The sequence below is a fragment of the Mycoplasmopsis gallinacea genome (genome assembly GCF_900660495.1).
GTDB classification, from domain to species: Bacteria; Bacillota_I; Bacilli_A; order Mycoplasmatales; family Metamycoplasmataceae; genus Mycoplasmopsis; species Mycoplasmopsis gallinacea.
Map to the genome: position 1 here is coordinate 403701 of NZ_LR214950.1, position 57671 is coordinate 461371.

Here is a 57671-nt window from a genome sequence, read left to right on the forward strand (position 1 = left end):
CAACAATTTGTTCTTTTCAAAACATTTCATCTCTAAAAACATAATGTTTGTCTTCAAGAATGAATTTTTTCATCCCAATACTTAATGTATCTAATCTTTTTTGAAATATATATTTAATTCCTTTTTGTTCTAGGAAACGTAAGTTTGCGTTGTTATTTATTCCACGATCTGCAACTATTGTAATATCCTTTATTTTATAGATTGATTGAAGTTCTAAAACGAAGGATAACATTGTTTTACCATCAGCTGTGTTACCTGGAAAAACTTTATAGTGTATTGGTATTCCGTTTTCATCTACAGCCATTGCTATGACTACTTGATCTTCATTGTGTTTTCCGTCTTTTGAAAAACCGTTTTTTCTTATTCCTTCTCTTGTAAAGCTTTCAAAATAAACTGTTGTGTTATCGAAGTGAAAAACTTTATTGTTACGATTTGTAAATTCATTTATTTTTTGAAATAAATTGACTAAAACAGAATTCTTATTTTCGAAAATAACATCAAGATAGTTATATATTGATGATTTTTTAACATTAATATCATTTATAAAATCACTTTTATTTTTATATTGTGACATATAGCTTCTTGGAAGGATAATTCTAGTTGCTATGAAAAATTCCAAAACCTCTTCTAACGATTTATGTTTACTTTTTGGTAATGCTGAAAATAAATTTAATTCTTTAATAACTTTATAAATTAAATCAACTCCAATATTTTGGATACTTGTTTTTACAGAAGTGGGTTTTAATAATTTAAAAAATTCTTCTTTTGCAACAGCTTTATCTAAAGATGTATCTACTTTTTTTGCTATTTCTTTCATATCTTCAATTGAAGATAATCCATACTTTTCTTTGATATCTTCTCAGTATCCTAGACCAATCTGATTTCCATAACCTTTTTTAAAACCTTTAGAAATAGCTAAAACTAAATAATATTTTCCATTTTGTTTTTTCTTGCATAAACTGTAACTCATGCTCTTATTATATCATTTTATGTATGTAATGTAAGTAAAAAAATATTTTTTTCTTTAGCTCATATATCTTTGATATATGTATAAAAAAATGAGCCTAAAAAATAGGCTCAACTTGGAAACTCAGGATTAAATGTTAAAAATTGTTATAGTTTCTTTCAAAATGTGTTTTATGATTGTGGAGTTAAATGAACCTTATGGTAATTAAATTTGTAATTGAGAAACACAAAAGAAGATGTAATTAATAAAAATCCTCAATATGAAATTCCATCATAAATGTATTTTCATGAACTAGAGCTATAAAAAAGTCCGCTATTACTTTTACCACCAACAATAAAAGCGAGATAAATATCACGATAAATTATATCAAATCCCATTATAACAACAATGCTAATGATGCAAAGCACTGAAATTGTTTTGAAAAATCTAATAGCTGGTTCTTTGGTTTGGATATTTCTTTTTAGCGCCAAAAAGATTGTGTAAGCATAAACTAAAAAGAAAATGTTAATTGGTATATTTGAAAAAGTATCAATTAATGAATCTGAATTTAAAACAACTGAGGGAACAGTTAGAAACGCAAAATAAATAGCAAAAACAATCAAATATAAACTAAATCCGCCAAGTCCTTGCTTTGTTAACTCAAGCTTAGTAAAGAATTTATGTCCAATAACGCTTCTTTCTTCTACAAGAGCTTGAAAACCCCTTAATGTTCCTAAATAGATTGAATTACATACAAAAAAGCCACTAAAACCAAGCATAAAGTAAATAATGATTTCAATTACTTGTTTGGTGTCTTTTTGCGAAGGATCCTTAAAAATACTTTTAAAAATATCAACTACGTTTGCATAACCAGTTAAAGCAACTCCGAGTGAAATAAAAAAGTAAATAACACCTGAAATTATAATAGTTAAAATAGATACAATTGGAATTTGCTTGGGTTTTTTCATATCATCAGCAAGATTTCCAATCATTAAAAAAGCATCAAAAGCAAAAAGCACTATTGGAAGCGAAAGCGCAAGTCCACTAAAACTAAACTGCTTGGTGCTTGCAACTCCATTTGCTCCATCGTTTAAAGTTCCCGTATCTACATTTGGTGAGTTATGACTACCAATAAACGCTATGATAATTGCAATAATTAAAGGAATTATTTTGAAGAAAAATGAAAATTGTTGCAATCGCACCGAAGCTTTTAATTTCAAAAAATTAAGCCCAATTAAGAAAATCGCAACAAATAAACTAGTTAATACAACATAACCAAAATGGATGCTAGTTACATTAATTCCTTTAATTGAAGCAATTGCATTAAAAATCATTTCAGTTGAAAAAATAGGTAAAATTGTGCTTAAAAGTCCATAGTATAAAAATGATTGATAAAGCTTTGCAATATACCCTTGCTTTGGAGTGGATAAATTAGCAATTCAACCGGATAAACCACTTTTAGAATGACCTGATTTAGACACTTGCAGAAAACAATAAGCAGTTAAAAGCGAAATTAGCGCGCCTAAAATTCAAACAACTAAAAAACTATACAAACTAAAATCGTTTGAATTTTCAATTGCTTGATTTTTAAAAATACTAATGTTTTTAAAGAAGATCCCAATCCCAATAACACTTGAAACACTAATTGCAAGCGAGGCAAAGAAACCTATCTTATGTGCTTTTTTCTGATTCATAATAAGAATTATAAAGAAAAATAGTGCTTTTTGCAATAATTGCTTAAGCAAAATTTGTTCGAGATAAAATAAAAGTTCATCCTATTTTTTAGGATGAACCAGCGGATTTGCTTTATGAATGTGACTATTTTTCAAGTGTTTTTTAACTTTACTTTAAAAACACTTCCTGAGTTTCCAAGTTGATACACTATAAAAAACGAATACATCTATAAATAAGGTGTATTCGTTTTTTATATTTAAAATTACACACATAGAATTAACTCATACATGCGATAAAATCTTTATAAATTTTTATATTTTCTTTATGGTTTTCATCCAAATCATTAATTATTTCTTGTACCACTTTTCCATTTACTTCTTTTTTTGTTATAGTCATCATTCTTAATGAATCCACAAATAAATCTAACGTCACTTTTTGTACTTCTCCATTGATTTCATAATATTTCTTTAATTTGTAAAGACAGTATTTTAAAACAACAAGAGCAATGAAACATAACAAAAGATGCGCAAGTATATGCTGTTCATTATGAACAAAAACAGGTCTAACTTGTAAAGAAGATTTTAATGTTCTGAAATTTTCTTCTACTTTTCATTGTTTTCTGTAAATTTCATTAGCTTTTTCTGGTGTTAAATCTAGAATATTGGTTTCAATAATGTAAAAACCATCTTCAGATTCTTTTTTCTTAATTTTCTCTCAATTTAATTTACCCACTGTTTTGCCATCAATGTCCATGTATTTCTTTTTATATTCTGGAACTAAAGAACTAAGTGGTAGTTCTCCATTTACAGTTTTCTTATTCAATTTATCAATAAAATTATTTCTTCTTAATTTATCTAAAGTATTTTTTCCAGGACTGAAAAACACACATCATTTTCTGTATTTACCGTTAAATCTATTTTTATTTCAAATAGATTCAACAATTTGTTCTTTTCAAAACATTTCATCTCTAAAAACATAATATTTGTCTTCAAGAATGAATTTTTTCATCCCAATACTTAATGTATCTAATCTTTTTTGAAATATATATTTAATTCCTTTTTGTTCTAGGAAACGTAAGTTTGCGTTGTTATTTATTCCACGATCTGCAACTATTGTAATATCCTTTATTTTATAGATTGATTGAAGTTCTAAAACGAAGGATAACATTGTTTTACCATCAGCTGTTTTACCTGGAAAAACTTTATAGTGTATTGGTATTCCGTTTTCATCTACAGCCATTGCTATGACTACTTGATCTTCATTGTGTTTTCCGTCTTTTGAAAAACCGTTTTTTCTTATTCCTTCTCTTGTAAAGCTTTCAAAATAAACTGTTGTGTTATCGAAGTGAAAAACTTTATTGTTACGATTTGTAAATTCATTTATTTTTTGAAATAAATTGACTAAAACAGAATTCTTATTTTCGAAAATAACATCAAGATAGTTATATATTGATGATTTTTTAACATTAATATCATTTATAAAATCACTTTTATTTTTATATTGTGACATATAGCTTCTTGGAAGGATAATTCTAGTTGCTATGAAAAATTCCAAAACCTCTTCTAACGATTTATGTTTACTTTTTGGTAATGCTGAAAATAAATTTAATTCTTTAATAACTTTATAAATTAAATCAACTCCAATATTTTGGATACTTGTTTTTACAGAAGTGGGTTTTAATAATTTAAAAAATTCTTCTTTTGCAACAGCTTTATCTAAAGATGTATCTACTTTTTTTGCTATTTCTTTCATATCTTCAATTGAAGATAATCCATACTTTTCTTTGATATCTTCTCAGTATCCTAGACCAATCTGATTTCCATAACCTTTTTTAAAACCTTTAGAAATAGCTAAAACTAAATAATATTTTCCATTTTGTTTTTTCTTGCATAAACTGTAACTCATGCTCTTATTATATCATTTTATGTATGTAATGTAAGTAAAAAAACATTTTTTTCTTTAGGTCATATATCTTTGATATATGTATAAAAAAATGAGCCTAAAAAATAGGCTCAACTTGGAAACTCAGGATTGCTTAAGCAAAATTTGTTCGAGATAAAATAAAAGTTCATCCTATTTTTTAGGATGAACCAGCGGATTTGCTTTATGAATGTGACTATTTTTCCTGAGTTTCCAAGTTGAGACACTATAAAAAACGAATACAGCTATAAATAAGGTGTATTCGTTTTTTTACATTTAAAATTACACACATAGAATTAACTCATACATGCGATGAAATCTTTATAAATTTTTATATTTTCTTTGTGGTTTTCATCCAAATCATTAATTATTTCTTGTACCACTTTTCCATTTACTTCTTTTTTTGTTATAGTCATCATTCTTAATGAATCCACAAATAAATCTAACGTCACTTTTTGTATTTCTCCATTGATTTCATAATATTTCTTTAATTTATAAAGACAGTATTTTAAAACAACAAGAGCAATGAAACATAATAAAAGATGTGCAAGTATATGCTGTTCATTATGAACAAAAACAGGTCTAACTTGTAAAGAAGATTTTAATGTTCTGAAATTTTCTTCTACTTTTCATTGTTTTCTGTAAATTTCATTAGCTTTTTCTGGTGTTAAATCTAGAATATTGGTTTCAATAATGTAAAAACCATCTTCAGATTCTTTTTTCTTAATTTTCTCTCAATTTAATTTACCCACTGTTTTGCCATCAATGTCCATATATTTCTTTTTATATTCTGGAACTAAAGAACTAAGTGGCAGTTCTCCATTTACAGTTTTCTTATTCAATTTATCAATAAAATTATTTCTTTTTAATTTATCTAAAGTCTTTTTCCCAGGACTGAAAAACACACATCATTTTCTGTATTTACCATTAAATCTATTTTTATTTCAAACAGATTCAACAATTTGTTCTTTTCAAAACATTTCATCTCTAAAAACATAATGTTTGTCTTCAAGAATGAATTTTTTCATCCCAATACTTAATGTATCTAATCTTTTTTGGAATATATATTTAATTCCTTTTTGTTCTAGGAAACGTAAGTTTGCGTTGTTATTTATTCCACGATCTGCAACTATTGTAATATCCTTTATTTTATAGATTGATTGAAGTTCTAAAACGAAGGATAACATTGTTTTACCATCAGCCGTGTTACCTGGGAAAACTTTATAGTGTATTGGTATTCCGTTTTCGTCTACAGCCATTGCTATGACTACTTGATCTTCATTGTGTTTTCCGTCTTTTGAAAAACCGTTTTTTCTTATTCCTTCTCTTGTAAAGCTTTCAAAATAAACTGTTGTGTTATCGAAGTGAAAAACTTTATTGTTACGATTTGTAAATTCATTTATTTTTTGAAATAAATTGACTAAAACAGAATTCTTATTTTCGAAAATAACATCAAGATAGTTATATATTGATGATTTTTTAACATTAATATCATTTATAAAATCACTTTTATTTTTATATTGTGACATATAGCTTCTTGGAAGGATAATTCTAGTTGCTATGAAAAATTCCAAAACCTCTTCTAACGATTTATGTTTACTTTTTGGTAATGCTGAAAATAAATTTAATTCTTTAATAACTTTATAAATTAAATCAACTCCAATATTTTGGATACTTGTTTTTACAGAAGTGGGTTTTAATAATTTAAAAAATTCTTCTTTTGCAACAGCTTTATCTAAAGATGTATCTACTTTTTTTGCTATTTCTTTCATATCTTCAATTGAAGATAATCCATACTTTTCTTTGATATCTTCTCAGTATCCTAGACCAATCTGATTTCCATAACCTTTTTTAAAACCTTTAGAAATAGCTAAAACTAAATAATATTTTCCATTTTGTTTTTTCTTGCATAAACTGTAACTCATGCTCTTATTATATCATTTTATGTATGTAATGTAAGTAAAAAAATATTTTTTTCTTTAGCTCATATATCTTTGATATATGTATAAAAAAATGAGCCTAAAAAATAGGCTCAACTTGGAAACTCAGGATTGCTTAAGCAAAATTTGTTCGAGATAAAATAAAAGTTCATCCTATTTTTTAGGATGAACCAGCGGATTTGCTTTATGAATGTGACTATTTTTCAAGTGTTTTTTAACTTTACTTTAAAAACACTTCATTTAATAAGTGCTAATAATTAATAAGGTAATTTTTAGAGCACCAAAACAAAGGTTATTTGTTTAGTTATTAAGCTTCATAAAGCATTTTAAGTTATCTAAGATTTAGTTCTTTGGAAATATGTAGTTGTAATTAAACTTTGAAGTTTTTCATCTACTGGCAAGATACCTTTATGAATATTGTTTTTACTTTCAACAATTTCGTAAATTGAAATAACTTTAGCATCATACCCGTTAATTGGTGTTGCAAAGTAATTTCTAAGCACAAAGTCATAATCAATTTCTTGAGTAGGGTTATAGTTAATAAAGTGAAAATTATCTAAAGAAAGATATTTTTCAGCAATTTTAGCTTCAATTGTTTCATTTGCAAAGTTGATTAAAGCAATTTTTCTAGCAAAATATGCTAAAAGAGCTTCTTTTTCTTTTAAAGCTTCTTCTAAGTCTTCAAAATCTTCTTCAAATCCTTTTGATAAGTATTTTAAAGTAAGTTTGTATGCTTGATCTTGAGAAGCATTAATTGCATCATCAAATAATTGAAGTGATTTTTCTTTGTTTTGAACACTTACAATTTGTTCAAGCAACCTATCAATACCATTATCTTGTAAGTATTTTCGAATTACTTGAGGATAAAAAGTAGTTCAATCTTCAAGATCAGCATCTTCAGAGCTTTCACCATCTAAAAAGGCTTTATGTAACTGATTGCTCTCTTTAAAATGCTGAATAATTTCTTGATTATCTAAGTTGCTTCAGCTAAGGATTTGGCTAAGTTTGTTTACTAAAGTTTGACTTTCTTCATTGGTGAAAATTTCCTCAAATTCTGAAGCTTTAAGGTTGCTTCAAATATCTAATAAAGCTTTTTCATAAAAAGTTTTTTGAAGGATTGAGCTATCAAAAATATTAATTCCTTGTTCTTTAAATTGCTCATAAAGCGATTTAATTGAAGGTAATTTATCATAAAATGAATTTTTAAATACATTTAGATACTCAAAGTTTTGTTTTTGGGTGTTTTTACTCGAAAGAACAAGTCCATCAATTAAAAGAATATTAAATTTAGGTTTAACCACTCTAATTTCACCTTCTCCAACCTCACCAGGGAAGTTATCTTCACCATAATATGAGTCTATAGCATCACCATTATACATAATAGCTGCATTAATATCAGGTCTTTGGTGGTTAATTAAGTTATTTACAATTTGAAGCCCATCTCCTTCAAAAGTAATGTGCTCACTGTTTTTAACATCAAATCCAGTTCCATCTTTAATTAAGGAAATAAATGAATCAATAAGTTGTGAGTAGGTATTATTTTCAACTTCACCAGTAAAATGCTCTGAAGTACGTCTTTTTTCATCTGGAATTAGTCAGTATGATGAACCATATAAAAGGTTATCTCTTATTGCGTCAGTAATGATTCAGTTTTTGTAACCATTTTCGCTAATTATTTTAAGTAAATTTACCATGTGATATAAATCATCACCATAAACGTTGTGATATGATTCAAAATCAATTTCACCTTCTTCATTTAGATGCTCTTTATCACTTGGAGTTACTTTGTTTGTGTTGTAAGCAAGAACTGCATCTTGTGAAAAATAAGGATAGAAATACTCTCATAAATGAGCATTTAAATCTCTTCCAAATTCATCTTTTTCTAAGTACTTATCGTATTGTTCAAGATGGTCTCAAATGTCTTTTCTTAAAGTTAATTTCACCATTTGTTTGGTAAGTTCATAGTTATCTTTAAGAATCGGCATATCAAAAAGCACTGAATAATCAATTTTAGCAATTAAGTGTTTGCGAATTAATTGAGTAGCTAAAAAGTCGGTTCCAATTCCAGCTGCTGCTTTATTATTTAAAATAGCATTGTAAAATTCGTTAATTTCTGAAAATTGCTTATAGTCAAAAGTTTTAGAAATAATCCCTTTGTTTTCTTCTGACATATACGCTTTAAAGTTGTAAAAACTAGGTAAAAAAGGTTTTTTGAGTTTTTGGTGTAAAGTAACAGAAACACCAGCAGTAACTGCGGCTACTGTTGTGGTTGCTATTAAAATGTTGCGATATTTTTTAAATTTATTAAACATTATTTTTGACTTTTGCTTTTAGCAACTGTATAAATAATGTTTCCAATAATTGTCATAAATAACACAATTGAACCAAAAACAAGTCCTCAAGCTTGGAATGAACCTTCATAAAGTTTAGTTCCAAGTGTTGATGTATTTGATACAGTTCTAGCGATAATGAAATCGTCAAAACTTAAGAATGTACTTACAATAGCAACCATAATAATTGAAGGAATCATGTAAATAAAATATGTTTTAAATCATGAAGCAATTTTTGAATACCCTAAATCTTGGCTTGCTTCAAAAAGGTTGTTATTAAATTTCTCACTTCTAGGTAGCATAAGTGAAATTCCGTATGGAAGAGCCATAACTGTATGTCCAATAATTAATCTCCCAAACCCTTCGCTATCTGTTGAGATGATTCCAAAGAAAATTCCAAATACAAGCACAAGACCAATAGCGGTGATGTTATCTGGGTTAATTAATGGAATATTTGAACTAGAAATAACTGAAGAACGCACTAATTTATTTTTTTGTCTATAAAGTGCATAAACAGTGATAAGTGAAAGTGAAATAACTAAAAAACTAACAATTAATGCAAGTAAGATAGTATTTACAAGAGCTAAATCACGTCCATCTTTAAATAAATTAGCTCAGTTATCAGTAGTCCCTACTGTTCAAGTGGTGTTGAATTCACCTTTTTTAGTTTGTTGGTTAAATGAAAATACAAAACCAAAAATTAAAGGTACATACACTAAAGTTAAAATGATGTAAATGTAGCTTCTTTTTAAAATTTCAACAATTTTACTCATAGTGTGCTCCTTTCTTGAAGAAGAAAATTACTTTTGGAGCAATTAATGTAAGTGAGTAAATTCCAATGAAAATAGCACTAACAACAACAACTAAGGCACTACCTGAACTTAAGTCAAATTTATTACCTGGGTTAATTTTTGAGTTAATTAAGTCCCCTATTAATTGTTTTTGTGACCCGTCTGGAAGTAATTTTTTACTAATAACAAAGGTAGTAGCACTAGCTAGGAAAATCATACCAATACCACTTAAAATTGCTTTAGTTGCATATGGAATGATCACTTTGTACATTGTTTGGAATGAGTTATACCCAAGGTCATAACTAGCTTCAACAATGTTTTTAGGCATATCTTTAAACACTGTATAAAGCGGCATAACCATAAGTGGGATATTTAAGAAAGTAAGCCCTAAAATAATAAATCATTCAGCATTTAATGATTTAGGGTCAGCTACCATAGCTAAAAATAATCCTTTAATAGCGTAAATTTTCGCAATAGTGAAAATTGCCATTGGACTAATAATTAAGCTAAGTGCGTAAATCCGGAAAATTTTAGATTTAGATGTTGAAATAAAATATGAATATGGAAGAGCAATAATAAGACATAAAAATGAAGAAATGACTCCAATTTTTAAGCTCCGTCCAATGATGTTTCAAGTGTTTGATTCTTTTACTAAAATTCAGTTGTCAAACCCTTCTTCATGCCCAACAACAGCGTTAGTAAAAATTAAAATAATTGGCAAAACAATTAAAAGAATTGCGATTAAAAAATAAGGAATGGCTAAAGCTAAACGACGATTAAAGTTTAATTGTTTAATTTTGGAAAGCATCGTTAGAATAATCTCACTTAGCGTCTTTTTTCATTAAATGAATTGAATCGATTGTTCAGCTTAAGTATACAGTTTCACCTTCTTCAAATTTTTTCGCAGTTTCTACGAAAATTGATTGAGTTTCAGAAATATCTACTTTAATATAGTAGTAGCTTCCACGATATGAAATATCTGAAACTGTACCTTTAATTTTTCCTTCAGTTGATTTAGGCTCTGCAATAATATCGATATCTTCAGGTCTAATTAATGCATCAACAATTTGACCTTTTGCAAATTCATCACCTTCATGAACTGTTTTAAATTCTTTACCAAGAAGTTTTACATTTCCATTTTCTAAGAATTTAGCATCAAAAATGTTTGAATCACCAATGAATTTAGCAACTCAAATATTAACTGGGAAATCATAAATGTTTTTAGGTGTATCATATTGCTCAATTTTTCCATCACGCATAACAGCAATGCGATCTGAAAGTTCTAAAGCTTCGTTTTGGTCGTGAGTAACAAAAATAAATGTAAGACCAAGTTCTTGTTGCACGGTTCTAAGAAGAATTTGCATTTTTTTACGGATTTTAGCATCAAGAGCACTAAGCGGCTCGTCTAAAAGTAAAATTTCAGGCTCAATAACTAAGCTACGAGCAAGAGCAACACGCTGCTTCATCCCTCCTGAAAGTTCGTTGATGCTTCTTTTTTCATTTCCTTTAAGACCAACAATTTCAATGATTTTGTTAATAGCTTCTTGTGTTTCTTCGTTAGTTAATTTACGTTTAAAGTGACGGTTTTCAAAAGCTTTTGATTTTTCGCTTACATAATTTTCTCAATATGAATATTCAAAATCTGAATCATCAAGTCAAGTAAGACGTTTTTTGTATTCTTTTGTCTCTTCATTTAAGGCTTCAAGCTCTTTTTCGTATTGGTCTTGTTTTTCTTGTAATTTAGAAATTTTAGCAGCTGCTTTAGCTTCTCATTGCACAAGTTTCTTTTGGTATCTATCGATTGTTTTTTGACTAATTTTGTCTTTATCTTTTGGAACTCTTTTTAATTTAAGTCCATACATAATGTTTCCTTCAACATTTAAGTGAGGGAAAAGGGCATAATCTTGAAAAATTGTAGAAACGTTTCTTTTGTATGGAGCAAGATCTTTAATATCCAGTCCATTAAATTTAATTTCACCACGGGTAGCTCATTCAAAACCACCAAGTAATCTTAAGATAGTAGTTTTACCACTACCACTAGGTCCAAGAAGAGTTACAAACTCTCCACGATTAATGTTTAAATTAACTTCATCTAAAACAGTCTTATTACCAAATTCTTTGGTAACTTCAACTAATTCAATAACATAATTATTCTTTTTTGTGTTTGTTTTAACACTTTGCATATTATTTTCCTCCTTTATTTTAAATTGAATAATTAATTATTCAACTGGGAGGCACAATCATAGATATTTTCGCAATATTCTTCTACAAATTTTTCAAGCGCAGGGTAGTGAATATCGCAAAAATTAATCAATATCCATTTAATTGCTAAATGAATATTACGTCTTACCATATTTTTCATAGATTGAATTTTACCAAAATGTAAAAAATCGATAATCATTTTATCCAACAATTTTGCTCTTAAAAAGTTTTGAATCCACTGCTAAAAACATACTTAAATTATCGACATTTTCTTAAGTAAAATTAAAAGTTTTAGAAACGATTTTTTTATATCTTATTTAGGCATTAGCATTTATAAAAATTAGGCTTTTTAATAGCTAGGTGAAAAAAGTTTATAAAACCAAAAATAACAAAAAAGCTTACTTTTCATTTCTTTTTTAAACTTTTTGCATTAAAATTATATCCATGAACACACAATCAAGCATAAAAGCTTTCAGTGAGAAAAACTTCATTTTCTTCACAATTAACTTCATAGTGGGATTTGGTTTTGTTAGCACCATTTTGACTATTACTAATTTAAAAGCTCTAGGTTTATTAACTATTTTATTAACTTCATTTATTACCTTAGGAATTGTTCTAGTTTTTTCAAGATTAGCAGCAGTATATAGCGAAGAATATGGCGGATCATATTACTATGCCAAAAAGATAGGGGATTCTAAAGCTAAGAAATTATTTGCTTTTTGAGTTGGTTGAAGTCAATTTATGCAAGGGCCAATTCTTTCAGCAGCTGGACCATTATTTTTAGCTACTGCAATTTCGGTAGTTACTGATAATCAAATGGTAATTTCAATTGTTAGAGGAATTTCATTTTTATTTTATATTTTGCTTATGTTTATTTCCACATTTGGGCTCAAATTAAGCACAAAAGTTATCTATCTTTCAGCAATTATTAAATGAACCATTATCTTTTTAGCACTTCTACTGTCAGTTTATTTAGCTTTTAAAAACCCAAGTTACTCAACCAATTTTAGCGGGTTAATTGATAAACCTAAAAGTGAATATGCTTATTTAATTTCAAGCTCAGTAATTTCATTTATGTATGCTTTTGGTGGTTTTGAAAGTATTGCTGCAATGACTAAGGATGCGCAAACTAATAAAATTAAAAAAGTGCTCTTTTTATCTTTCGGATTTATTGTTGGGTTTTACTTGGTATTTTACTTAGTACTTTTAGGGATAAACTCAAGCGTTTTAAATGGGCAATTTAGTAATATTTTCCTTAAAACCTGATCAATTACTGGACTTGTTATTTTTGTAATTGGGACTATTTTTAATCAAATTTCATCAAAAATTTCAACTGTCTTAGTTAATTCAAGGCAATTAATTCCGCTTGCAGAAGATGGATATTTGCCTAAATTCTTAATCAAAACTAATTCACGTGGTGAATATCGCAATGCTATTTATTTTTCGCTTGGACTTACTATTTTTTCATTAATAGTGTTTTGGGCTCTTCCTGAGTTTTTAAATCTTAAAAACTTCTTCCTTTCAGTTATCGAGATAGGAACGATTTCATTTTTAGTTCAATATGTGCTCACTTTCATCACAGCGCTAATTTTAGAACGCAAAAATAAGGTAATTACAATTCCTTGATATGAAAAAATCATCTATTATTTAGTGATGATTTTGCTTATTAGCTTAATTGTTATTTACCTATTCCCAATGATTGTAGGTCATTCCTGAAGTGTTGAAAATACTATTGTTTTAGTTTCGTATCTAGCTTCATTAATCATTGGTGGAATTTTATTTGTTATAGCTAAATTTAACAAATAGCTAGCTTTAAGTTGCGTGCAAAAGGTGCGTAACTTTTTGCTTTCTGCTCTAAAATTTAGAATTATTGAATCTTTAATTTTAAAGTGTTATAATTTAAAAATTATTAATGTATAAGGTTAATTATGCTATCTAAAAGCAAAATAAATCAAATAAATACCAAAGGAGGTTTATTATGATAAAGGTATTTAAACTCTTGCCAAAAAAAGTAAAAACTCTATTTTTAATAGGTATTATTTTGATTTTAATTAACGTTGTTATTACGATGTTTTTGCCAATTTTGCTTAGTCAGTTTCTTTCATTGATTGCTCCTAGCTCAAATGAAGCTAGTCAAACTTATTACATAGTGCTATTTAACAAGGTTAATTTATTCCCTTCAAATACGCAAGCCCAGGCAATTACCAAACTAATTATTATTGTTATTTTAATGATTGTTTTTGGGTTGATTACATCAATTGGTAGCGTGCTAATTACTACTTATGCTGGCGAGCTTAGTTCAAACCATTTAAGAAACACTTTATTTGAAAAGTATCAAAAATTAAGCATTAAAGATATTGCAGAACTTAAAACCGAAACTTTAATTACTAGAATTAATGATGATGTTGCCATCTTTTGAGACTTTTTAATGAGTGCTTCAAGTTCATTAGTACGTGCTCCATTTTTTATCATTGTCGGGGTAGTATTTTCATTTTTAACTGATGTAAATCTTTCTTGAGCAGCTATTGGGGTTGTCCCGGTTCTTGTGTTTGTGCTTTTACTTATTTTTAAATTAGTAAATCCACTGATTAAGAAAAATAGAAAAAACTTAGACCAAATTACTAAAGAAGTAGAAGAATCAATTATTGGTTCAAAACTTATTAAAACTTACAATTTAGAACAAAAACAAAAACACAAGTTTGATTTAGCAAACAAAAGGTGATCAAGTGTGGAAATTAAAACTTTTAGCTATTTTGCAATTGGAAACCCAGCCTTTTTTGCGATTATCAACCTTGTTATTGTTGCTATTTACTATATTGCTGCATACAATTTAAATGACATTAGCGGTGATAAAAGACAATTTTTTGCCACAATTAACGTTTTTATTGAATATGAAGTACTTATTTCATTTGGTATCTTAATGCTTTCACAATTTTTAGGAATTCTTTTTAGAGCTAAAACTAGTGCCGGAAGAATTGTTGAGATTTTAGAAAAGCCTTATGATGATTTAAATGTAGCTAATGGACTTACTTTAGATAAATCTTTACCTACTAAAGATTTCTCAGTTGAATTTAAAGATTTTAACTTTAAATACTATAAAAATTCACCCGAATACATCTTAAAAAACATTAACTTTAAAGTTAATGGAGGAAAAACTTTAGGAATAATTGGTCCAACCGGCAGTGGTAAAACTACAATTGGAACATTAATTGCCAATAACCTTAAATATACCGAAGGAAGCATTTTAATTAATGATAAAGAACTTAATCAAATTAATTCAAAAGATTTAAGCGAATCATTAGCTATTGTTTATCAAGAATCGCAGCTTTTTGCAGGTACAATTAGATCGAATTTACTTTTTGCTAAGCCAGATGCAACTGCAGAAGAAATTAGTAAAGCTTTAACTGCGTCTTGTTCTATTGATTTTGTTTATCGCTTTGATGATGGACTGGATCATCCGGTGTATCAAAGAGGGAAAAACCTTTCTGGTGGCCAAAAACAAAGGCTTTCAATTGCCCGTTCACTTTTAGTAAATCCGAAAATTTTAATTCTAGATGATTCAACTAGTGCTTTAGATAATTTAACTACTAAAAAGCTAATTGAAAACATTAAAAAATATTACGATTGCACCACAATTATCATTTCACAAAAAATTAACTCAATTAAGCATTCTGATGAAATTTTAGTCATTAACGCAGGCGAAATTATTGCAAAAGGAAAACACGAACAGCTAACTAAAGAATGTAAGTGATACAGAGAAATTTACCATAATCAATTAGAACAATAAAAGGAGAAAAATGGAAAAATTAACTTTAGAAAAAGTTAGACAAGAAATAGCTCATTCTAGCTCTAAAAGTAATAACCTTTCTTCTTTGAAGGTGTTTAAAGTTCTTTGATCGTATTTAAAAGAAAGTAAGAAATATTACTATTTAGGTCTACTTTTTGCAATTTTAAACTCACTTGCTTACACTGCGGGAAGTATTTTAATTGGGCAAATTTTGCATCTTTATTTTGAACCATATATAAATGGTGCAGTGCCAATTTTCCAATGAAATCAATTCTTTATTTTCCTTTCTTGCCTTGCTTTAATGTTTATTTTATATGGTATTTTTAAATATTTAGAAGCTCTTTTTTATGTTAAAGCTTCATTTATTGCAGCAACTAACTTACGTTTAAAAATTATGCATAAACTTTATAAAATGCCTATTAAATACTATGATTCACAAAAGGCTGGTGATTTAATTTCATCATTAATTAATGATGTTAACAACGTTGGTAATTCACTTTTTCAAATCACTAGTCAAATTTTTAGTAGCTGCTTTAACATTATTTTTTCAGGTATTTTCCTTTGCCTTATTTCGCTTAAACTTTCATTAATAGTTATTCCATTAACATTAGTTTTATTCTTTTCAGTGTTTTTAATTATTCAAAAAGCACAGAAATACTTTACTCAAACTCAAAATACCTTTGGTTTGCTTAATGCTTTTGTCGAAGAATCACTTAATAATACAATGGTTACTAATTCATTTAATCAACAAAAATTTGTTTTTAGCAACCTTAAAAAAATTACTAAAACAATTCGTCAAATTGCATTTAAAGGTGATACTATTGCGCGTAGCTTTGAAACCTGATATAACTTAATTTCAAACCTTATTATCTTAATTATTTCAGGAATTGCAGCTATTTTCTACATTAATAAAGTTTCAATGTGAGGACTTCCATTTTTTGGATCTTCAGAAAGTGGGATTGCTACTCCTTCACTTATTATTACTTACGTTTCACTTAATTGAAACTTTATGGGACCATTTCAAAACCTTTTAAGCTTAGCTTTTAATGTTCAAGTTGGAATTGCTTCATCAAAAAGAGTGCATCGCCTAACTGAATTAAAAGAACCTGATTTAAGTAAAGAAAAATACACCTTAGATAGAGAAGTTAAAGGTGAAATCATATTTAAAAATGTTTTTTTCAAATATAATGAAAACCTTGAAAATTGACAATTAAATGATGCTAGTTTTAAAGTTAAGCAAGGCCAAACAATTGCTATTGTTGGACCAACTGGAGCTGGAAAAACCACAATTATTAACCTTTTAAGTAAAATGTATGATTATAACAAAGGAAGCATTTTAATTGATGGTTATGAACTTAATGAAATTAAAACTGAAAATCTAAGAGATAATATGACTGTTATCTTGCAAGACTCGTTTTTATTTAATGAAACCATTAGATATAATCTTAAAATTGCTAATCCAAATATTTCTGATGAACAAATGATTGCTGCAGCTAAATTAACTAATGCGCATCACTTTATCGAAACTATGAAAAATGGATATGATACAGTGATTGAAAGTAACGGAAACAACATCTCTCAAGGCCAAAGACAACTTATTGCAATTACTAGAGCGATGCTTTCAAATCGAAATATCGTAATTTTAGATGAAGCTACTTCAAATATTGACTCTCAAACTGAAATTATTATCCAAAAAGCGATGCTAGAGCTTATGAAAAATCGCACTTCATTTATTATCGCTCACCGTCTTAGCACCATTAAAAATGCTGACAAAATTTTAGTTATTGATGCTGGAAAAATCATTGAAGAAGGAACTCATGAAGAACTTCTTGCTCAAAAAGGATTTTACGAATCTCTTTACAGCGCTCAATTCAAATAAGAAAAGCAGGGGAATTCCTGCTTTTATTTTCATTGTTTAAGTGTGCTAAATTCCTTTAAAATTTGAGCAAATATTACTATCTTATACTTATGTTTGCTATAACAAAAAAAAAAAAAAAAAACGGTTTTCTGACTTATTTAAGACTCATATAATTATATTGAAATATACTTTCATAAGGAGATAATATCTTTAAAAATACGATCTAAAAATTGGAAAAGTGACGCGCAAGTTAAGTGGTAAAAAATAACAATGCTTTTTTAATGTTTAAATTATAAAAAAATTAGTGCAAAAAATGAAGAAATAGTGACAAAAGCAAAATCAAAAGCGCAAGCCCTTGTGGCTTGTTTTCTTATAAATTTTGAAGTTCTTTTGCTTCTTTTCTGCGAAAGAAAAGGAGGCCCGTGCGGCAGCACAATCATTGAATCTGTGTCTAAAGATAGACATAGCACAACACCGCAAAAAAATAGCATTTCACATTAAATGGGCTTCAGTCACTAAAATCTAGTTTAGGTCTCAAAGACCAAAGTTTCCCTTTTACCCATATTAATTTTGAAGTTCTTTTGCTTCTTTTCTGCGAAAGAAAAGAAAAGAAGGCCGCGTGCCAACGCAATTAATGTATTTGTAACAAAAGACTGTCATTACAAGACTATTCTTATTTAAACTGACATTTACACAAAAAATAGGTTTTATTCACATAAATTTAGTTTAGGTCGTCAATCTTGAACTTAGCATTTATCGATATTAATTTTAATTTTCTATCGCTAATATTCTTTTGTATTCATCGATTTGTTCTTTGAGTCAAAACACATATTCTTGTGTGAGTGAATTGAAACTTTTACCCTTCGGAATAAATCTTCTAATGTATCTATGAGCATTTTCAATTGAACCTTTTTGATATGAAGCATAAGGTTTACATTTAAATAATTTTTTCTTACCTACCACTTTATGAAGAAGTGTGTTTTCGCTACCATTATCTACTGTCAAAGTCTTTATTTCAAGATTGTATTTTCTTATTAACATTTTTAATGCTTTGTTAATTGATTTTGCATCTCTTTTGGTTAAAGCGATATATAACTCTCTAGTTTTACGGTCTAAAAGTGTAAAAAGAACAAACTTATCTTCTCTTTTACCTATTACTGTATCAGCTTCAAAATGCCCTTTTTCTAGCCTTAAATCCGCTTCTTCAGGTCTATATTTTAGGTCTCTAGCGTGTATCAAGGATTTTTTACCTTGCTTTAATGTAGTTTTTGTATAGCCACCTCTTGATAAATATAAAAGCGGGTCAAGAGGAAGCTTTATTCTTTGTTGCTTTAGAGCTTTGTAAATTGTGCTAAATGTAGGACAAAAAGTATCTGGATTTGTTTGTTTGAACGAGTTGACCATAAATTTCACAGACATTTTACATTTAATGTTTTTAGAGTTTTTGCTTGCTTTTTTCTTAATTCTTTAGTTACATCGTTTCAATATTTCTTGAAGTAACTTCACTTATTTTTTTGTGATTCTGACACTATCATTAACCTTTTAGTTTTATAACTGAGTAAATGATTTGCTAATTTTCTAAAGGAGAGAAATTTAGTTATAAAAATTTTGTCTCCACAATTTTTGCAAATAAATTTATTTTTTAAGCTTTTATGATAGTCATTTTTTTCAATCATTATTGCCATTTTTTGTTTAATTGTTCTAGATTGATAACCAAAATATTTCGCTGCTTTTGATATTGAATTCAACACTAGAACTTTTAAAATAATTTCTCACATTAATAGTATAGATATTTGTTTATCTCTAAGCAATCTTTTAGAAGAAACATTTGAGTGAAGACGTTTTATCTCATCATCTGTTTCTTTTATGATAAAGTGACGTGAGTTTTCAGCATTATTTTTTACACAAATAATATTTAGTTTAGATAAATCTATCAATTTTTTCATATAATAAAAATGTGTCCTTTCTTTGCAAGCATTATTATTTTACACAATGGACACAAAAAAGTCACATGCATTAAATTTGCGTGTGACTTTTCTAATTTATATTAAAAATACGATCCTAAAAAAATTTATTAAAGAAAAAAAACTATTAAAACAAAGGAGAAAAAATAAATGATTACACAAGTTATCCGTTATTTTGAAACAGATTATGATTGAACAAATGCAAAGGCGAAAGAACTTTGAATTACATCCATTAGAGGATATTCTATTGCAAAACTTGTTTTAATGTATGTTCTTCCGGTTATTATAGCAATTGCAATTGTTTTATCTATTTACTGAGGATTAAAATACAAATTCTCAACTGAGCAACATCAATCTAAAAAAGGACTTTTTGTTAAAATTGGTGGTGCGGTATTAGTAGTTGTAGCATCTGGAATTTTACTTGGAGTATTAACACAAACACTTTTCCCAGGCGAAGTTAATAAATTACTTGCCGAGGGGGTTAAACAAGACTTTATTACTCTTAGTGGAAATGCCGTGTCAAATAAAAACTCAGCGCTGTCAGCGGAGCAAGTTTCTACTCTTGCAAGCGCACTTGGTCGTTTTGGATATTACGTATCATAGGCCACGAAATATGGACACATCCATATTTCGTACTTGAGTTTAATCTCCAACGCAACAAAAATACCGTTCCTAATGCAATAGGGAATGGTATTTTTGTTGCTTTTTTTCTCTTTTGTTTGTTCTTTTCCACTTTCTGCCTTTTGAAAAATCTTTAATTTTATAATTTTTAATAAAAGCGCAATATCTCTTAAATAAACACTGCTTTGCCGTTGTTTTTGAAATAAATTGCTTTTTTCATTAATTATTTTTTCCTTTATAAAAAATCACAAAAACCAAGGAAACAAAAACACAAGAAAAAAAGTGTGACATTTAGCCGTGCTTTTTTTCTTGTGTTTTTGAACCTGCCCGTGTTGCAACGAAAATTACAATCGAGCTTCAAAGACGGTACTTTGAAAAGCAACTATTACTTTAACCAAGGTTTTGAAAGAACTCTTTATGGTGATAAAGATTATTCTATTGCAACCATCAAAATGAAAGGTGAAAGAGATAATAAATTAGAAAATCAAGATCTTTGATACGAAAGCGAGCAAGAGTGAGAAGTTACATTTAACCGAATCGCACCATTCTTACAAATCGAGGGGTATGATTTTGATATGTGAAGCAGTTCACCACGCTTTGGTATTGTATTATCTAAAGCGCTAGAATTTGTGGAAGACAGTGTAGAAATTACAGTTTATAAAAGCACTCAATCTGAAGAAGTTTATGAAAAACTAAAAGCTCCAAGAATCACAAATGATCTTGAGAATCTTGAGTTTAAGATGAATAATATTGTTAAAGATATTCCTATTCCAAACAAATATAATTCAGAATGATTAGGTTATTTAACTAGCTACAACAGATGAACATCTTCACTTGTTACTTGAGAAGGTGATGATCGAAAAAGATTAGAACCTACTTGAAAACCTAATCCTATATATGAAGATCTTTTAACTGATTGACGTCACGGTGCTAGTGCAGATTCGCAACCAATTAGAGCTTACTTTATAGACAACTGAAGAAGTGAACTTGAAGATCTTATAAATAAAAAAGGTGGTAATAGATTTTGATATCCACCTAAATCAATTGTTGATGGAACTGTTAAGTCAGGTAAGAACTGACCCAATAATTGACAAATGAGTAAAAAATTCCGAGATAACGTAGGTACAATTCTTGGTTTTGGTTACAACACCGGCCCAAAACCTACATTAGATTTCAACGATCAAAACTGATTTAAAATTACATTCAAAACTCGTAAAAATCAATTGATGTTTGATAAGAAAAATACTGGTGGATTAGCTTATGTAATGGCTGGTTGAACAACATATGATAAAAATGTTGATGTTTATAGTTTTAACTGAAAAGCCGCAGATGTAAATCCTAATCGTCAAAATTATTCAATTGATATCAAAGAATTCAAGGAAAAAGATTCAAAATACAAATTACCTAATTCAGTTTCATATCAATTGGTAAGACCTGCAGGAAACGGATTAGAAGAAGCTATTGTCCCTGAACAGTCAATTACTTTAAGTGATAACGGACAAAGAAATAATGTCGATACTTGATATTCACGTATTTACAATTCTTTTGATAAAGCTGCAAATCCTACTTTCTGAACAACTCAATACAATGGACAAAATAAAAATATTTTTGAAACTTGACAATTAAAACCAACAATTTCAATTTCTGAAGAAGATATTTGAGATATCATCACAACATCTAAAGTTGATCCAAATGATTCAAACCGTTTAATTTTTGAAGTGAAATATGTAATTAACGATCTTAAATTGCAAAAAGAAAACCTGAGACAAAAACTGAAAGAATTCAAGTACTTAAATACCGTTCAAAAAGAGTTCTACATCAATAAACTTAAAACTATAAATGATGCTAATGATCTTAAAAAACTTTTAGATACAGAAAATAATACAGGTGAAATTAAAGATCTTGATGACAAAATGGGTGAATTAAAAGATCTTTATGAAAAAGCAAGAAACCTTAGAAATGGTGAAAATTTTGCTAATTATGATCAAAAATACAAAGCTGTGTTTGATGAAGTTTTAAATAATATTTCAACAAAGATTAGTCAAAACTTAAATAAAAGAGAGGTTCAAGGGCTAATTGATGAAGTAAAAACTCTTTGAGAATACTACAATTCATTAGAAAAAATTGCAACTTTTACCAATTTAACCAAAGACCAAAAAACTAAATTAAACAAAGAAATTCAAGATAAAATGGCTGAGGCTAATGCTAAAGACGCTGATAAAGTAAGTAGCTTTAAAACTACTTCTTCAAAAGGTGATTCAATAAATCAGTTAATGAAGCAATTAACCTCATTAAAAGCTGCTGCGGAAAAAGCTAAAAAAACAAATAACTATAAATTATCTACAGGTGATAAAAAACCTAATTTTGATAACGCTTTAGCAGCTCTAAGTCGAGCTAATACATCAGTAGATAAAAAGCAAATTACAACTTTAATTACTAATTTAAGAAATGCTTTAGATGCTCTTAATGGTGATAAAACTCTTAATGATGCTAAAGCAAAAGGTAAAGAAGAATTAGCAAAATTAACACACTTAAATGAGAGTCAAAAAACTTTAATTTCAAACAAAATCAGTGAAGCTCATACAGTAGAACAAGTCAAAGCTTTAATTAAAATTGAAGAAAACGGTTCTAAAGGAAGTGCAAATCTTCTTAATGAGAAAATGCAAAAACTTAGAGAATTAATTACTTCAGGTCAAAAAGCAACAAATTCTGAAGATCAAAACTACACTAATTATGATCAAGCTACAAGTGATAAAAAAGCAACTTTAGATAATGCGCTAAAAAATGCTAAAGATAATTTAAACACAGTTGGAGATAGTTTAGAAAAAGTTACAGATTTTGTAACTAAACTAGAAACCGCTTTAAATAAACTTGATGGAAATACAAATCTTCAAACAGCTAAAGATAACGCGATTAATGCAATTAATAATCCGCAATTTTTCCCTAATTTAAATCAGGCTCAAAAAGATGCTTTAATTGCTTTGATTAATTCTAAAAATACACTAAGTGACATTGAAACTATTGTAGGATCAAGCGAAAATAATTACATTGGTACAGCTAAAGATCTTGACAATGCAATGAAATATTTAAAAGAAGAAATTGCAGCTTCTGAAGCAATTAAAAATAATGATAAATATTACAATGCTTCAGTTAAAGTTAAAAATGATTTTGATACTAAATTTAATGAAGTTAGTGGCAAAGTAAATGATAATTTAACTTTAGAACAATCTACAAAACTTAAAGAAGATCTTAAAAATGAAAGAGAAGCTCTTGATGGTGTATCTAGTGACATTTTAAGAAATGAATTAATTTCTAAAGTTAGCGCTGATTCTGCTCTTTCTCCAGTTGAAAAACAAATTCTTTTAGATAAAATCAACAAAGCTAAAAGTAATGATGAATTAAACAAAATCAACACTATAATTGATGCACTTTCAGCTAAAATGGGTGAACTTGTTCAAAAACAAGTTAAAGCCAATGCAGCTAAAAATGGACTTGATTATGAAAATGCTACAAATGCATTTAAGAAAGCATTTGATGATCAAATTGAGAAAAATACTAAATTTCTAAATGATGCAACTAATGATGAACCGTTTTATAACCTTGATAATCTTGAATTAATTAATGCTGAAATTGACAAGCTTAAAAAACAAACTCAAGATGCAATTGAGAATTTAAAAAATAGTGCTAAAACCCATCTTGCTGAATCTAAAACAAATGCAGCAAGTGCAATTGAAGCTCTTGAATACTTAAATAATGCTCAAAAAAAAGCATTAAAAGAGCAATTAAATAATGTAACAACAATTGCTCCTCATGAAGAAACTTTAGATAAATCAGTTGATGAAGTTCTTAAAGAAGCAAATGATGTTAATGGTTCTATGAAAGCTCTTAGCGATTTCATTAAAAAGCAAATTCAGAAAGGTAATGGAAGTGATCCATTAGTTGATTTAAATTACGTCGATGCTGATTCAAGACTTAAAACTAATTTCGTAACTTCATATAACAAAGCAAAACAAGCTTTAAATAAACAAAACGGTAAAAACTTATCTAATGATGAAGTAAATGCTCTTTTAGCTACACTAAAAAATGATTTTGCTGCTTTAAACGGAAAAACTAACCGTCAAAATAAAGTAAATGAACTTCAAAACTTAGTAAATGGTGCTGCGGATGTTAAAAATGATGAAAAATTCCAAAACTCATCAGCACAAAAACAAGAACAATACAATAATGCAATTGCAAATGGTGAAAAAGTCTTAAAAAATAAAGATAATCAAACTCTTAATCAAATCAAGGAAGCAATAAACACAATTAAAGATGCTCTTTTAAAAATCCAAAACAACAAAGAAGATCTTAAAAACAAAATTAATAATCTTCCAAATCTTAACAATAAAGAAAAAGAAAAATTTATTAGTGAAATCAACAAACACCAAGAAGATGATGATCAAATTTACAACATTTACAAAGATGCTCTTGATAAAAATGATAAAAAACAAAAACTTATCGATTTAATTGATGAAAAAGAAAATCTTTCAGAAGAAGATAAAGCTCAGTTAAAAGAACACATTAAAAATAGCACTTACAATAGCGAAGAAGAATTAAATGAAGCAAAAGAAAATATTAATAATTTAGACGCTTCAATTAGCGATTTATTAAGTGATGAAAATGAAAACTTAACTAATGAAAAACTTGATTCAATCATTGATCAAATTAGTAATATTCATTTAAATAATAATGATTACCTTAATTTAGTTAAGTTATTAAAATCATTAAATGGTATTAATGATGCTTTAACTAAATATCAAGCTTCATCAGTATCTAATAAAGATTACAATGATAAAAAGAAAAATCTTGAAAATTCTATTAAAGAAAATCTAGCTTTTGTAGCTACTGACCCTAGAGTAGTTCTTCAAAGGGACAGATTAATCAGACATCAAGAAGTATTTGTAAAATTATCTGAAGCAGAAATTGGATTAGTTGATGCTATTTTAAGTGCAAATAAAGAAGCATTTGAACAAAATATGGAAAACTTAAAACAAGTTGCTCCTGAACAATATGTAAACTTCGCTAAACAAATAGAACAAGACAAATTCTTTGAAATTGTTTCTAAAAAATCAAAAGTTTCAGCAAATGAAAAACAACAATTATCTAAATTAAGCTCAGAAGGAATTTCAAAAGTTCTTTATAGCGCTTACAAAACCAAAGTTGATTCATTAAAAGTTGGTTCAGCGGCAGCATTAAAATGATTAGTTATTATGGGTGGTGTGCTTCTTACAGCAGCGGTTATAATTTTTGGTATTGGTTTTGCTAAAAAACGTAAAAAAGATAACTAATTAAGAAACTAAATTAATTATATAAACACAATTTAGCTTATGCTATTTTGTGTTTTTGTTTGCGATTTTACTGATATTAAAGCAAATAAATCCTGAGTTTCCAAGTTGATACACTATAAAAAACGAATACATCTATAAATAAGGTGTATTCGTTTTTTATATTTAAAATTACACACATAGAATTAACTCATACATGCGATAAAATCTTTATAAATTTTTATATTTTCTTTATGGTTTTCATCCAAATCATTAATTATTTCTTGTACCACTTTTCCATTTACTTCTTTTTTTGTTATAGTCATCATTCTTAATGAATCCACAAATAAATCTAACGTCACTTTTTGTACTTCTCCATTGATTTCATAATATTTCTTTAATTTGTAAAGACAGTATTTTAAAACAACAAGAGCAATGAAACATAACAAAAGATGCGCAAGTATATGCTGTTCATTATGAACAAAAACAGGTCTAACTTGTAAAGAAGATTTTAATGTTCTGAAATTTTCTTCTACTTTTCATTGTTTTCTGTAAATTTCATTAGCTTTTTCTGGTGTTAAATCTAGAATATTGGTTTCAATAATGTAAAAACCATCTTCAGATTCTTTTTTCTTAATTTTCTCTCAATTTAATTTACCCACTGTTTTGCCATCAATGTCCATGTATTTCTTTTTATATTCTGGAACTAAAGAACTAAGTGGTAGTTCTCCATTTACAGTTTTCTTATTCAATTTATCAATAAAATTATTTCTTCTTAATTTATCTAAAGTCTTTTTCCAGGACTGAAAAACACACATCATTTTCTGTATTTACCGTTAAATCTATTTTTATTTCAAATAGATTCAACAATTTGTTCTTTTCAAAACATTTCATCTCTAAAAACATAATGTTTGTCTTCAAGAATGAATTTTTTCATCCCAATACTTAATGTATCTAATCTTTTTTGAAATATATATTTAATTCCTTTTTGTTCTAGGAAACGTAAGTTTGTGTTGTTATTTATTCCACGATCTGCAACTATTGTAATATCCTTTATTTTATAGATTGATTGAAGTTCTAAAACGAAGGATAACATTGTTTTACCATCAGCTGTGTTACCTGGAAAAACTTTATAGTGTATTGGTATTCCGTTTTCATCTACAGCCATTGCTATGACTACTTGATCTTCATTGTGTTTTCCGTCTTTTGAAAAACCGTTTTTTCTTATTCCTTCTCTTGTAAAGCTTTCAAAATAAACTGTTGTGTTATCGAAGTGAAAAACTTTATTGTTACGATTTGTAAATTCATTTATTTTTTGAAATAAATTGACTAAAACAGAATTCTTATTTTCGAAAATAACATCAAGATAGTTATATATTGATGATTTTTTAACATTAATATCATTTATAAAATCACTTTTATTTTTATATTGTGACATATAGCTTCTTGGAAGGATAATTCTAGTTGCTATGAAAAATTCCAAAACCTCTTCTAACGATTTATGTTTACTTTTTGGTAATGCTGAAAATAAATTTAATTCTTTAATAACTTTATAAATTAAATCAACTCCAATATTTTGGATACTTGTTTTTACAGAAGTGGGTTTTAATAATTTAAAAAATTCTTCTTTTGCAACAGCTTTATCTAAAGATGTATCTACTTTTTTTGCTATTTCTTTCATATCTTCAATTGAAGATAATCCATACTTTTCTTTGATATCTTCTCAGTATCCTAGACCAATCTGATTTCCATAACCTTTTTTAAAACCTTTAGAAATAGCTAAAACTAAATAATATTTTCCATTTTGTTTTTTCTTGCATAAACTGTAACTCATGCTCTTATTATATCATTTTATGTATGTAATGTAAGTAAAAAAATATTTTTTTCTTTAGCTCATATATCTTTGATATATGTATAAAAAAATGAGCCTAAAAAATAGGCTCAACTTGGAAACTCAGGATTACCTAAAGCAGCTCTTATAGCTGATTTAGGTTCAGGACCTGGCAGATTTGCATTTGGGGCAAATAAAATCTATCCTAGCTACCAAATTGATTGTTATGATCTTTCGGATAAATCGATTCAAATTGGTAATGATTTAGCAACTAAAATGGGTATCAACAACATCACTTTTACTAAAGCTGACCTAACTGAAAAAGATATCTTAAAACATTCACATTACAATTTATGCTTTTTTACATTCAATTCACTTATGACTATTCCAGGTCATGATAATAAGAAAAAAGCACTTTTAAATGCATATAACGCACTTAAAAGTGATGGTTATTTAGTTTTTACAGCTCCTACAATTTCTGGAGATATTAATCGTGAAAACTTTATTAAAAACAATTTAAGTAATGAACATGAAAGAAAATCCGATATTTCTTATCAAATTGATAATAAATTAGGTGTGCTTTGTCATTATGAAAAAGAAGAAATTTTTCAAATGTTAGAGCAAATCAATCTTCCAAAACCTATTTTTGCTTCTAAAAGAGACGAATTTGCCCTTGAAACTAAAGAAGCAAAAATCTTCTCGGATAATGCTGTTTATTACATAATTAAAAAACCTTAAAGGGTTATGCGTTTAAAATTTATTTGCTATAATATATTAGCAAAAGCCGTCATAGCTCAGCAGGCAGAGCACTTCCATGGTAAGGAAGGGGTCGCTGGTTCAAGTCCAGTTGTCGGCACCATTTCATTTTTATGTCCTTAAAAATAGCAAATTTCATGTTGCTATTTTTATTTTTTGCTTAATGATTGTATCTATTACAGATACAATTAAAGGAACTCAAATAAAAATATGAAAAACTAGGGCATAAATATCGTTATATACATATATTTAATGTCCTAGTTTAAGATCTTTCTGGTTTTTGTTTATAAAAAGCTGCAAGGTGCAGCTATAACTAATTATTTGTGTTTTGCAATTTCTTCTTTGAGTTGCTCGTATGGTCTATATCCTAATAATTTATCTACAATAACACCATCTTTATAAATTAAAATGTAAGGAATAGAAGATACATTATTTGCAGCCGCAAAAGTTCTATCTTCATCGACATCAATTTTAATGATTGTTTCCCCTTCTTCTGCTACTTGCTCAAGAACTGGAGCAAGCATTCTACATGCACCACATCATTTAGCGTGAAACACTACAATTTTTAACCCTTTATCAAGTTTATCTTTAATATTTTCGTATGTTGAATGAATTAACATAGGTATCTCCTTTGTAATTTATATAATAATTATATATTAAAATATCAAAAAGTTAATTTTTTATGAAAAAATAAGTAAAAAATTAACTTTTTGATATTTCGTAATAAAAAAAGTAGCATTGCTACTCTTATAAACTTGGCGGGGGTTAAAGGAATCGAACCCTTATCAAAAGTTTTGGAGACTACTGTAATGCCATTATACCAAACCCCCGTAAAAAAAGATTATTTAAGCTGAATTTTAACCATTCGGTACATGCCAAATAAGTCTTTTTTAATTTCTAGGTCATATTTAGCTGAATCTAGTGATTCTCAAAAAGCTAAATGAAGTGGGTTTATTTCAAATAAAAGTGTTCCATTTGGATTTAAATAATTTGGAGCTTGCTCTAAGATTTGTTTGTAAAAATATAAACCTTGTTCATCAGCAAAAAGAGCGTGAAGCGGTTCATGTTGGAGAACTGATTTCTCTAAATGCTCATAAAAGGCCAAATAAGGCGGGTTAGACACAATTAAATCAAATTTATTACCTTGTAAGCTGTCGAATAAATCTGATGCAATTACGCTAATTTTAAGGTCATTTTTATCTGCGTTGATTTTAGTTTGTTCAATTGCTTCTAAATCAATATCAGAAGCAGATACATTTACGCTTGGGTTAGCTTTTTTAATTGCTAAAGCAATAAATCCACTTCCGGTGCATAAATCTAAAACACTTTGGTAATTATTTTGTTGAATAATTTCATTAGCTCATAAAACTAATTCAATGGTTTCATATCTAGGAATTAACACTTTTTTTGATAAATCAATTTTTACATCTAAATAATCAACATATCCAATGATTTTTTGAACCGGAGTATTTTCGCTAAGCATCTTTAATTCTTCTTTAGATACTTCTTGCGAAAGTCCATATCTTTTTTTCTCAAGTAAAAGATCTTCTTTAGTAGGCAAATTAAATACCCGCTTCTTTGATTTTTTCGTTTTGTTCTTCAGTTAAAAGAGCTTCAATAATTGAGTTTAATTTTCCTTCCATAACTGGTGAAAGGCTAGTTGAATAACCAATTCTGTGGTCAGTAACTCTATCTTGTGGGTAGTTATAAGTTCTAATTTTTTCACTTCTAGCTCCTGAACCAGCAAGCTTACGGTATCCAGATTCTTCTTCAAGTTTCTTTTGAAGTTCAATATCATAAAGTTTAGATTTAAGCATACGCATTGCTGTTTCTTTATTTTGAATTTGGTTTTTACCATCTTGACAAGAAACTACGATTCCACTTGGGAAGTGGGTGATACGCACAGCTGAATCGGTGGTATTAACTGATTGACCACCATTACCACTTGAACGGAAAACATCAATTCTAATATCTTCAGATTTAATTTCAACTTCAATATCATCATCAATTTCAGGCATAACTGTAACAGTTGCTGTGGAAGTGTGCACTCTTCCTTTGGTTTCTGTTACTGGAATTCTTTGCACCCTATGCACACCGCTTTCAAATTTTAATTTAGAATAAGGTTTATCTCCTTGCACTGAAAAACTAATTAATGAAAAACCACCACCATCAGCATCTTGAGAAGAAAGAAGGGTAGCTTTAAGTCCATTTTGAGCACATCATTTAGTGTACATACGGTAAAGATCACCAGCAAAAATATTTGCTTCATCTCCGCCAGCTGCTCCTCTAATTTCAATAATAACGTCCCGAGCATCATTTTCATCTTTAGGGAGAATTAAAATTTTGAGCTCTTCGTGAAGTTTTTTCATTGATGCTTCAGCTTCTGTAATTTCCATTTTAGCTAGAGTCACCATTTCTTCATCATCCATTCCAAGCATTTCTTTAGCATTTTGCAAGTTTGCTTCAGCTTGTAAATATTGATTAAAAGCATCAACAATATCAGCAATTGAATTGATTTCTTTTGAAAGTTTGGTGTATTTTTTAATATCTGAAATAATCTCTGGGTTAGCTAGAGATTGTTCTAATTCTTGATGTTTTTCTTTAATTTGCATTAATGATTTATACATTGTATTTTCCATAGTTAATATATTTTAACATATTCAATAATTAGCGGGTAAATTTAATGTCTAAAGCACTTTAAAAGTAAGAAAAACCCTAAATGCAAGGCACTTAGAGTTTATAAGTTTCAATTATTAAAGCGATGTGAAAATGATTAAACTAATTCGATAATAGCCATACGTGTGTTGTCACCTAAACGTTTAGGTAATTTGATAATTCTTGTGTATCCACCATTACGATCTTTGTATTTAGGTGCGATTTCTTTAACTAAATATGATAAAACTGGTTGGTTATCTTTTTTGATTGGACGAACAAAACTTGCAATCATACGTACATTTTGTAATGTAGGATTTTTAGCTTTTTGGATCATTCTTTCTGCGTGTCTTCTAACTTCTTTAGCTCTTGTTAATGTTGTTGTAATTCTTCCATTAACGTAAAGTTCACTTACAAGTGAACGCATTACACCTTTTCTTCATTTTGTATCACGTGAATATATTTGTTTTGGATTAGCCATATTACTATTCTCCTTCTTCTCTTAATTTGTAACCGTATTCATTAAGTTTTTCAACAATTTCATCTAATGATTTTTTACCAAGGTTTTTGGTTGCCTCAAGTTGTTCATATGTAAGTTCAGCAACTTCACTAAGTTTTGTTTTACCAATACGTTTTAAAGCATTAAGTGAACGTACTGAAAGATTTAATTGATTGATGTTAATATCATCATCTTTATCATCTTCTTTTGGTTTTTCTTCTTCTTTGAATAATTCGATGTTCATGTTTTCCACAGCACCAATAACTTTAAAGTGAGCAATTAAAATTTCACATGCTTCTTTAAGAGCATCTTTAGCTTTGATTGTTCCATCTGTTGTGATTGTAAAATCAAGCGCTTCTTCAATTTTAGGTGAAGATGAGTTAAGTTCACTTACTTCATATTTCACTTTTTTAATTGGTGAGAAATTAGAATCAACAGCAATAAATTGACCTTTTTTGATGTGTGAATTTAATTCTGTCATGTGTTTGTCAATGAATTTTTTGTTTTCTTCAAATGAAACGTATCCACGCCCACTACGAAGGAAAATTTCAAGTTTTAATGCTTCAGGTGAAGATACTTCAGCAATGTGGATAGAATGATCAGTTACTTCCACAGTTGGATTATCAACAGCTTCTAATTGTCTAGAAGTAATTGTTGTTCCTGCAAAATCTTCTGTATTAAGCACAACTTTAACAAATTCATCTTCTTGAATAATTTCTGGGTTGTAATTGAAACGAACATTTCTTAAGTTCATTAAAATTTGTGGAATATCTTCTTTAACATCTTTAATAACACCGAATTCGTGTTCAACACCTTCAATTCTAACAGCAAAAGGCGCAAGTGAAGTAACACTTGAAAGAAGAACTCTTCTTAATGCTACACCAAGTGTATTACCAAAACCTCTTTCTAAATTTTTGAGTGAAAATGTTGTTTCATAATCATTAGTTTCTCTGATACTTGGAATCTCAAGATAATCAAGTTTTCTCATTTTTTCCATTGTTTACCTTCTTTCGTTACAAATTATTTTTTCATACGTTCACGTTTAAGAACACGTTTTGGAGGTCTTGTTCCATTGTGTGGTGTAGGTGTAACGTCTTTAATTTCAGTAACTGTGATTCCTGAAACTTCGATTTGTTTTCTAGCAGCGTCTTTTCCTGATCCAAGTCCTTTAAGTTCAACTCTTACAGATTTCATCCCGTGTTCTTTAGCAGCTTCTGTTGCAGCTTGTGCAGCAAGTCCTGCAGCATATGGAGTTTTCTTTTTAGTCCCTTTGTAACCGATTGCTCCAGCTGAACTTCAAGCAATTACATTACCTTGTTCATCTGTGAAAGTAACAATTGTATTTTGGTTTGTTGAGTGAATGTGTGCAACACCAGTTGTCACATTTTTTTTCTTACTTTTACGTGCCATAATTATTTACCTTTCTTTCCAGCAACTGTTTTTCTAGGACCTTTACGTGTACGAGCATTCTTTTGAGTAGATTGTCCACGTACAGGTAATCCTTTACGGTGTCTAATCCCACGGTAGCATTTAATTTCCATTAAACGTTTGATGTTTAAACTTGTTTCTCTACGTAAGTCACCTTCTGTTGTATATGCTTTAGCTGCTTCACGGATTCTTGATAATTCTTCTTTTGAAAGAGTTTTAACACGAGCATTTACATCGACATTTGCTTTTGCACAAATTTCAGCTGCTCTTGTTTTTCCAATACCATAAATGTATGTTAATGAAATAACAACACGTTTATCATTAGGAATTTCAACGTTTAAAATTCTAGCCATTATTTCCTCTTTCTATCCTTGTCTTTGTTTGTGTTTTGGTTGAACACAAATTACACGGATAATTCCTTTACGTTTAATGATTTTACAATCTTTACACATAGCTTTAACACTAGCTCTAACTTTCATCATTCTCCTTTTTATTTGTGACGATATGTAATACGTCCTTGTGTTAAATCATAAGGACTTATTTCTACATCAACTTCATCACCAGGTAATATTCTTATGTGATTTACTCTCATTTTACCTGAAATGTGAGCTTTAATAATTGCGCCGTTTTCAAGTTCAACTGAATAAAGATCAGTCGAATAAGCTTCTTTTACAACGGCTCTTAATTTGATAGCATCTTTTGCCAAAATTAAATTCCTTTCGTAAGAACTACTCCCTTACCGTCTTTAATTAGCACAGTATGTTCGTAATGTGATGTATTTGAACCATCATCACTAACAACAGTTCAACCATCATCTAAAATTCTTATTTTTTGAGTTTGAGTAATCATTGGTTCTATGCATATAACCATTCCATCTTTTAAAAGCGGACCAGTTCCTTTTTTACCATCATTATGAACATTTGGATCTTCATGAAGGTTTTTACCAATTCCATGTCCACAAAACTCATCAGGAGTATATAAATTGTGTTTTTTAATATATTGTCCAATAGCATGCGAAATATCACCAATATGTGCGCCTTTTTTAATTGCAGCTAGTCCGGCTTGAAAAGCTCCTTTAGCTACATCGATTAATTTTTGGTCACTTGGAGCAATTTTGCCTACCCCTTTAGTGAAAGCGCTATCGCTATTGTATCCTTCTCAAATGCAGCCAAGATCTACACTAATAAGATCACCTTCTTTGACTACATAATCAGAAGGAATTCCATGGATCAATTCATCATTAACAGATATGCAAGCTGTTGCGGGAAAGCCGTATAAACCAAGGAAGGCAGGTTTAGCTCCTCGCTTAACTATTTCTTTAAAAGCTAATTGATCAATCTCTTTTAAAGAAACCCCTGGACTTACAAAGTCATAAACAATTTGTTTTACTTCCGCCAAGATTTGACATGCTTTAGTGATTTTTTGAATTTCATGAGGTTTTTTAACTAAATTCTTCATATCATTCCTTACTTAACCACTTTAGAATGTCGCTTTATATCATAAAGTAGTTTAAATTTTACCATTTTTTTCAAGTAAATTAAGAACTTTTTCAGCAACTTTTTCTGGAGATTCTGAAGCGTCAAAAGTATGCATTGTACCTTTAGCTTTGTAATAATCAATAAGTGGCTGAGTTTGACTATTGTAAATATCTAATCTTTTGATAATAGCTTCTGGAGCATCATCTTTTCTTGTAATAAGTTCAGTTCCACAATTATCACAAGTCACATTATCACGACTTGGTTTAAATTTCACATGGTATCCAGCTTGACAACTTGGACAGCTTCTTCTTCCACCAAGACGCTCTAAAATAACTTCTTTATCAACAGTTAATTCAACTACCACAAAGTCTAATCCGTTAATTGATGAAAGAAATTCAGCTTGAGCAATAGTTCTTGGATATCCATCTAAAATAAAGTATTTACCTTCACTATTAAGTTTTAAAGCAGCTTCTTTAACAATAGCGTTAGTAATATCATCAGGCACATAACCACCTGAAGTAACAATTGATTCAACTTTTTTACCAAGTTCAGTTTTATTAGCGATTTGCTCTCTAAAAATACTTCCTGTTGATACGTGTTTTAAATTGCTTTTTTCGGCAATAATAGCAGCAACTGTCCCTTTACCAACACCAGGTTGCCCCATAAAAATAACATTTGTTTTTATCATAAAAGACCTTCATTTTTCTTATATTTTTTAGAATTTGAGTAAATAGATGAGATAGTATTACGTTTTGCTTTGGCAAGTTTAGTAGTTTTCTTTCTAGCTTGTAATTGTGAAATTGTTTCAAGTGCAACTGACACAAGAATCATAAGTCCAGTTCCACCAAAGGCAATACTTGGCTGAAGCACTCCGGTCATAATTTGCACAAACTGCATGCTAGCTAAAATTACAAGATAAATTCCTGAGAAAATACTTAATCTAAATACAATTGCAATTAAATAATCTTGAGTTTCTTCTCCAGGACGCACTCCAGGAATAAAGGTTGAATTTTTTGCAAAATCTTCAGCCACTTTATCTACCCGAGATTGTTGAATCCCCATAATGAGTGAGAAAACAAAAGTAATAATTAATAAAAGTGAAAAACCAATTGGTTGGGTGAATTGTAAATTCAAGTTAATTCATTGTTTTGATGCATTATCATCAGGCAAGATATTCGCAATCATAGTTGGAAATGAAAGCACCATCATCGCAAAAATTACTGGCATAATTCCAGCCGGATTAAGCTTAATTGGCATTTTACCCATCTCTTTAATGCTTTTACTTCTACCTGCTCCAATTTGTTGAATTGGAATATGACGCTCAGAGCTATAAACTATAGCAATAATCATAATTGTCGCAAGATAAACAAATAAATAGAAAATAAAATAAACAATTCCAATAACATCTCCACCTTTAGATAAATCACCAATAAAGATGTTGAATGCACTTTTGAATTGGTTTGGAAGTCTCATTACAATCCCTGTGAAGATAATTAAACTGGTTCCATTACCAATTCCTTTGTTAGTAATTTGCTCAGAGATAAAAAGAGCAAATAAAGATGCTGATACCAAAATCATTGGAACTAAGAAATAAACTAAAACCCCTTCACTAAAATTACTATCAGCATAAAAAGTAATAAAAGGATTTTTACCAGCTGAAAGTGATTTAGTTAAGAAGATAGCTTGTGGATAAGCAATTAACACTGTTATAAAACGAGTAATGATGTTAATTTTTCTTCTTCCTTGTGGACCACTTTGACTTAGCTTGTAAATTGGTGGACAAATTCTTGATTGAAGAACCATCATAATAAGTGATGCATTAATGAATGGACTAATTCCTAATGCAAAAATTGAAAACTGACTAAGTCCCCCACCACCTACTAAGTTTAAAGTGTTTAAAAATGAGTTAGACTCAAGACTTTCGCCAGTGTTGAGTTTGATATACGGAGCAGTAATTGTTGTACCAATGATGTAGAAAATCAATAAAAAGAGTGTATAAAAAATCTTTTTAGCAATATCTTTAGTACTTCAAAAATCTACCCACTTATTTCTTGCTTTATAAATAAGCCGAGAAATTGCAAAGGATAAGTTTTGTAGCACAATCTCCCTTTCTTTAATTATTTAAATTAATATTTGTTAAAATGTATAAATTACTTTTATATTATATATAAAAAAGTTTATTTTTTAAGGGCTGCGAAAAGACATTTTTTTATCCCTCTAAAAACAACTTTTGAATGATGCTGGACAGTTATAACTCTTGATTTTACTTTCAAAAATAAAAAACCACATGGATTTCATGTGATCTTTTGATCAAGTTTAAGGTTAAAATGAGTTATATCCACCTTGTTGCATTCCTGTCACCATCATTAATTGTGAAGCTTTTGATCTAGCTATAAATAAGCCTACAATATATAAAGGTCAGAAAAGAAGTGAGAATAAAACAAGTATTTTTGCTGAACCTAAAATATCTAATTGAAAATTACCTGTCATTTGAGCAATGTTTCTAACTTGATTACAAGTAGAAGATATTTTAACCATAGCAGATATTCACATCACAAAATTTGTTATACCTGTAACTATTAATAATCCATAACCAATTAGAGCACATACAAGTTCTCTTGTAGTGTAATCTTTATTTTTTCCTATTTTTTCAAAAAAATCAGGTCCTGCTCCAATCAGTAAAATTGCAAAACTAGCTCCTACTAATATTGGTAAAATCACAAAGTGGAAAATTAAAGTTCCAGTCATTTTTCTTTTTAAATTTGATGCTAAGAAAAATATTGCTTGAGCTGGATTAGCAAAGTTATTCATAATCCCCTCCATATTTTTTTATAACTTTTTTTGATTGTAATTGAATGAATTCTTTGAATTCAATATTATTATATTGAATTAATTGAATATACACATAAAAAATCTTTTTTATTAGTTTGCTAGAAATTTTTAGTAAGCATTTTAAAACAATTGAATAAATTTATTTAGAGATGTAATTTAATTAAAAGATTTATAAAACCACAAGTGTTTCTCTTGCGGTTTTATAAATATCTGTTTTTAATTTTTTATACTACTAATAATATTCATCATCTTCATCTAAATCATCAAGATCTTCATCATAAAATTCATCGTCATCGTCGTCATCGAATTGAGAAGTATCTATTTGGGATGCTAAATCTGTTAATATCATTATAGTTTGGAATGCTAGAAAGCTTGCTTTTTTTCTAATGATTATTAAACCAATAAGGAGTAAAATTCATGAAATTGTTCCTATGGGTAAAAGAGATAATAAAATAAGTGCTTTTGCTGTTCCTAATTCATAAAAATGAAAATCATTATGCATATAAACTGTATTTTTAATTTGATTAATATGACTGCATAACATTACTAATACAATAATGTAAGTTATGAATCACATAAATAAAAGAAATCCTAAAATTGATAAAGTAATTATTTCAGGCAGTATATCATTTGAAAACTTATATTTGCTTTTTAAAAAAGTATTAAAAAATGCAACACCATTAAAAAGACCAAAAAACAACCCTAGACAAATTCCGATTAAAATAGGAAAAGCAACAAAAAGTAAAATTAATGAAATTGTGGCTTTCTTTTTTAATTTTGTTCCTAATATAGATAATTGTGATAAATAATTGACTTGTTCTATTTGTTTTTCATCCATTTCCCACTCCTTTTTATTTGCTTGCTTAATGCATAAATATTATATTTAATAAATGTGTTTTGAAGCTTAAAAACGACTCTTAGGATAATTTTTTTACTTTTTTGAAGCATTATTCAAAAAATTTAAAAGAAAACCACGTACCTTTTGGTAAGTGGTTTAAATCTTTATTTGCTATAAATAGGCTTGAAGGTATTAATTAGTATCCACCTTTTGATTCTTGTCCTTCCACAATAGCAACTGATCTACTTGTTCCAAATCTTGTTGCTCCTGCATTATACATAGCAATTAAATCGTCCATATTACTAATTCCACCAGCTGCTTTGATTAAAAGTGAATCTCCACAAACACTTTTCATAATTTGAACATCTTCAAGTGAAGCTCCACGGAAGCTAAATCCTGTTGAAGTTTTGATAAATTCTGCACCTGATTTCATAACAAGTTCAGTAGCTTTAATAATTTCTTCTTTTTTAAGAAGTGCAGTTTCAATGATAACTTTTAAAACGTGATTTCCGCAAGCTTCTTTAACTTTTTTAATGTCATTAAGCACATATTCATAGTCACCTTCTTTAAAACGACCAATGTTAATAACCATGTCAATTTCATCAGCACCATGATCAATAGCTAATTTAGCTTCTTGCGCTTTTGAAGCTGTAATTCCAGCTCCAAGAGGGAAACCAACTACTGAAGTGATTCCAACTGAGCTATCTTTTAATTTATCTGAAACATATTTTACTCATGAAGAGTTAACACAAACAGTTTTAAACTCGTATTTTTTTGCTTCGTCAATTAATTTGTCAATTTCTTTTTTTGTTGCCTCTGGCTTTAAATATGTATGATCAATCATTTGATTGTAATTCATGTATTTCTCCTTATGTTATTTTAAATGATCTAAAATAACTTTATTTTCAATTGGTTCTAAGTTATAACGATAACTACTTTCTAATTCTATAGCAAGTTCATTTGGAATTGGTTTTGACGAATATAAAGTGAAGAGCACATCGTCAATGCTTACTTTTTCATTAGTTTTTTTGTTAAGAGTAATTCCTGCTTCAAAATCTAAATTATCAGCTTTAGTTGCTCTTCCGGCTCCAAGTTTCATTGAAACAAGCCCAAATGTTAAAGCATCAAAAATTTCTAAATACCCTTCTTTAGTTGCTTTCACTTCTAATTTGTATTTAGGATTTCAGAAGCTAGGATCTTTAAGTGCTTGTACATCACCATTTTGAATTGCTACAAATTCATAGAATTTATCTAAAGCTTTTCCATTAGATACAGCTTCTTTAGCTTTAGCCATTCCTTCCTCATAACTGCTTACAATTTTAGCTTGCTCTAAAATTGTTGCACAGCTAGAAAAAACAAGGGTGTTAAAATCTTCAGGACCATTTCCTTTTAAAGTTTCAATAGCTTCAAGAACTTCGTTTTTATTACCAATTTCTCTACCAATTGGACGAGACATATTGGTAATTTCAGCTCTAACATCTACTCCAAGTTCTTTCCCAATATTTATCATTGTTTGTGCAAGCGCTTTAGCTGAATCATAATCTTTCATAAAAGCACCATTTCCACATTTAACATCAAGTAAAATAGCATCTGCACCTGTGGCTAATTTTTTAGACATAATGCTTGAAGCAATAAGCGGAATTGATTCAACTGTGCTAGTAACGTCCCTTAAAGCATATAATTTTTTATCAGCTGGCACAAGTTCATTACTTTGTCCAATAACTGCAATTAAATGCTCAGTAACTTGTTTTTTAAATTGTTCTTCAGTAAGTTCTACGCTAAAACCAGGAATTGATTCAAGTTTATCAATAGTTCCACCAGTTTGAGCAAGGCCTCTACCACTCATTTTAGCAACTGGAGCTCCGCAAGCTGCAACAATTGGAGCTACTGCAAGAGTAGTTTTATCTCCGATTCCACCTGTTGAGTGCTTGTCAACTTTGATTCCAGGAATTGCAGAAAGATCCATAATTTTTCCAGATTGCATCATATATTTAGTCATTGTTGCAATCTCTCTTGAATTCATAGAGTTAAACATAACTGCCATTAAAAAGGCACTCATTTGGTAATCTGGTGTATCACCAGATACATAAGAATTAATTAAGAACTTAATTTCTTCATTAGTGAGTTCTTTATTAAGTCTTTTTTTCTCAATAATATCTACTACACGCATATTAAGCTAAATTTAAAGCTATCTCCATCATTTTTGTAAACGCTTCTTGTCTTTCTTGAGCAGAAGTTTCTTCATGTGTAATTAAATTATCACTAATTGTTAATAAGCAGGCTGCATTTTTTCCTGTTGCTTCAGCATTATTAAATAATGCATATGATTCCATTTCAACACAAATTGCTTCTGTATCTGCAATTCTTTGTTCAAGTGGTACAGCTGAGTAAAATACATCTGATGAGTGCACTCTTCCTTTGTTTAATTTGATATTTAAATCATTAGCAACTTTTTCAATTCTTGCATTAAGTTTTTCGCTAGGTTTTGCAACTGTTCCTTCTTTATTTAGCACAAGTTTTCTAAATGCATCAGCGTCAGCTTTAGCTTCGGTTGCAAGCACAACTTCATAAAGCCCTAAATCAGCTTTATATGAACCAGCTGAACCAATTCTAATGATGTTATCTACATCATAGAATTTAAATAATTCATATGAATAAATTCCAATTGATGGACATCCCATTCCTGAACCAGCAACTGTAATTGGTTTTCCTTTGTATGTACCTGTAAACATAAACATATTTCTAACTGTGTTTACTTTTTTGTATCCAGGATCTAAAAAAGTTTTAGCAATAAATTCTGCTCTTAAAGGATCTCCGGGCATAATTACTGTTTTAGCGATTTCTTCTTTTTTAGCATTAATGTGTGGTGTCATATTATCTCCTTAAAATAAAAAATAAATTGAATAACTAAAATATTCAAATAATACCTATATTATTTTAGCACTTTTAGACACCAAGATTGCTAAATGGGCTTTTGCAACTGATATTTTTGCAATTATTGCTCAATTTTTGTCAAAAAATAAAAAATCACTCTAACTTTTGATAAGTTAAAGTGATTTTGTCTAGCGGCTGCAAAAATTAACTTTATTACACATAAGTTGAAAGCGGAATAAAAATTAATGCAACTGCTAATGAAATAAACAATGTGAAATAAAAGGTAAAATTGGTTTTTACTTTACTTGCTCTAGCTTGCTTTTTAAGCTCTTTTTCTTTTTGAATTCTTTCAAAAGCTCTTTTTTCAGCATCATTCATTTTTTTGTAATTAAGCTCATTTCGAGCTTTCTCAGTAGAAGCAAATGATTCTTTAAGTTTTTGAATTGTTCTTTCAAGAAACCCTCATTTAAAAATCAAAATTAATAAATCAATTAAAAAGACAATAAATGTAGCTACGGCAATAGCAGTTAAATAAGAATGTTTAGCTGCGAATTTAAATAATAAACCAAGAGTTAGTCCAAAAAGAGCAAAAATGAGCTGAATAATTCAAAAGCGTTTGGAAGTTAGTTCAAAGTAAAGTTTTGATTTAATTTTATTCATACTTATTATTTTAAAGCAGAAGCTTTAAAATGTTCATCTTTTGTTCATTTTTCAATTTGCTCTTCAGTTCCATACACAAAGTGTTCAGGTTCAATTTCTTTAACTAAAGGTATATTAGGGAATTGTTGCTCTTGAAGATATGAAAGTTCAAAAGTAACATCTTTGAATTTTTCATTTGCATTTGAAATTTTAGGAATAGCTTTAAATAAATTGTTGGTATATGGATGCACTGGCTTAGAGTAAATTTTGTTAGTATCTCCAGATTCAACAATTTTTCCAAGGTGCATAATTTGCACTCTATCAGCTACATATTCAATCATTGAAAGGTCATGAGCAATGAAAATCATACCGATGTTTTTCTCTTTACACAAGTCTTTAAGTAAGTTAACAACTTGGGCTTGAATTGAAATATCAAGAGAAGCAATTGGTTCATCGGCAACAATAACACTAGGCTCAGTGATTAAAGCACGAGCAATTACAATTCTTTGACGTTGTCCACCACTAAATTCATGTGGATAACGGTAAGCAAATTGTTTTAATAAACCAACATCTTCTAAAGCTTTATAGATAGCATTTTTTGTAAATAATTGTGCTAATTTATATTTACGGTACTTGCTTATTAATGTTCTAAATAAAGATTTAAATTTAGTGTTATAGAATTTTAAATCAAATAGAGAAATACCAAGAAGAAGCATTATATTGCTAATATCTTTATTAAGATAACGCAATTCAATTTCAAAAGATTTATTGTTTTCGATCTTTTCTGCAACTGTGGTGTTATATACTTTTAATTCAATTTCCCTTTGTTTTAATTCTTCTTTAAGTTTATTTTTAGCTTTAGTATAGTCAATTTTAGAATCAAACAATTTACGTTTGTTAAGAATTTCTTTGTATTTAACTTTAATTGGAGCTATCAAGTTTGTTTTATAAAAGACATTAAATTCATTGTGAATATTTAAGAATTTGTACATTTCTTCTTTTTCTGATTTTAAATATTCTTTTTGAATTCTCTTTTCTTCTTCAATGTCTTTTTTGTAATTTTCAATTCTTTTAATATATTCACTAATATATTTTTCTAACTCTGAATCAAAAATCTTTTGAGTTTGTTCTAATTTTTGACGTGCTTCTGTTAGAGCTTGTTTGTTTTGTTTAGGTAATTTAAAGAATTCTTTAAATACTTTTGAAAAGCTTTCTAACATTAAATTTTTGTTTTCGTTATAAGCATTTCTTTGAATTTCTCGAGTTTCTTGTGATTTTGAAATATAAGAATTTCAATCAAATTTAAAATTATTATTAATAATATTGTCAATTTCTTTGATGCTTGCTTTTTTGGTTTCATCAACTATTAATTCATCTTTATAAAAATGATTAATGTAATTTTGTAAATCAGCCACAAGTGATTTAAGTTCTTCTAAATTTAAGAATTGTAATTTGCTTAAATTTGATTTAATTGCTTTTTTAACAAATAAATTTAATTTATATAACTTGTATTGATGGAAGAAGTAAGGAATTGATGATGAACTATATGCTTCATTTTTGTGAATATTTGCTTCATTTCTAAATTCTTGTATGAAGTTTCTTAAAGCATTTTTTGTAACATTTTTAAAGTCTTTATTTTGTGTTCTAACATTATTGAAATCTTTAAATCTTTCAATAAAAAGATCTTTATTTTCGTAATACAATTCTGTTTTAAATCTTAATTTTTTTTGTTTTTGATATTCATTTCTTGCTTGCTCTAATTCAACTTCATCAAAATCAATATTATTGTTTCTAAAATCTTTTTGTTTATTATCATAAAGAGCAATTAATTGTTCGATATTTTTATAAAAACTATTAACAATTAAAGAGTTAATTTTTCCTCTTTCTTCAAGGAAACCAAAATATGCATTAAATTGATCATCTGTGTTTTCGGAAGCAGAAAAATCTGCTAATTTAACATTTTGTCACTTTGAAACAAAAGGTTTAAGAAGACGGTTAGCAACTCTTATATTTTCCAACTCTAACTTTAAGCTTTCTTCTAAGAAAGTATAGTGAAAGTTGTCTGCAATTTTTGTTCAATCACTACTGATATCTTTAATTTTATTTTTAATGATTCCATTTACAACAAGAGGTTCTTTTAAAATAGTGTAAATGTTGTTTTGACCATTTAAAGAAGCCATTGGATCTTGGAAGATCATTTGAATATTTTTATGCATGAATTTGCTTCTTTTTCTAGAAATTCTTTTTCCAGAAATAATTTGGTTATGCAATGTTACAAAACCACTAAAATCATCATAAAGTCTTAAAAGAGATCTACCTACAGTAGTTTTACCACTACCAGATTCACCAATTAACCCTACTATTTCACCTTTTTTAACATTGAAACTAACATTATCAACTGCTTTATTTACTATGCTACCATTAACAAAATATTTTTTTAGATTAGATATTTCTAAAATGTATTCATCTTTATTTTTGTTCATCACTAAATACCTTTCTAAAGTTTGCTAATCTATTTTGTAATTCTTCTGGAAGCTCAACTTTAGGAGCTTCAGGGTGTAAAAGTCATGTTGCAGCTGCATGTGTCTCACTTATTTCGAAAAGAGGCGGTTCTTTTATAAAGTCAATTTCAAGTGCATAATCATTTCTTGGTGCAAAAGCATCACCAAGTGGTAAATTAGACATATCTGGTGGAGTTCCTTTAATTGAATATAAACGATCTTCTTTGTTTTCAGGAATAGCAGAAATTAAAGCTCATGTATAAGGGTGTGCTGGGTGAGCGAAAATATCTTTTTTTGTTCCTTTTTCTACAATTTTTCCAGCATACATGACATAAATATAATCACATAATTTTGCAACAACGGAAATGTTGTGGCTAATAAAAATAATTGAAATATTCATGTCTTGACGAATTTGTTCAAAAAGCGCTAAAACTGATGCTTGAACAGTAGGATCAAGTGCAGTTGTAGGTTCATCAGCAATAATTAACTTTGGTTTTAAAGCTACAACCATTGTAATTACAACACGTTGTTTCATCCCACCACTTAATGTGTGTGGGTACATATCGAAAATTTTATCAGCGTTTCTAATTCCGAATTTTTCAAGTAAACCTACTAAGTATTGGCGTTTTTCAACTAGTTTTTTATCTTTTCAATCTTCGTTTTTATTTAAAGCATCTAATAATTGTTTTCCGATTTTTCTAGTTGGATTTAAAGAAGTTAAAGGATCTTGTGGAATGTAACCAATTTTTTGGCCTCTAATTGTTTGTCAAAACTTTTCTTTGTTTGATTGGGTTAAATCAATACCATCGACAGTCATTAAATCTGCTGAAACTAATGCATTATCATTAATGTTTAAAAGAGATTTAGATGTAACAGTCTTACCACTTCCAGATTCACCAACAAGACCAACAATTTGACCTTTTTTGATGTGTAAATCTACTCCACGAACTATTGTCACAAACTTTTTCTTACCAGTTTTAAAGTTGACTTTTAAGTTCTTAACTTTTAATAATGTTTCTGACATAATTCTCCTTTTATTTAACTTTAATAACTCTTGGGTCAAGAGCATCATGAAGTCCGATTGCCATAAAGTGAAGTGATACTGATATTGATAATAAAATAACTGAAGGTAAAAGTAAAATTCAGAAGTTTGTTCCAGCTTGTGAAGCAGCACTAACAAGCAATGCTCCTAAGTTTGTATTATCCCCTTTAAAGAACCCTAAGAATGCAAGTGATGAAATAGACATAATGATTCCTGGAATTCGTGAAACATAACTATTTGCAATTTTACCAATAATTGCTGGTAAAGCATGTTTGTAAATTAATCTTGTTTTTGAAGCTCCAACTGATTTACTTGCTGTAATAAATTCAGAATCTTTAACTGTGATTATGAACAATCTTGTTCCACCCACAGCTCCTGTTCATCCGGTAAATACTAAAGCAAAAATAAGTGTTCAATCACTTGTTCCAAATGTCGAAGCAAATAAAAGTAATCAAATAAGAGCAGGAGGGGCAACAAAGATTTCAATTAATCTCATAATAATTGTATCAATTCATGAACCAACATGGAAACCTAAATAACACCCTACTGCAACTCCGATAATTGTTTGGATAGTAGCGATAATTAAGGCTAATTTAATTGCATTTCAAGTTCCAACTCATGAAGAAGTTCAAATATCAATTCCTAATTCATTTGTTCCTAAAATTGAATTAGGGTATAAGTTAGGGTTACTTGGATTTAATTTTTCAATTTGAGCAATTATTTCTCTAATTTGGTTTTGACTAACACCAGCTGCATTTAAATCAACACCTTTAAAGATTGAGCCAAGGAAAATATAAAGATTCATAGCTCTATAGAATTGATATGTATTAAGTTGAACTTCTTTTGACTCGATAGCTTTTCCGTTCGCTTGAATCATTGTTTTTGTAATAATTTTAATAGCTGATCCTGGATCTTTTGAGGATTTAATGTAATCATTATAAAGAACACCAAAATAATCATTTTTAAATGCATTGATATATTTACCGTAATCTTCATCAGAAATAAATAAAGTCTTCGATGTTCAGTGATTATATGAAGGTGGTAAGTATTTTACATATGGAGAACCTTTCATTGTAATAAATGAAAGGTTTCCGTTTGAATCTACTTTTAAAGAGTTAGTTGAGCTATCTCATTCTGGCACATTGAAAAACATTGTATCACTAATACTTTTAGTGGAATCATGCATGCTTGATAAAGTAGAAACAATAGATAAAATTAAAATAATAATGAAAATAATTGTACAAGCAACAGCTGCTCAGTTTGTGAAAAATCTCTTGAGAATCTCAATTAATATTTTTTTAGGTTTTCCTGCAACATTAACAAAATTATTTCCTGAATTAGAAACTCTTTTAAATAAATCATTAGAGTTGGCATTAATGTTTAGTCCGTATTTGCGATTAAATTCTCTTGTACTCATTAATTACCTCCTTTAGCTAATTCATTTAATTCTTTAAATTGTTTATTTCTTTCTAATGTTGCTGTAAATCAAGTTCTTAAATTGTATTTTGAAGTTGTTCCGTATTTAATTCTTGGGTCTAAAATTGTATAAACAACATCAACAAGAATTGTTGTAAATAATCCTAATGTGGTAAAGAAGAAAGTTGAAAACATAATTAAGTTAATTTCTCCAGTTGGAAACGCTTGTGATAAAACTTTTGAAGTCCCTGGAACTTGTCAATATGTTTCAATAACAATACCACCAGATAAAAGACCTATATATGAAGGAATAATTAAGGCAGCAAGTGGAATAGAAATGTTTCTTAAAACATATTTGAAGAAAATTTCACTTCTACTTAAACCTTTTGATTTTGCTATTAACACATAATTAGATGTAAGAACGGTAACAACTTGGTTACGTGCATATGAAATATATCCAGAAAGAGAACCAAGCACAATAATGAATATTGGTGGTAATCAAGATAAGATTATTTTTCCTCATCCCATAGCCTTAATAACTTCTTCATTGGATGGGTTTTGGAAAATAGGCGGAATGTTAAAGTTCAACAAAATTGAAATAAAAATAGGAGCAACAATAAATGAAGGTAATGCTATAAAAACAAGAGAGAAGAAATTAACAAAGATATCAAATGTTGTACCTCTTTTATATCCAGCAACAATTCCAAGTGCTATACCTAAAATTGCACTAATAATAAATGAAGGTAATGTAATGATAATTGAAAACTTAATGTATTTAAAGAAAAGGTCAGGTATATTTTTTGCATTTGACCCTGAAAAGACGTTTTGATCAAATACATTACCAAAAGGATATTCTTTGTTAAAAATGTCTTTAAATCAATATCCTAAACGGACAAATGGACTTACTTTAAAATAGATTCAGTCTTTTTTGTGTTCTGCAAACTCAAGATTTGCTGGAGTTAAATGGAAAGCTTTTGATTTTTCAAATAAATCTCTAATTTGACTCTCTGTTAAAGCTTTCTTATCCCCCGCTGACACAGTAAGTTGTCTAACAAAGGGGTTTTCAGCAAATATCGCCACAGAAAGGTATACAACTAAAACAATAATAATTAATGTTAAAATTGCAAGTAAAATTCTCTGGGAAAGATATTTAAACATAATTTCCTTTCTTTCATAAATCAAACAATAAACAAACAGTTTTGCTGTTTGTTTATTGTTTGATTAGTTATATTAAGATAATTTTTCTTCTCCTAATTTAATTCAACCAAAGTCTAAGAAGTCAAAGTTTGTTTGAGGTTTAATGTAACTTGGGTTTGAAACAGTTGGGGTAAAGTTGTTTTTACCAATTGTTGTTGCGGCATCAAAAGTAAATCCAAAGTACACAACTAATTCATTTGCTAATTCTAATAATGATTTTTTAGTTACACTAGGTGAGTTGTTGTAGTTTAATCAGAATTTAGATGTTATATCCGCAACTGTTAAATACCTTCCATTTGCTTTTTCTTCTACTGATAAGGCTACATAAGCATTTTTAGCTTCGTTTAATTTTTCTGATCCTAAAGCGTGTTGAAAATCACTAAGTAATGTCGGACTTAATATTGCTCAATCCGCAAAAGGAATGCTAAGTAAAGCTCCTTCAGATTCAATTTTTTCAACATAAGCTTTAAATTCTTTAGCAGCTTCAACTAAACGTGGAAAAGCACTTCCAAATTTTTGTGCTAATTCAGAATCTGTAGAAAGTTGAGCAAAAAGGTTTAGTAATTGTGATTGAGTACCAATTCCATCTATACCAGAACCAATAGTTTTATAGTCATATCCTCATCCAGTAACAGTTTCAAAACTTCCTGATCCTCAATGAGCTCTTCAGCCATCTGCATTTTGTGAGTAATCAAAACTAATGTTTAATCTTCCTTTTTTATCAAGAGCGTTCATTGTATTAGCTAATTTTCGGAATGTCATTAAAATTGGTGGATTAGGGTTGATGTATCTATAGAAGTAAGGAATATTTACTCTTGTAGATTCTGGAGTGTTTGTTTGTGTATATAATCTATCTAATAATGCTGTCATTCTTTCTGATAATAGTTCGAACGCAGATGATTTATATTTATCATCTTCATTTTTATCAAGACTTGAGTTTTCTGATTGAGAAATTTCTGTACCAATTTGTCCACCTAAATCAACTTTTGCACCTGTTTGTGAATCAACAACAAATAATGTATTAAGTGCTTCAGCATTAGCTCTCAAGTTATTTTCTGCAAGTGAATGATCGTTAAAATCTTCTTTAATTGCAGCATCTGGTGCTAAAGGTGAAAGTCATGGTGAACTTGGTCTATTTGGTGTTAAATCGTTAACAACAGGTTCTCAATTAATTGCTGCTGGTAAAATAGTTCTAAATTCAATTGAAATACCAGTTGAGTAATTTTTAACAACATCTGTAGATGTATAAACATCACTAAGTGAATGTCCGTATAATAATTGAGACACTAAATTATCAAAATTGTATTTTCCAGTATTGTGTCCATCTGGAAGTGAAGGTACCATTAAGTTAATTTTAGTTTTTGCATAAACATCTTTGTTTAAAACTTTAACATAAGACATTCCGTATTTTTGTTTATTTTGATCTACTTGATCTTTAAGGTTTTTTGGTAACGCAGAGTAATTTAAACTCGCATTATCTCCAGAAGTATATGCGTTATAAGAGGTTTGAATAAATGCATCTTGATCAACTTCACCTGATTGATATTGTTCTTGGAAAACAAGAACATTTTGTTTATCTTTTAAGAATTCTTTATTTGAATAGTGTCTATTAATTCTAATTTCTTCAATTAAAGTATCACCATTATATGGAATTCCATAGTATTTACCTGAGAATAAGGTATTTTGAATTGTTGTTCCATATCAGTAAAATCCAAGTTCTTTAGCAAGTCCTTCAGCATTTAATATATCTGTTTTATATGCTTCTGTATCAAATGAATTAGCTCCGCTTGTAGGTTTTACAGTTGAAATAACTGGAGTATTTTGATTTTGACTTACATATTCATAAGGCATTGGTGCAAATTCATAAGTAGAATAAATATTTTTAAGAATCTCACCAAATAAAGCTGTTTCATCAAGGTTTTTCTTTTCAATATTGAAATATGTATTACCTTCTGCATCTGTAGTTACTGCTGTATCTTTTTGAATTAAGTGATCAAAATTTACATTATATAAGTCAAAAAGATATGAGTTTCCATAACTTGTTTTACTATCAAGTAATTTTCCAGGTGCATGTAAAAGACCTTTCATTTTTTCGTCAAGAGATTCTTTTCCACCGTGACTTAAACGGTATTGACCTGTGAATAATAAAGTTCTTACAAGACCTGCTCAGTAATCATAAGCTGAAACTTTATATTGTGTTTCGTTTCCATTTTTATCAACTCATTTGGCACCTTGTCTAACTCTAAAACTAACTTTTTTAGCATTTTGTAAATTTTCTTGGAAAGAAAGTGAGTTAATTGATTTTGGGTTATTTGAAGTAAGTGTTACAACTGTTTCATTATAATATTTACCATCTAATTCGGGTGCAGGAATAACTTCCGCTTCATCAGAATCATAAACATGTTCTACACCATCGTTAGTTGTAATAATAATTGCATCAGCGTGTTCAAAAACCATTGCCTCACCTGAAGGTTTTGAAATTCTAATTGTTTTAGTTTCAATACCTTCATCGTTTACTTCTGTAGTTTCACTGTATTGAGCTTGTCCAATAGCTTTAAATGAAATAAGTGTACCTGTTGTACCATCTTCTAAATATGCACCACTTTTACTTCCATAAAGTCATGAACGATCTCATCTAAAATCTTTTAAGTTGTATGTAGCATTAGTAATTGATTTATATGTACCTTGTCTAGCAAAAGCTGATAAATTTGAATCATTACCTGTTAAATAACTTACTTTTGTTACTAATGAACTTGATGTAAGAATATTAGATGAATTTTCGTTTCCATTATTTGTTGTTCCACCATTTGATGGTGAACTTTTGGTTGTATCACCACAAGCAATAGCTAAAACTGATGTAAGAGGAACCGCCAATACTGTTGCTGTTCCAAGTAAAAACCTTTTTCTAAATTTCATTTTAATTCTTCCTTTTTATCTTTTCTTTTTCTTTACTTATTAAATTTAAATATTTTTTTACCTAATTTGACTCATTGATCAATTAACTTTTCCACATAGTCAAATCCTTGTTTATAAAATTGATCATCTTCTAAATTTACACCTACTTTTTTCAGTATTTCAATTGGGTAATCGCTATTTCCAGCACTTAAGAAATTATCAATGTAATTTTCTAAAGCAATAGTGCCTTTGGTTTTATATTGTGCAAAGAAATAGCTAGCAACTAATTGTCCAATTGCATATTTATATACGTAAAATCCGTAATAAAAGTGCGGTACGTAAATTGAGAAAATCGTTGTTTCATCATTGTGCTTAACATTTCTTTCGAGTGTGTATTTTAAGGAGTTTTGATAATAAAGTTTGCTAAGCGAATCAAAACTACTTGAAAGAGTTCCTTGTTCAATACCCCTATATAAATCATATTCGTAATTTGCTCACTCAACTTGTCTCATCACAGTTGCTATAAAACCATTAATCATACTTGTTAAAATGCTAAATTTTAACTTGTCATTATCTGATTGTTGAAGGAGATAATCATAAAGCATTAACTCGTTAAAAATCGATGCAATTTCAGCTAAGAAAATTGGATATTGACTGTTAATAAGATCCTGACGAGTATCTGAATAATATGAATGCATTGAGTGCCCAAGCTCATGGGCTAAAGTTTCCACTCCGCGTAATTGACCATTAAAATTCATTAAGATATATTTTTTATCAATCCCGTAAGATGATCCAATGCTATAAGCTCCACCACGCTTAGAATCTGCACTCATAAAATCTACTCAGTTTTCATTTAAAGCTTTGTGAATTTGATTCATATACTCACTTCCAAAAGGCTTAAGTGCATTTTCAACTAGCTCTTTAGCTTTTTCAACGCTATAATCTGAATCTACAGTAATTAAATCTCTACTTCAATCTCAAATTTGAATTTTTTCTCCAAATTTTGCTTTATAAAACTTCTTATATCAGTGTTTATATCTAAGGAGCACCTTTTTATTTATTTGAACTTGAGAAAACAATTTATTTAATAATGCATCAGAAACTTTATCTTCATAAGTAAGCATTGAAATTACTGAATCATACTTACGAACATTTGCTTCTGTTGCTAAATCTTTAAAGTGTTGATATAAAACTTCTGATAAAGAATTTTTATGCTTAATATAACCTTTTAAGAAGTTTTGATAAGCTTGCTTTCTAACATCTTTGTTTTGATGCTTAAGAAGCTTTAAGCGATTAGTTGGATTTAATTTAACTTTCTTGTTTTTAGATAGCTCAATAGTTCCAAAATCAAGTTCGCTGTTGGTTAAAATGCTAAAAATCTTATTTAAATTAGCTTTACCAAAAGAAGTTTTTTTGATATATTCTTCAACATCATCACTAAGCTTATGAGTAAATGAATCAAGTAAATCAGTTAAATAGCGCTTGTAGATCTTAAGTTCTGGTTTTTCTTTTCAATCTCATATTTTGTCTTTATGAGCATAAATTCTATTTTCTTCTGATCCAAATCTTGATACAAATGCTTGAGTTAGAAAATCAAATTCTTGTTGGAGCTTATTAAATTTAGGACCTACTAAATTAGTATTAAGATTGTTTGATAAGTAATTATGGAGCTTAAAAGTCACTAAAGTTAATTCTTCTTCTAACTTAAGGCCTTTTGTATAACTAGCTAAGTTTTCGAATTTAGAATCTTTAATAGCAATTTTTTGCTCTCAAAGCTCTTTGTATTTATCAACTCAATACTGATAAGTTTTATTTTCTAAGATAGCTTCTAAATTTCAGCGATACTTTTTAGGTATATCCTGATAGTTTTTGTATTGTTTAGCTTCCATTATCCTCCCTTCACAATAACGAATTAGAAAAAACAAGCCTTGTAGAATTTACTATAAATTCACAAAACTTGTTTTTTAATTATTAATAATTAACAAATTTGTGTATCTATAGCACCAATGAATGCGTCAAAGAATAAAGCTCGATTAAGACCCTTTATCAACCAAAGCAAATGCCTTTGCTAAGATTTCGGCTTTTATACCCTTTCCATAGTTTCCCGGCATGCCTGCTCCACTATGTACTAATGCTAAAAGCTCCTCTATAGTACAAATATAATCTAGTTTAGCAGGTTTTTGCTAACCTGCTAGAAAACAGATTAACAACAAAATTACATAATTGAACGAACAATCATGCTAATAATGTTGTTAAAAATAACTACATTGATCTGTTTTTTCATGCAAGAATGATAACACATTTTTAACAAAAGACAAAATTTTTTGTTTTTTATTTTTGTTGTGAATTAGAAAAAACATTTATTTTTTCTAAATATTTTTCAAAAAACATTCTTTTATTCTCATTATCAATAGAATTGAATTCTTCTTTAAAAAAAGTATAAAACATAAAAATATATCTAGGTTCCATCTTATTTAATATATTGTCGAATATATTACTATATTTATTTCTTATAATAACTACAATATCTTCTTTGGTTTTAAAATCATAAAACTTAAATATTTCCAAAAACTCTCATATGAATTCTAATTGCGAAACGCTTAAATTTTTTACTGATTCTATCTCTTTTAAAATCTCATTTTCTATCTCGCTTAAATATTTTTTCTCTTCTGAATTTAATGATTTATCATTTAAAATTAATTTTATTTTTAAAATAAACTCTAAACTTCTTTTTATTTCATATTCATCTCTTGTTTCTCTAATTCATTTTAAAAGATAATTTTTCAGATAATTTAATTTGTTTAAAAAATCAAATTCATCAAGTATATTTTTAAGACCCAATTCTTTTAATGCAACATAAATTTTTATATTCATATTTGCTATATCATTTATCGTTATTCCTCCAAAGTTTTTAATAGTAAAAAAATTATTTTCATCGTCTAAATTCTTCGATAAATAACTTTTAATATCATTTATAAAACTTTCTTTTTTCATATTTTCATTAAAAGAAAATGTATATAAATAATTGTCAAATATAACAATCGGTACTTTTGATAAATCACTAAATGTAAATAATTTAAACATTTCTTTTTCTATGCTATCTTTTTGAAATAATGATTTTTTATAAAGATTCACAATATAATAATGTGATTCAATGTTTTTTGGTATTTTTCTATTATAAAAAATAGTCATTTTTTCTAAATTAAACACATCTTTAATCGGACTTTTATACATAGGCTCTTTTTTTCTATTAAGTAAATAATATGTTAATCCAGCTAATGTAGCAGAGACGGAAATTGATCCAATTGATCAAAGTAAATATTTTGTAATTTTTTTCATTTCTTAATTTTAAAAACAATACTTTTTAATTGTATTGATTATACCTCCATCTTTATTATTAAATTCACTAACAATATTTGCTAGTTTGTTAAACTCTTCTGATCCATTTTTCATTAAAATCACTTAATCAAGTTGTCCAACAGCAGTAGAATCATTCATTTAATCGCCAATATGAACTGTTTTAACCTTTGAATTATTAATTTATGCGGCAAAAAGTTTTTTAGTAAATCCTTTTGAAACTTTTGCATCTGTAATTTCAATGAAACTATCATTAGGCCCCGATTTAGTAATGTGAATTTGACTTTGATATTTTTCACTTCAAGTTTTAAAAAGTTTCCTTGAAACATTGCTTTTAGGATCTCAAATTAACATTATTATTTTACACTATGTACACAAAAAATCACGCGTTTAAAATTCGCGCGTGATTTTTCTAATTTATATGATTTTTACAACATACTAGAGAAATAGTTCTAGTAATTTTTAAGACAAAAAAACGAATACAACTATAAGGTAGATGTATTCGTTTTTTTGAAAGATTGTAACTTGGAAACTCAGGGTGTATCCTGCATATGTATTGCTATTTAAGATTAGCACTTTATGTGATTTTTTATCAAATTTTTGAAGAAAAAATCACCCATAGGGTGATTTTATAAATTATTAATCTTCGTCTTTGTCTTGAACGTTTCTACGTTTAATAATTGGATCAGCAATACTGTTTGGACATTTTTCATAGTGGTCAAATTGCATTTGGTATGTTCCACGTCCACTTGTCATAGATCTAAGTTCTGTTGAGTAACCGAACATTTCTGAAAGAGGTACCATAGCACGAACGTTTGTTGATCCATCGTTTCTTTGTTCTTGGTCGTTAACAAGTCCTCTACGACGTGATAAATCACCAATAACATCCCCGATGTGGTCGTTTGGAACAACTACTGAAACGTCCATAATTGGTTCAAGTAATACTGTACCAATTTGGTCTTTAGCTTTTGTAAGAGCTTTAGAAGCAGCAATTTTATAAGCCATTTCAGATGAATCGACGTCGTGGTATGATCCATCAAATAATGTAGCTTTAACGTCGATCATTGGGTATCCAGCTAAAATACCTGCTGCCATTTTGTCTTCAAGACCTTTTTGAATTGATTTAATGTATTCTTTAGGAATTTTTCCACCAACAATTTTATCAACGAATTCAAATCCTTGATCTGGGTTAGGTTCAAATTTAATTCATACGTGTCCGTATTGCCCTTTCCCTCCAGATTGTTTGATGTATTTACCTTCAACATCAGCTGTTTTTGTAATTGTTTCACGGTATGAAACTTGAGGTGCTCCAACTTTAGCTTGAACACCGAATTCTCTTTTAAGACGGTCTACAATAATGTCAAGGTGTAATTCACCCATTCCGGCAATAATTGTTTGTCCTGTTTCTTCGTCTGTGTAAGTTCTGAATGTAGGATCTTCTGCTGCAAGTTTTTGAAGTCCAAGTGAAAGTTTTTCTGTTGCAGCTTTTGATTCTGGTTCAAGAGCTTGTGAAATAACTGGTTCTGGGAAAACCATTTTTTCAAGAACAATTTTAGGTGTTTTTTCAGCAATAAGAGTATCACCTGTTGTTGTATATTTAAGACCAACAGCAGCTGCGATATCTCCTGCACGACATTCATCGATTTCCACACGGCTGTTTGCGTGCATTTGTAATAAACGTCCAATACGTTCTTTTTGTTCTTTTGTTGAGTTGTATACGTAGCTTCCTTTTTCTAAAACTCCACGGTATACACGGAAGAATGTTAAGCTTCCTACGTATGGGTCATTCATAACTTTGAATGCAAGAGCAGCAAAATCCCCTTCATCTGTAGCTTCAACACTAACTTCTTCATCACCTAAGTGAGCTTTAATTGCTGGAACATCAACTGGTGATGGAAGGTAATCAACAACAGCGTCGATCATTTTCTTAACACCTTTGTTTTTAAATGATGTACCACAAACAACTGGGAAGAATTCTGAAGTTAAAGTAGCTTTTCTAATTGCATCTTTAAATTCTTCTTCAGAAATTTCTTCACCTTCAAGAACTCTCATCATAAGTTCTTCATCAAAGTTAGCAACTGCTTCTAAAAGTTCTTGACGTTTTTCAACAACAATATCTTTTAAATCAGCAGGAATTTCTGTTGGAAATTCTTCTTCTTGAGCTTCTCCATTGTATGTGTAAGCTTGTAATGTAACAAGGTCTACAAGTCCTTTGAAATCTGATTCAGCACCAATTGGTCATTGGATAGCAACTGCATTTCCACCTAAACGGCTTTTAACTGAAGCAACTGAAGCTGCAAAGTCAACACCAGCTTTATCCATTTTGTTTACATAAACAATACGTGGAACTTTGTAGTTTGTTGCTTGTCTTCAAACAGTTTCTGTTTGAGGCTCAACTCCTGATTGAGCATCTAAAACAGCAACAGCACCATCTAATACACGTAATGAACGTTCAACCTCAACTGTGAAGTCAACGTGTCCTGGTGTGTCGATAATGTTAATTCTTTTTCCTTTTCAGAATGCTGTTGTAGCAGCTGAAGTAATTGTGATTCCACGTTCTTGTTCTTGAGCCATTCAGTCCATTTGACTAGCTCCATCGTGTGTTTCACCAATTTTGTGAATTTTACCTGTGTGGAATAAAATTCTTTCTGTAGTAGTAGTTTTCCCTGCATCAATGTGGGCCATAATTCCGATGTTACGGTAATCTTTTAATTGATAATCTCTAGCCATAATAAAACCCTAAATTATCATCTGAAGTGTGCAAATGCACGGTTAGCTTCAGCCATTTTGTGTGTATCTTCACGTTTTTTGATTGCTCCACCTGTTTTGTTTGATGCATCGATGATTTCGTTAGCTAAACGAACATCCATTGTTTTTTCGTTTCTTAAACGAGCATATTGAACTAATCATCTAAGTGATAATGCTTGTTTTCTACGAGGAGAAACTTCTGTAGGAACTTGGTAGTTTGTTCCTCCGATTCTTCTTGTTCTAATTTCAAGTTGTGGAGTAACGTTTTCAATAGCTAAATTGAAAACTTCCATTGGATCTTTTTGTGTTTTTTCTTTAACAATTTCAAATGCTGAATATAAGATATCTTGAGCAATTGATTTTTTTCCGTCAAGCATAATTGTGTTAATTAATTTTGTAACAATTACAGAGTTAAAAACTGGATCTGCTAATACTTCACGGATAGGCGCGCTTTTCTTTCTTGACATATTTGTCCTCCTATTTTGAATATTTGTGTTTTTTGTAAATTAATAATTTAAATTATGCTTTGATTATTTAGCTTTTTTAGCACCGTAAAGACTACGTCCTTGTTGACGTTTAGCAACTCCGGCAGCATCTTGTGTTCCACGAACGATGTGGTATCTAACCCCAGGTAAATCTTTAACACGTCCTCCACGGATTAAAACAACAGAGTGTTCTTGAAGGTTGTGTCCTTCTCCTGGAATATATGCTGTAACTTCCATTCCGTTTGATAACTTAACACGAGCATATTTACGTAAAGCTGAGTTAGGTTTTTTAGGTGTCATTGTTGCAACACGAGTACATACACCACGTTTGAATGGTGATGCCATTTTTTTAGCTTTTTTAATTAATGAGTTGTAACTTAAACTAAGAGCAGGAGCATTTTGCTTTCTTGTCTTAGATGTACGACCATTTGTAACCAATTGATTAATTGTTGGCATTTTAATACATCCTTTCTATAAATAATAATTCTTGTAAAAACAGCTATTGTATTAGATAGCCATATTATTATACAACAACATACCCGTGTGTATCGCATTTTTTTAAATTTTTTTATAGGTATTAAATAGCAAACGAAATGTCACACCCTTGAGTTTTAAATTAAAAATCTACATCTTAGATAAAATTTTAATTGATAAAGGAGTGACTATGGGTGTGTTTAAAATAACAACACATAAAAAAATGAGCTATTACGAAGAAAGAAAGGCTCAAATAATAGCAGGTATTATAAGGTTTTGAAACAAAAGAACAAACAAAGAACTTGCTAGGATGTATCACGTCAGCGTCAGAACAATAATTAGATACAAACAAGAAATAAAACCATTTATAGAAAATGGTACTTTTAACGTTGC

Annotated in this window: 46 protein-coding genes, 2 tRNA genes, 1 pseudogene and 1 riboswitch (2 of these 50 cut by a window edge); of the genes and pseudogenes, 8 read left to right on the plus strand and 41 right to left on the minus strand. The window is 28.9% G+C overall.

The features are described from left to right. The 8 genes from EXC51_RS01515 to EXC51_RS01550 all read right to left on the minus strand — a co-directional run. Positions 1 to 970, minus strand: the 5' portion of a protein-coding gene (locus EXC51_RS01515) for an IS1634 family transposase (protein ID WP_129620203.1). Its footprint begins 659 nt before the window's first position; 970 of the gene's 1629 nt are visible here — the first part of the coding sequence; it begins with the start codon at positions 968 to 970; its stop codon lies beyond the left edge, outside the window. Between the two features lie 167 nt (positions 971 to 1137). After that, positions 1138 to 2640 (minus strand): amino acid permease, encoded by a 1503-nt coding sequence (locus EXC51_RS01520; protein ID WP_129619951.1) that lies wholly within the window; start codon positions 2638 to 2640, stop codon positions 1138 to 1140. A gap of 256 nt (positions 2641 to 2896) precedes the next feature. After that, on the minus strand, positions 2897 to 4525 hold the full coding sequence (locus EXC51_RS01525) for an IS1634 family transposase (RefSeq protein WP_129619950.1): 1629 nt from the start codon (positions 4523 to 4525) through the stop codon (positions 2897 to 2899). 311 nt (positions 4526 to 4836) lie between these two features. Further along, positions 4837 to 6465 carry an IS1634 family transposase gene (locus EXC51_RS01530; protein ID WP_129619949.1) on the minus strand — a complete coding sequence of 543 codons (1629 nt, stop codon included), beginning with the start codon at positions 6463 to 6465 and terminating at the stop codon, positions 4837 to 4839. Positions 6466 to 6815: 350 nt separating this feature from the next. Next, complete coding sequence (locus EXC51_RS01535; RefSeq protein WP_129619948.1) at positions 6816 to 8792, minus strand: hypothetical protein; 1977 nt, start codon at positions 8790 to 8792, stop codon at positions 6816 to 6818. Next, on the minus strand, positions 8792 to 9583 hold the full coding sequence (locus EXC51_RS01540; protein WP_129619947.1) for an ABC transporter permease: 792 nt from the start codon (positions 9581 to 9583) through the stop codon (positions 8792 to 8794). Before EXC51_RS01540 ends, EXC51_RS01535 begins: the two co-directional genes overlap by 1 nt. Beyond that, positions 9576 to 10409, minus strand: coding sequence for an ABC transporter permease (locus EXC51_RS01545; RefSeq protein ID WP_129619946.1), 834 nt, complete (start codon positions 10407 to 10409; stop codon positions 9576 to 9578). The genes EXC51_RS01540 and EXC51_RS01545 overlap by 8 nt, the downstream gene beginning before the upstream one ends. After that, positions 10393 to 11784 carry an ABC transporter ATP-binding protein gene (locus EXC51_RS01550; RefSeq protein WP_129620204.1) on the minus strand — a complete coding sequence of 464 codons (1392 nt, stop codon included), beginning with the start codon at positions 11782 to 11784 and terminating at the stop codon, positions 10393 to 10395. The genes EXC51_RS01545 and EXC51_RS01550 overlap by 17 nt, the downstream gene beginning before the upstream one ends. 463 nt (positions 11785 to 12247) lie before the next feature. Here EXC51_RS01550 and EXC51_RS01555 point away from each other — a divergent pair, with 463 nt between their 5' ends. The 3 genes from EXC51_RS01555 to EXC51_RS01565 all read left to right on the plus strand — a co-directional run bounded on the left by EXC51_RS01555 (position 12248) and on the right by EXC51_RS01565 (position 17469). Further along, entirely contained in the window at positions 12248 to 13609 is a 1362-nt protein-coding gene (locus EXC51_RS01555) for an APC family permease (protein ID WP_129620205.1), read from the plus strand. A gap of 172 nt (positions 13610 to 13781) precedes the next feature. Beyond that, positions 13782 to 15590, plus strand: a complete 1809-nt coding sequence (locus tag EXC51_RS01560) for an ABC transporter ATP-binding protein (RefSeq protein WP_129620206.1) — start codon at positions 13782 to 13784, stop codon at positions 15588 to 15590. A 10-nt stretch (positions 15591 to 15600) separates the two neighbouring features. Further along, positions 15601 to 17469, plus strand: coding sequence for an ABC transporter ATP-binding protein (locus EXC51_RS01565; protein ID WP_129620207.1), 1869 nt, complete (start codon positions 15601 to 15603; stop codon positions 17467 to 17469). A 747-nt stretch (positions 17470 to 18216) separates the two neighbouring features. On the opposite strand, the gene EXC51_RS01570 is transcribed toward EXC51_RS01565, so the two are convergent. Further along, positions 18217 to 18852, minus strand: coding sequence for an IS30 family transposase (locus EXC51_RS01570; RefSeq protein WP_165001812.1), 636 nt, complete (start codon positions 18850 to 18852; stop codon positions 18217 to 18219). Then, entirely contained in the window at positions 18780 to 19394 is a 615-nt protein-coding gene (locus EXC51_RS01575) for a hypothetical protein (RefSeq protein ID WP_129620209.1), read from the minus strand. The genes EXC51_RS01570 and EXC51_RS01575 overlap by 73 nt, the downstream gene beginning before the upstream one ends. A 168-nt stretch (positions 19395 to 19562) precedes the next feature. On the opposite strand from EXC51_RS01575, the gene EXC51_RS01580 reads away from it, so the two are divergent. Together EXC51_RS01580 and EXC51_RS01585 are read left to right on the plus strand one after the other, a co-directional pair. Then, positions 19563 to 20015 (plus strand): hypothetical protein, encoded by a 453-nt coding sequence (locus EXC51_RS01580; protein ID WP_129620210.1) that lies wholly within the window; start codon positions 19563 to 19565, stop codon positions 20013 to 20015. A 389-nt stretch (positions 20016 to 20404) separates the two neighbouring features. Further along, the gene (locus tag EXC51_RS01585; protein ID WP_129620211.1) at positions 20405 to 25360 is read left to right on the plus strand and encodes a GA module-containing protein; all 4956 of its coding nucleotides are present in this window, start codon (positions 20405 to 20407) and stop codon (positions 25358 to 25360) included. A 182-nt stretch (positions 25361 to 25542) separates the two neighbouring features. Here EXC51_RS01585 and EXC51_RS01590 read toward each other — a convergent pair. Then, positions 25543 to 27170 (minus strand): annotated as a pseudogene (locus EXC51_RS01590) (IS1634 family transposase). A 153-nt stretch (positions 27171 to 27323) separates the two neighbouring features. On the opposite strand from EXC51_RS01590, the gene EXC51_RS01595 reads away from it, so the two are divergent. Next, positions 27324 to 27905 carry a class I SAM-dependent methyltransferase gene (locus tag EXC51_RS01595; RefSeq protein ID WP_223211666.1) on the plus strand — a complete coding sequence of 194 codons (582 nt, stop codon included), beginning with the start codon at positions 27324 to 27326 and terminating at the stop codon, positions 27903 to 27905. A 45-nt stretch (positions 27906 to 27950) separates the two neighbouring features. Continuing rightward, a tRNA-Thr gene (locus EXC51_RS01600) sits at positions 27951 to 28026 on the plus strand. 214 nt (positions 28027 to 28240) lie between these two features. Here the strand turns inward: EXC51_RS01600 and EXC51_RS01605 are convergent. From EXC51_RS01605 to rpsL, 30 genes are all read right to left on the minus strand, one after another. Beyond that, positions 28241 to 28543, minus strand: coding sequence for a thioredoxin family protein (locus tag EXC51_RS01605; protein ID WP_129620213.1), 303 nt, complete (start codon positions 28541 to 28543; stop codon positions 28241 to 28243). Between the two features lie 136 nt (positions 28544 to 28679). Further along, positions 28680 to 28753 (minus strand) — tRNA-Trp (locus EXC51_RS01610). Between the two features lie 11 nt (positions 28754 to 28764). Next, complete coding sequence (gene prmC, locus EXC51_RS01615) at positions 28765 to 29484, minus strand: peptide chain release factor N(5)-glutamine methyltransferase (RefSeq protein WP_129620214.1); 720 nt, start codon at positions 29482 to 29484, stop codon at positions 28765 to 28767. 1 nt (position 29485) lies between these two features. Continuing rightward, positions 29486 to 30562 (minus strand): peptide chain release factor 1, encoded by a 1077-nt coding sequence (gene prfA / locus EXC51_RS01620; RefSeq protein WP_129620215.1) that lies wholly within the window; start codon positions 30560 to 30562, stop codon positions 29486 to 29488. A gap of 134 nt (positions 30563 to 30696) precedes the next feature. Then, a complete protein-coding gene (rplQ, locus tag EXC51_RS01625) occupies positions 30697 to 31056 on the minus strand; it encodes a 50S ribosomal protein L17 (RefSeq protein WP_129620216.1) in 360 nt (119 codons plus the stop codon). A gap of 4 nt (positions 31057 to 31060) precedes the next feature. Next, positions 31061 to 32071: a DNA-directed RNA polymerase subunit alpha gene (locus EXC51_RS01630; protein WP_129620217.1), complete on the minus strand. Its 1011-nt coding sequence runs from the start codon at positions 32069 to 32071 to the stop codon at positions 31061 to 31063. Positions 32072 to 32094: 23 nt separating this feature from the next. Beyond that, positions 32095 to 32484 carry a 30S ribosomal protein S11 gene (rpsK, locus tag EXC51_RS01635; protein ID WP_129620218.1) on the minus strand — a complete coding sequence of 130 codons (390 nt, stop codon included), beginning with the start codon at positions 32482 to 32484 and terminating at the stop codon, positions 32095 to 32097. A 2-nt stretch (positions 32485 to 32486) separates the two neighbouring features. Continuing rightward, complete coding sequence (gene rpsM, locus EXC51_RS01640; protein ID WP_129620219.1) at positions 32487 to 32855, minus strand: 30S ribosomal protein S13; 369 nt, start codon at positions 32853 to 32855, stop codon at positions 32487 to 32489. 12 nt (positions 32856 to 32867) lie between these two features. Beyond that, on the minus strand, positions 32868 to 32981 hold the full coding sequence (gene rpmJ / locus EXC51_RS01645) for a 50S ribosomal protein L36 (protein WP_129620659.1): 114 nt from the start codon (positions 32979 to 32981) through the stop codon (positions 32868 to 32870). Positions 32982 to 32992: 11 nt separating this feature from the next. Continuing rightward, a complete protein-coding gene (gene infA / locus EXC51_RS01650) occupies positions 32993 to 33208 on the minus strand; it encodes a translation initiation factor IF-1 (protein WP_129620220.1) in 216 nt (71 codons plus the stop codon). Between the two features lie 2 nt (positions 33209 to 33210). Next, the gene (gene map, locus EXC51_RS01655; protein WP_129620221.1) at positions 33211 to 33960 is read right to left on the minus strand and encodes a type I methionyl aminopeptidase; all 750 of its coding nucleotides are present in this window, start codon (positions 33958 to 33960) and stop codon (positions 33211 to 33213) included. Positions 33961 to 34011: 51 nt separating this feature from the next. Further along, on the minus strand, positions 34012 to 34668 hold the full coding sequence (locus tag EXC51_RS01660) for an adenylate kinase family protein (protein ID WP_129620222.1): 657 nt from the start codon (positions 34666 to 34668) through the stop codon (positions 34012 to 34014). After that, a complete protein-coding gene (gene secY / locus EXC51_RS01665; RefSeq protein ID WP_129620223.1) occupies positions 34662 to 36080 on the minus strand; it encodes a preprotein translocase subunit SecY in 1419 nt (472 codons plus the stop codon). The genes EXC51_RS01660 and secY overlap by 7 nt, the downstream gene beginning before the upstream one ends. Positions 36081 to 36302: 222 nt before the next feature. Then, on the minus strand, positions 36303 to 36791 hold the full coding sequence (locus EXC51_RS01670; RefSeq protein WP_129620224.1) for a hypothetical protein: 489 nt from the start codon (positions 36789 to 36791) through the stop codon (positions 36303 to 36305). A gap of 253 nt (positions 36792 to 37044) precedes the next feature. Continuing rightward, positions 37045 to 37650, minus strand: coding sequence for a hypothetical protein (locus EXC51_RS01675; RefSeq protein ID WP_129620225.1), 606 nt, complete (start codon positions 37648 to 37650; stop codon positions 37045 to 37047). Between the two features lie 196 nt (positions 37651 to 37846). Next, positions 37847 to 38509: a deoxyribose-phosphate aldolase gene (gene deoC / locus EXC51_RS01680; protein WP_129620226.1), complete on the minus strand. Its 663-nt coding sequence runs from the start codon at positions 38507 to 38509 to the stop codon at positions 37847 to 37849. Positions 38510 to 38524: 15 nt separating this feature from the next. Next, positions 38525 to 39820 carry a pyrimidine-nucleoside phosphorylase gene (locus EXC51_RS01685; RefSeq protein ID WP_129620227.1) on the minus strand — a complete coding sequence of 432 codons (1296 nt, stop codon included), beginning with the start codon at positions 39818 to 39820 and terminating at the stop codon, positions 38525 to 38527. Between the two features lies 1 nt (position 39821). Next, positions 39822 to 40523, minus strand: coding sequence for a purine-nucleoside phosphorylase (gene deoD / locus EXC51_RS01690; protein WP_129620228.1), 702 nt, complete (start codon positions 40521 to 40523; stop codon positions 39822 to 39824). Between the two features lie 214 nt (positions 40524 to 40737). Further along, a complete protein-coding gene (locus EXC51_RS01695) occupies positions 40738 to 41184 on the minus strand; it encodes a hypothetical protein (RefSeq protein ID WP_129620229.1) in 447 nt (148 codons plus the stop codon). A gap of 5 nt (positions 41185 to 41189) precedes the next feature. Then, positions 41190 to 43646, minus strand: coding sequence for an ATP-binding cassette domain-containing protein (locus EXC51_RS01700; RefSeq protein ID WP_129620230.1), 2457 nt, complete (start codon positions 43644 to 43646; stop codon positions 41190 to 41192). Then, entirely contained in the window at positions 43633 to 44736 is a 1104-nt protein-coding gene (locus EXC51_RS01705; RefSeq protein WP_129620231.1) for an ABC transporter ATP-binding protein, read from the minus strand. The genes EXC51_RS01700 and EXC51_RS01705 overlap by 14 nt, the downstream gene beginning before the upstream one ends. Next, positions 44699 to 46123 (minus strand): ABC transporter permease, encoded by a 1425-nt coding sequence (locus EXC51_RS01710; protein WP_129620232.1) that lies wholly within the window; start codon positions 46121 to 46123, stop codon positions 44699 to 44701. The genes EXC51_RS01705 and EXC51_RS01710 overlap by 38 nt, the downstream gene beginning before the upstream one ends. Next, complete coding sequence (locus EXC51_RS01715; RefSeq protein ID WP_129620233.1) at positions 46123 to 47280, minus strand: ABC transporter permease; 1158 nt, start codon at positions 47278 to 47280, stop codon at positions 46123 to 46125. Before EXC51_RS01715 ends, EXC51_RS01710 begins: the two co-directional genes overlap by 1 nt. Before the next feature lie 72 nt (positions 47281 to 47352). After that, a complete protein-coding gene (locus tag EXC51_RS01720) occupies positions 47353 to 50235 on the minus strand; it encodes an OppA family ABC transporter substrate-binding lipoprotein (RefSeq protein WP_129620234.1) in 2883 nt (960 codons plus the stop codon). A 32-nt stretch (positions 50236 to 50267) separates the two neighbouring features. Then, positions 50268 to 52103 (minus strand): oligoendopeptidase F, encoded by a 1836-nt coding sequence (gene pepF, locus EXC51_RS01725; RefSeq protein ID WP_129620235.1) that lies wholly within the window; start codon positions 52101 to 52103, stop codon positions 50268 to 50270. Between the two features lie 101 nt (positions 52104 to 52204). Next, positions 52205 to 52371, minus strand: a riboswitch (Lysine riboswitch). 174 nt (positions 52372 to 52545) lie between these two features. After that, positions 52546 to 53553, minus strand: a complete 1008-nt coding sequence (locus EXC51_RS01730) for a hypothetical protein (RefSeq protein WP_223211647.1) — start codon at positions 53551 to 53553, stop codon at positions 52546 to 52548. A gap of 201 nt (positions 53554 to 53754) precedes the next feature. After that, entirely contained in the window at positions 53755 to 53925 is a 171-nt protein-coding gene (locus EXC51_RS04210; RefSeq protein ID WP_223211648.1) for a hypothetical protein, read from the minus strand. Positions 53926 to 54210: 285 nt separating this feature from the next. Continuing rightward, positions 54211 to 56301, minus strand: a complete 2091-nt coding sequence (gene fusA, locus EXC51_RS01740; RefSeq protein ID WP_129620236.1) for an elongation factor G — start codon at positions 56299 to 56301, stop codon at positions 54211 to 54213. A 14-nt stretch (positions 56302 to 56315) separates the two neighbouring features. After that, positions 56316 to 56786 (minus strand): 30S ribosomal protein S7, encoded by a 471-nt coding sequence (gene rpsG / locus EXC51_RS01745; RefSeq protein ID WP_129620237.1) that lies wholly within the window; start codon positions 56784 to 56786, stop codon positions 56316 to 56318. Between the two features lie 63 nt (positions 56787 to 56849). Further along, positions 56850 to 57260: a 30S ribosomal protein S12 gene (gene rpsL / locus EXC51_RS01750; RefSeq protein WP_129620238.1), complete on the minus strand. Its 411-nt coding sequence runs from the start codon at positions 57258 to 57260 to the stop codon at positions 56850 to 56852. A gap of 148 nt (positions 57261 to 57408) precedes the next feature. Between rpsL and EXC51_RS01755 the strand changes: the two genes are divergently transcribed. Beyond that, a protein-coding gene (locus EXC51_RS01755; RefSeq protein ID WP_129620239.1) for a hypothetical protein crosses the window boundary here: on the plus strand, positions 57409 to 57671 show its beginning. 1369 nt of this gene lie beyond the right edge of the window; the window shows 263 of its 1632 coding nt (coding positions 1-263); the start codon lies at positions 57409 to 57411; the stop codon falls past the right edge of the window.